This is a genomic window from Caenibius sp. WL, from assembly GCF_019803445.1.
In the GTDB taxonomy this organism is placed as follows: domain Bacteria; phylum Pseudomonadota; class Alphaproteobacteria; order Sphingomonadales; family Sphingomonadaceae; genus Caenibius.
Map to the genome: position 1 here is coordinate 1575329 of NZ_CP081844.1, position 54546 is coordinate 1629874.

57 protein-coding genes, 1 tRNA gene and 1 pseudogene (2 of these 59 only partly in view) are annotated in these 54546 nt (G+C 65.0%); 20 read left to right on the plus strand and 39 right to left on the minus strand.

From position 1 onward, the window contains the following. On the plus strand, positions 1–607 hold the 3' portion of the coding sequence (locus K5X80_RS07295) for an LLM class flavin-dependent oxidoreductase (RefSeq protein WP_222560183.1). It extends 575 nt beyond the left edge of the window; the window shows 607 of its 1182 coding nt (coding positions 576–1182); its start codon lies off the left edge, out of view; the stop codon is at positions 605–607. A 61-nt stretch (positions 608–668) separates the two neighbouring features. After that, positions 669–3209, plus strand: coding sequence for a TonB-dependent receptor (locus tag K5X80_RS07300; protein WP_222560184.1), 2541 nt, complete (start codon positions 669–671; stop codon positions 3207–3209). A gap of 294 nt (positions 3210–3503) precedes the next feature. On the opposite strand, the pseudogene K5X80_RS17280 reads toward K5X80_RS07300, so the two are convergent. The 6 genes and pseudogenes from K5X80_RS17280 to infA all read right to left on the minus strand — a co-directional run. Further along, positions 3504–3868 (minus strand): annotated as a pseudogene (locus K5X80_RS17280) (tyrosine-type recombinase/integrase); the annotation flags it as partial. A 257-nt stretch (positions 3869–4125) separates the two neighbouring features. Continuing rightward, positions 4126–4201, minus strand: a tRNA-Phe gene (locus tag K5X80_RS07305). A gap of 85 nt (positions 4202–4286) precedes the next feature. Then, the gene (locus K5X80_RS07310) at positions 4287–4463 is read right to left on the minus strand and encodes a DNA gyrase inhibitor YacG (protein ID WP_222560185.1); all 177 of its coding nucleotides are present in this window, start codon (positions 4461–4463) and stop codon (positions 4287–4289) included. Further along, positions 4460–5434, minus strand: a complete 975-nt coding sequence (locus K5X80_RS07315) for a hypothetical protein (protein ID WP_222560186.1) — start codon at positions 5432–5434, stop codon at positions 4460–4462. Before K5X80_RS07315 ends, K5X80_RS07310 begins: the two co-directional genes overlap by 4 nt. Then, complete coding sequence (locus K5X80_RS07320) at positions 5427–6002, minus strand: Maf family protein (RefSeq protein WP_283249244.1); 576 nt, start codon at positions 6000–6002, stop codon at positions 5427–5429. The genes K5X80_RS07315 and K5X80_RS07320 overlap by 8 nt, the downstream gene beginning before the upstream one ends. A gap of 14 nt (positions 6003–6016) precedes the next feature. After that, on the minus strand, positions 6017–6262 hold the full coding sequence (gene infA, locus K5X80_RS07325; protein ID WP_021689091.1) for a translation initiation factor IF-1: 246 nt from the start codon (positions 6260–6262) through the stop codon (positions 6017–6019). Positions 6263–6499: 237 nt separating this feature from the next. Between infA and K5X80_RS07330 the strand changes: the two genes are divergently transcribed. Continuing rightward, on the plus strand, positions 6500–9109 hold the full coding sequence (locus K5X80_RS07330; RefSeq protein WP_222560187.1) for a TonB-dependent receptor plug domain-containing protein: 2610 nt from the start codon (positions 6500–6502) through the stop codon (positions 9107–9109). Positions 9110–9159: 50 nt separating this feature from the next. On the opposite strand, the gene K5X80_RS07335 is transcribed toward K5X80_RS07330, so the two are convergent. Beyond that, positions 9160–9543: a nuclear transport factor 2 family protein gene (locus K5X80_RS07335; protein ID WP_222560188.1), complete on the minus strand. Its 384-nt coding sequence runs from the start codon at positions 9541–9543 to the stop codon at positions 9160–9162. Positions 9544–9773: 230 nt separating this feature from the next. On the opposite strand from K5X80_RS07335, the gene uvrC reads away from it, so the two are divergent. Then, complete coding sequence (gene uvrC / locus K5X80_RS07340) at positions 9774–11729, plus strand: excinuclease ABC subunit UvrC (RefSeq protein WP_222560189.1); 1956 nt, start codon at positions 9774–9776, stop codon at positions 11727–11729. 27 nt (positions 11730–11756) lie between these two features. On the opposite strand, the gene K5X80_RS07345 is transcribed toward uvrC, so the two are convergent. From K5X80_RS07345 to hisG, 6 genes are all read right to left on the minus strand, one after another. Continuing rightward, positions 11757–12644, minus strand: coding sequence for an acyl-CoA thioesterase (locus tag K5X80_RS07345; protein ID WP_222560190.1), 888 nt, complete (start codon positions 12642–12644; stop codon positions 11757–11759). 140 nt (positions 12645–12784) lie between these two features. Next, a complete protein-coding gene (locus K5X80_RS07350) occupies positions 12785–14914 on the minus strand; it encodes a sodium-translocating pyrophosphatase (RefSeq protein ID WP_222560191.1) in 2130 nt (709 codons plus the stop codon). A 430-nt stretch (positions 14915–15344) separates the two neighbouring features. Next, complete coding sequence (thiL, locus tag K5X80_RS07355; protein WP_222560192.1) at positions 15345–16238, minus strand: thiamine-phosphate kinase; 894 nt, start codon at positions 16236–16238, stop codon at positions 15345–15347. A 469-nt stretch (positions 16239–16707) separates the two neighbouring features. Then, a complete protein-coding gene (nusB, locus tag K5X80_RS07360; protein WP_222560193.1) occupies positions 16708–17160 on the minus strand; it encodes a transcription antitermination factor NusB in 453 nt (150 codons plus the stop codon). Beyond that, on the minus strand, positions 17157–18446 hold the full coding sequence (gene hisD / locus K5X80_RS07365; protein WP_222560194.1) for a histidinol dehydrogenase: 1290 nt from the start codon (positions 18444–18446) through the stop codon (positions 17157–17159). The genes nusB and hisD overlap by 4 nt, the downstream gene beginning before the upstream one ends. Beyond that, positions 18446–19117, minus strand: a complete 672-nt coding sequence (gene hisG, locus K5X80_RS07370; protein WP_222560195.1) for an ATP phosphoribosyltransferase — start codon at positions 19115–19117, stop codon at positions 18446–18448. The genes hisD and hisG overlap by 1 nt, the downstream gene beginning before the upstream one ends. Positions 19118–19246: 129 nt before the next feature. On the opposite strand from hisG, the gene K5X80_RS07375 reads away from it, so the two are divergent. Further along, positions 19247–20344 (plus strand): DUF2332 domain-containing protein, encoded by a 1098-nt coding sequence (locus K5X80_RS07375; RefSeq protein ID WP_222560196.1) that lies wholly within the window; start codon positions 19247–19249, stop codon positions 20342–20344. A 9-nt stretch (positions 20345–20353) separates the two neighbouring features. Here K5X80_RS07375 and K5X80_RS07380 read toward each other — a convergent pair whose 3' ends face one another. After that, entirely contained in the window at positions 20354–20626 is a 273-nt protein-coding gene (locus K5X80_RS07380) for a BolA family protein (protein ID WP_283249245.1), read from the minus strand. A gap of 65 nt (positions 20627–20691) precedes the next feature. Here K5X80_RS07380 and K5X80_RS07385 point away from each other — a divergent pair, with 65 nt between their 5' ends. Next, entirely contained in the window at positions 20692–21276 is a 585-nt protein-coding gene (locus K5X80_RS07385) for a J domain-containing protein (RefSeq protein WP_222560198.1), read from the plus strand. A gap of 354 nt (positions 21277–21630) precedes the next feature. Here the strand turns inward: K5X80_RS07385 and K5X80_RS07390 are convergent, their stop codons facing one another. From K5X80_RS07390 to K5X80_RS07435, 10 genes are all read right to left on the minus strand, one after another. Next, positions 21631–22020, minus strand: coding sequence for a VOC family protein (locus tag K5X80_RS07390; protein ID WP_222560199.1), 390 nt, complete (start codon positions 22018–22020; stop codon positions 21631–21633). Positions 22021–22035: 15 nt separating this feature from the next. Beyond that, positions 22036–22683, minus strand: a complete 648-nt coding sequence (locus K5X80_RS07395) for a glutathione S-transferase family protein (RefSeq protein ID WP_222560200.1) — start codon at positions 22681–22683, stop codon at positions 22036–22038. Then, complete coding sequence (locus tag K5X80_RS07400; protein WP_222560201.1) at positions 22683–23369, minus strand: dihydrofolate reductase family protein; 687 nt, start codon at positions 23367–23369, stop codon at positions 22683–22685. Before K5X80_RS07400 ends, K5X80_RS07395 begins: the two co-directional genes overlap by 1 nt. A gap of 180 nt (positions 23370–23549) precedes the next feature. Beyond that, a complete protein-coding gene (locus K5X80_RS07405; protein WP_222560202.1) occupies positions 23550–24029 on the minus strand; it encodes a VOC family protein in 480 nt (159 codons plus the stop codon). Further along, on the minus strand, positions 24022–24657 hold the full coding sequence (locus K5X80_RS07410; protein ID WP_283249246.1) for a glutathione S-transferase family protein: 636 nt from the start codon (positions 24655–24657) through the stop codon (positions 24022–24024). The genes K5X80_RS07405 and K5X80_RS07410 overlap by 8 nt, the downstream gene beginning before the upstream one ends. A 2-nt stretch (positions 24658–24659) precedes the next feature. Next, positions 24660–25460: a VOC family protein gene (locus K5X80_RS07415; RefSeq protein ID WP_222560204.1), complete on the minus strand. Its 801-nt coding sequence runs from the start codon at positions 25458–25460 to the stop codon at positions 24660–24662. A 3-nt stretch (positions 25461–25463) separates the two neighbouring features. After that, positions 25464–26231 (minus strand): DUF1428 domain-containing protein, encoded by a 768-nt coding sequence (locus tag K5X80_RS17285; RefSeq protein WP_222560205.1) that lies wholly within the window; start codon positions 26229–26231, stop codon positions 25464–25466. A gap of 76 nt (positions 26232–26307) precedes the next feature. Further along, on the minus strand, positions 26308–26985 hold the full coding sequence (locus K5X80_RS07425; protein WP_222560206.1) for a glutathione S-transferase family protein: 678 nt from the start codon (positions 26983–26985) through the stop codon (positions 26308–26310). A 61-nt stretch (positions 26986–27046) separates the two neighbouring features. Continuing rightward, on the minus strand, positions 27047–27526 hold the full coding sequence (locus K5X80_RS07430) for a VOC family protein (RefSeq protein WP_222560207.1): 480 nt from the start codon (positions 27524–27526) through the stop codon (positions 27047–27049). A 55-nt stretch (positions 27527–27581) separates the two neighbouring features. Then, positions 27582–28013 carry a VOC family protein gene (locus tag K5X80_RS07435; protein ID WP_222560208.1) on the minus strand — a complete coding sequence of 144 codons (432 nt, stop codon included), beginning with the start codon at positions 28011–28013 and terminating at the stop codon, positions 27582–27584. Between the two features lie 78 nt (positions 28014–28091). Here K5X80_RS07435 and K5X80_RS07440 point away from each other — a divergent pair, with 78 nt between their 5' ends. Beyond that, complete coding sequence (locus K5X80_RS07440; protein ID WP_222560209.1) at positions 28092–28802, plus strand: winged helix-turn-helix transcriptional regulator; 711 nt, start codon at positions 28092–28094, stop codon at positions 28800–28802. A gap of 65 nt (positions 28803–28867) precedes the next feature. After that, on the plus strand, positions 28868–29860 hold the full coding sequence (cobS, locus tag K5X80_RS07445; RefSeq protein ID WP_283249247.1) for a cobaltochelatase subunit CobS: 993 nt from the start codon (positions 28868–28870) through the stop codon (positions 29858–29860). Positions 29861–30029: 169 nt separating this feature from the next. On the opposite strand, the gene K5X80_RS07450 is transcribed toward cobS, so the two are convergent. From K5X80_RS07450 to fmt, 3 genes are all read right to left on the minus strand, one after another. Continuing rightward, positions 30030–31142: a zinc-binding dehydrogenase gene (locus tag K5X80_RS07450; protein ID WP_222560211.1), complete on the minus strand. Its 1113-nt coding sequence runs from the start codon at positions 31140–31142 to the stop codon at positions 30030–30032. A gap of 27 nt (positions 31143–31169) precedes the next feature. Continuing rightward, entirely contained in the window at positions 31170–31916 is a 747-nt protein-coding gene (truA, locus tag K5X80_RS07455; protein WP_222560212.1) for a tRNA pseudouridine(38-40) synthase TruA, read from the minus strand. A gap of 133 nt (positions 31917–32049) precedes the next feature. Further along, complete coding sequence (gene fmt, locus K5X80_RS07460) at positions 32050–32955, minus strand: methionyl-tRNA formyltransferase (protein ID WP_222560213.1); 906 nt, start codon at positions 32953–32955, stop codon at positions 32050–32052. A gap of 53 nt (positions 32956–33008) precedes the next feature. Between fmt and recR the strand changes: the two genes are divergently transcribed. The 4 genes from recR to K5X80_RS07480 all read left to right on the plus strand — a co-directional run bounded on the left by recR (position 33009) and on the right by K5X80_RS07480 (position 36678). Continuing rightward, the gene (gene recR, locus K5X80_RS07465) at positions 33009–33605 is read left to right on the plus strand and encodes a recombination mediator RecR (protein ID WP_283249248.1); all 597 of its coding nucleotides are present in this window, start codon (positions 33009–33011) and stop codon (positions 33603–33605) included. A gap of 40 nt (positions 33606–33645) precedes the next feature. Beyond that, a complete protein-coding gene (def, locus tag K5X80_RS07470; RefSeq protein ID WP_222560214.1) occupies positions 33646–34215 on the plus strand; it encodes a peptide deformylase in 570 nt (189 codons plus the stop codon). Positions 34216–34383: 168 nt separating this feature from the next. Then, positions 34384–35904, plus strand: a complete 1521-nt coding sequence (locus K5X80_RS07475) for a DNA recombination protein RmuC (RefSeq protein WP_222560215.1) — start codon at positions 34384–34386, stop codon at positions 35902–35904. 57 nt (positions 35905–35961) lie between these two features. Beyond that, positions 35962–36678: a hypothetical protein gene (locus tag K5X80_RS07480; RefSeq protein WP_222560216.1), complete on the plus strand. Its 717-nt coding sequence runs from the start codon at positions 35962–35964 to the stop codon at positions 36676–36678. A 27-nt stretch (positions 36679–36705) separates the two neighbouring features. Here K5X80_RS07480 and K5X80_RS07485 read toward each other — a convergent pair whose 3' ends face one another. The 8 genes from K5X80_RS07485 to K5X80_RS07520 all read right to left on the minus strand — a co-directional run bounded on the left by K5X80_RS07485 (position 36706) and on the right by K5X80_RS07520 (position 42515). Continuing rightward, entirely contained in the window at positions 36706–37134 is a 429-nt protein-coding gene (locus tag K5X80_RS07485; protein WP_222560217.1) for an META domain-containing protein, read from the minus strand. A 36-nt stretch (positions 37135–37170) separates the two neighbouring features. After that, the gene (locus K5X80_RS07490) at positions 37171–38007 is read right to left on the minus strand and encodes a TrmH family RNA methyltransferase (RefSeq protein ID WP_222560218.1); all 837 of its coding nucleotides are present in this window, start codon (positions 38005–38007) and stop codon (positions 37171–37173) included. Continuing rightward, the gene (locus K5X80_RS07495; RefSeq protein WP_222560219.1) at positions 38004–38282 is read right to left on the minus strand and encodes an HPr family phosphocarrier protein; all 279 of its coding nucleotides are present in this window, start codon (positions 38280–38282) and stop codon (positions 38004–38006) included. Before K5X80_RS07495 ends, K5X80_RS07490 begins: the two co-directional genes overlap by 4 nt. A 23-nt stretch (positions 38283–38305) precedes the next feature. Further along, entirely contained in the window at positions 38306–38710 is a 405-nt protein-coding gene (locus K5X80_RS07500) for a PTS sugar transporter subunit IIA (RefSeq protein ID WP_222560220.1), read from the minus strand. 61 nt (positions 38711–38771) lie between these two features. Further along, positions 38772–39698, minus strand: coding sequence for an RNase adapter RapZ (gene rapZ / locus K5X80_RS07505; RefSeq protein ID WP_222560221.1), 927 nt, complete (start codon positions 39696–39698; stop codon positions 38772–38774). Between the two features lie 42 nt (positions 39699–39740). Continuing rightward, positions 39741–40178, minus strand: a complete 438-nt coding sequence (locus tag K5X80_RS07510) for an HPr kinase/phosphorylase (protein ID WP_222560222.1) — start codon at positions 40176–40178, stop codon at positions 39741–39743. A gap of 8 nt (positions 40179–40186) precedes the next feature. Then, entirely contained in the window at positions 40187–41656 is a 1470-nt protein-coding gene (locus K5X80_RS07515) for a stimulus-sensing domain-containing protein (protein WP_283249289.1), read from the minus strand. A 112-nt stretch (positions 41657–41768) separates the two neighbouring features. Beyond that, on the minus strand, positions 41769–42515 hold the full coding sequence (locus K5X80_RS07520) for a response regulator transcription factor (protein ID WP_222560224.1): 747 nt from the start codon (positions 42513–42515) through the stop codon (positions 41769–41771). 282 nt (positions 42516–42797) lie between these two features. Here K5X80_RS07520 and K5X80_RS07525 point away from each other — a divergent pair, with 282 nt between their 5' ends. The 4 genes from K5X80_RS07525 (at position 42798) to K5X80_RS07540 (ending at position 45802) form a co-directional block, all read left to right on the plus strand. Then, positions 42798–44390 (plus strand): phosphoenolpyruvate carboxykinase, encoded by a 1593-nt coding sequence (locus tag K5X80_RS07525; RefSeq protein ID WP_283249249.1) that lies wholly within the window; start codon positions 42798–42800, stop codon positions 44388–44390. Between the two features lie 166 nt (positions 44391–44556). After that, the gene (locus K5X80_RS07530; protein ID WP_222560225.1) at positions 44557–44880 is read left to right on the plus strand and encodes a hypothetical protein; all 324 of its coding nucleotides are present in this window, start codon (positions 44557–44559) and stop codon (positions 44878–44880) included. Positions 44881–45073: 193 nt separating this feature from the next. Then, positions 45074–45580, plus strand: coding sequence for a hypothetical protein (locus tag K5X80_RS07535; protein ID WP_222560226.1), 507 nt, complete (start codon positions 45074–45076; stop codon positions 45578–45580). 3 nt (positions 45581–45583) lie between these two features. Continuing rightward, entirely contained in the window at positions 45584–45802 is a 219-nt protein-coding gene (locus tag K5X80_RS07540) for a hypothetical protein (RefSeq protein ID WP_222560227.1), read from the plus strand. 211 nt (positions 45803–46013) lie between these two features. Here the strand turns inward: K5X80_RS07540 and K5X80_RS07545 are convergent, their stop codons facing one another. After that, positions 46014–46670, minus strand: coding sequence for an alpha/beta hydrolase (locus K5X80_RS07545; protein WP_222560228.1), 657 nt, complete (start codon positions 46668–46670; stop codon positions 46014–46016). A 104-nt stretch (positions 46671–46774) separates the two neighbouring features. Here K5X80_RS07545 and K5X80_RS07550 point away from each other — a divergent pair, with 104 nt between their 5' ends. The 3 genes from K5X80_RS07550 to K5X80_RS07560 are packed head-to-tail and all read left to right on the plus strand — an operon-like array spanning position 46775 to position 49272. Continuing rightward, the gene (locus K5X80_RS07550; RefSeq protein ID WP_222560229.1) at positions 46775–47851 is read left to right on the plus strand and encodes a cysteine desulfurase family protein; all 1077 of its coding nucleotides are present in this window, start codon (positions 46775–46777) and stop codon (positions 47849–47851) included. Further along, on the plus strand, positions 47848–48936 hold the full coding sequence (locus K5X80_RS07555; RefSeq protein WP_222560230.1) for a cysteine desulfurase family protein: 1089 nt from the start codon (positions 47848–47850) through the stop codon (positions 48934–48936). Before K5X80_RS07550 ends, K5X80_RS07555 begins: the two co-directional genes overlap by 4 nt. 3 nt (positions 48937–48939) lie before the next feature. Then, positions 48940–49272 (plus strand): 2Fe-2S iron-sulfur cluster-binding protein, encoded by a 333-nt coding sequence (locus tag K5X80_RS07560; protein WP_222560231.1) that lies wholly within the window; start codon positions 48940–48942, stop codon positions 49270–49272. 7 nt (positions 49273–49279) lie between these two features. On the opposite strand, the gene K5X80_RS07565 is transcribed toward K5X80_RS07560, so the two are convergent. Continuing rightward, positions 49280–50233: a DUF4349 domain-containing protein gene (locus K5X80_RS07565; protein WP_222560232.1), complete on the minus strand. Its 954-nt coding sequence runs from the start codon at positions 50231–50233 to the stop codon at positions 49280–49282. A 172-nt stretch (positions 50234–50405) separates the two neighbouring features. Here K5X80_RS07565 and parC point away from each other — a divergent pair, with 172 nt between their 5' ends. Further along, positions 50406–52697, plus strand: a complete 2292-nt coding sequence (gene parC, locus K5X80_RS07570) for a DNA topoisomerase IV subunit A (protein ID WP_222560233.1) — start codon at positions 50406–50408, stop codon at positions 52695–52697. A gap of 115 nt (positions 52698–52812) precedes the next feature. Here the strand turns inward: parC and K5X80_RS07575 are convergent, their stop codons facing one another. Further along, on the minus strand, positions 52813–53229 hold the full coding sequence (locus K5X80_RS07575; protein ID WP_222560234.1) for a hypothetical protein: 417 nt from the start codon (positions 53227–53229) through the stop codon (positions 52813–52815). A gap of 309 nt (positions 53230–53538) precedes the next feature. Beyond that, positions 53539–54546: the 3' portion of a CCA tRNA nucleotidyltransferase gene (locus tag K5X80_RS07580; protein WP_222560235.1), read on the minus strand. Its footprint extends 174 nt past the window's final position; the window shows 1008 of its 1182 coding nt (coding positions 175–1182); its start codon lies beyond the right edge, outside the window; the stop codon is at positions 53539–53541.

Sequence of the window (54546 nt, forward strand, 5' to 3'; positions counted from 1 at the left end):
TGGCCGAATGGGGGCGGCCATGCTTTCTGTGGCAGCCTCAAGCGGTGCGGGATTCGCTACACTCCCCGATCACTGGCGCATCTGCGAAAAGGTTGCGCAGGAAAGTGGCCGTGCCGTGCACCGCAACAACTGGCGGATCGTGGCCCCGATCCACATTGCCGAAACGCGCGAACAGGCGATGGCGGATGTCGCCGCCGGAATCATGCCCAACGTGCTAGACTATCTCCGAAAACTGGGTGTGCAGATGCCCTGTCTGGAGGGAATCGAAAGCGCGGAAGACGCTGTTCGGTCATGGTGCGGCAACACCTGGGGCACATTTGGCCGTCTGACCTGCGGAACGCCGGACGACGTTGTGGAATGCATCGAAGGCATGCTCGATCAATCGGGCGGCTTCGGGACGTTCCTGCTGCTGGCGCACAATGCGGCCAATTGGGACGCTACCTGCAAAAGCTACGAGCTGTTCGCACGGTACGTGATGCCAAGGTTCCAAAACCGCGATCGCCGCGCGGAATCGCTCGCCTGGGTCTCAACCCACAGCGTGGACCTGATCGGGTCCGTCGCGGCAGCAACCCGCAACGCGCTCGATCAGCACAAAAACCGTCTGTGATCCGACACTGGCCCCGCAGAAACGGACAACCGATCAACATAATATAATTAAAGGTGGGAAGATGAAGACCGCGAAAATTGCGCTTTTGAGTGGAGTGGCTCTGCTCTCTTTTGGGTCCGCTGCACAAGCACAGGATGCATCGGAAGTCAGTGAAGCCGGAATTGCCGACATTGTCGTGACAGCGCAGAAGCGCGGCGAAAATCTTCAGCGAATGCCGGTGGCCATTTCGGCGTTCACATCCGAACAGCTCGACTTGCAAGGCATCTCCGAAACCAAGGACTTGTCAGCCATTGCGCCCAACGTCGCGGTACTCGGCGGGACGACCAACGCCACCGCATCGGTGGTGACAATCCGGGGCATCCCGACGTCTTCGGATGAATCGATGGGTTACGATTCTCCTATCGGGATCTATGTCGATGGCGTCTATCTGGCACGCAGCGCGGCGTCTTCATTCGAAGTGGCGGATATCGAGCGGGTGGAAGTTCTAAGAGGCCCACAGGGAACCTTGTTCGGGCGCAACACCACCGGCGGTGCAGTCAACTTCGTGACCAAACGGCCGACTGAAGACTTCAACCTGTCATTGCGTGCCGGAATCGGCAATTTCGACCAGCGCGTGCTGCGCGGCGTTATCAACACCGGGACGATCGCCGGGATTGCTCGGTCCTCGTTGTCCTATCTCTACAAATCGCGGGACGGGGTGGTCGACAATCTCTTGCAGCCCGACCGGCTCGACCCTGGCGCAGCGTCCACGCACAGCCTGCGCTGGGCGCTGTCGATCGATTTGGCGGACAATGTGACGTTGGCCAACGCGTTCGATTGGGCCCGGATCAAAAGCGTGTCGGCCTTTCAGCAACTGGTCGGCGTGGGCAATGGCAACGTCAGCGATTTCCCTGCCACTATGACGATCGGCGGCAACGTCTTCCCCAAGGTGCAGCCCGCCAATGTTCTTGGTTATCTGCAAAGTGCGACATCAGGCGAAGCGGAATGCGGATCGCCGCTGTCACAGATGTCCAGGACTTGGCGTAGCCGTGTTTGCAACAATTCCAGCAGACCATCGGTCGACAAGGTCTGGGGGAACATGACTCGCCTGGAGGCAAATCTGGATACTGTGACTCTGCGATCGACCACAGCCATCCGCTGGTGGCGAAACACCCTTTTGTCGAACGATCTTGATGGATTGGGTACAGTGCGCGGGCCCGCCTTCACGCAAGATAGTCTGCTCAACGGCATGCCGATCGCGGTGCTGAACCAGATCTCCGGTTTGACCCCGGAGGCACGCGCCGCCTTGGCAGCCGCAGCGGTTCCGACGACCACGCAGGATCTGTTTGAAATCACCGACAAGCGGCGACATCATCAGTTCAGCCAGGAACTGGAAGTGGTCTCGCGCTCGGGCGGGGCATTCGAATGGGTTCTCGGCGGCTTCTTCTTCAAGGAAAAGGGTCGCGAATATAACCCCCAGCATTACGCCTATGTCCTTGATACCGACGCGATCTTCTCAGAAGCCAGTTTCGGGGCGCTTGCACCGGAGTTGCGTGCGGGCAATCCAGCGCGCTTCCGCGCGATGGCGGTTCCTTCGGCATTAGGTTACACCGCCAGCACGCGATCCTATGCGATCTACGGACAGGGAACGTGGCGCCCAGGTGGGCCCGGCGGCCGTATTGGCGTAACCCTCGGGCTGCGTCATTCCTGGGATTCCAAGACGTTGGCGGTGTTCCAAAACGGCATTGCACCGTTTGAGCCAGAAGACCTAGCGCGCAATCGCGGGACGAAGAAGTTCCGCGCGTTAACCGGCAACCTGTCTATCGATTTTCGCGCGACGGACGACATCAATCTCTATGCCCGAGTTGCACGTGGCTATCGGTCGGGTGGGTTCGATGCTCGCCAGGACACGTCGCAGCTCGCTTTAGCGCCGTTCAATTCGGAAAAAATCTGGTCGTACGAAGTGGGTGCGAAGGCCAAGTTGGGCAACCGCGTGCGGATCAATTCTGCGTTCTTTTACAACATCTATAGCGATCAATTCGTGACCGTTCCGGTGCCAGTGGGTGAAGGCCAAAGCTTTGGCAGCATTGTCGTCAACGCGGGCAAGACGCGGTACTATGGCTTTGAAGTGGACGGCAAGGCGCTAATCGCCGATGGTTTCGAACTCGATGGGGCGTTCGGATACGTAAAGGCCGACCCGGTGACATATCTGGCTGGTGATATCGCGCATCAGCCGCACAATGTCGCCTCGGTAATTAAACTGAACTATGCGCCGAAAGTGACGGCGAGTGCCGGGGCAAGCTATCGCTATGATCTTGGAGGCAGCCAACTCTTGTTCCGATTGGGATACGCTTATACCTCATCGTTCTATATGTTCGGGAACCCGCTGACAGCGCCGTTTTCACAAGCCACTAAAGGTGATGCGCGAGGGCTGCTTGATGGGCAAATTCGCTTGGATCGGATCAATCTTGGCGGTGGCGAGCTGAGCGTCACACTCTGGGCGAAAAACCTAACGAACAGGCACTATGCCAGCCGCGCGGTGGATTTTGGCCAGCTTGGCTTCTCGACGGTTAGCTTTGGTGATCCCCGTACGTTTGGTTTGACCCTCGACGGCAAGTTCTAAGTGGGGACGGCCGAACAAAGGTCATTCATATCGATCGAGGCCTAAGGGGCAGGGCTCGGACATGTACTTCTGGGCCCTGACGTATTTCATGGTAGGGCGTCGTCAACGCGAACGAATCTGATTGGCTGAGCAGCAACTAAGATATGTCAACGGCAGCTTCGTTGGCGTGTCCGGAATCGCAGCCTTCTTTGTAGATCCGGATATAGCAACCCTCGCAATAAGGTGACAGGGAGGGAAGCCGTCGAAGATTGCGTTCAGTCGGCTTCCCAAACAAGCTGAAAAGCTGACGTGCACTCAAATTTCGATTCTTTCAGACAAGGTCAACGCATCATCGACGTCAACACCCAAATAGCGCACTGTATTTCAATATTGGTATGACCTAGCAATACTGCACGGCGCGCAGGTTTCCCGTTGACTTGTATTAGCGATGCCTTCGTTCAGCGCAGTGAATGGGTCCATACTCTCGCTGGTCGAGGCCGACGGTTGAAACACATTCATCAACCAATCGAGCATATGCGGTGTGCTCAGGTGTCCGAGGTATTCTACACGGCTTGGGAAGAGGGAGTCGCGGACGTTGCCGCGACGTCGCTAACCACGCTGAGGCTGTTTCCAGCTTCCGTCATTATCTCGAACTGCACAGGTCGGCCGGTCTTCTGTCGGTATCTGCCTACCCCTGCTCAAACGCAGCGAACTCGAAAGCGGTGCGTGTGTGATCGGGATTGCCTCGCTCTGTAAACCCCATCGCGCGACTTCATGACGCGTATCGGGAGAATTTCCGCATAGTCCCCTACGAATTCGCACTTGAGCTGTAAGTGGATGGCCAAGGATGAGGCAGGCTCACCTGGCTTGGATAAAGCTAGGATTCTGCCGTTTTCCAAGCTTCTCTAGAAGCCTCTGGATGTCATCGGAAAGGGAATGGTGCCCAAGGGCGGAATCGAACCACCGACACTGCGATTTTCAGTCGCATGCTCTACCAACTGAGCTACTTGGGCATTGCTTCGAACGGGTTCCGAAAGGAACCGTTGAGCGGTTGGAGGCGCGCCTATGGCGTGGCGCGGCGCGCTTGGCAAGGGGGAATTATCGTTCTTTGTCGAGTTCGTCCGGAGAAGCGGGTGGACCGGGCAGGGCGTAGCCGTCGTTGAACCATTGCGCGAGGTCGCGATCACGGCAGCGCGAGGAGCAGAACGGGGTGAATTGCTCCACCCGCGGGCGTTTGCAGATGGGGCAGCGCTTCTGTTTGAGCTGGTCGGTCATAAGGCGACGGCCTGCGCGAATCCGGCTTCGAGCGCAAGCGCGGGATCGTTGGCCAGGCGAATTTCGCGCCCGGTGCGCCGGGCCAGTTCCGCGATCCGGGAATCGGTGAGGTGGGCCCGCAGCGCCGGATGGCCGGTGAGCAGGATCGCGCCGGGATCGGCGATTCCTTCCGCCCGGCGCAGCAGCAGGCGCGCGGCGGCGGCGGCGCGGTGGCGCTGGAGCCGATGGAGCAGCGAGGGACGTTCCAGACGGGCGACGATCTGCACGAAGCCGAAGCCGTTCATCGCCGTGCGTTCGTGCGCCCATCCGGTCAGCGCATCCTCCAGCGCGGCATCGACCGCCCGCCGGTCCGCCTTGTCGGGCAGGGTGGGGAAATCGATGCCGAGCGAACCGCCAAGATCGAATCGCCGGATCGCCCCGGCAATCGCGGGGATCGCGGCCAGACACAGCGCCCGCGCGGGCAGGGCGCCGTCGATATCGACCAGCGTCATCGCGGGTGTGGGGGAAAGGTGCAGCATGCCGCCGTCGAACGCGATTTCGCCGCTGAACGCTTCGGCGGCCAGGTCGTCCCAGCCGGATACGGGGAAGCGGTGCACGCGCCGCACGCTGTGTCCTTTGGCTTCCAGCGCGGCGAGGAGATCGGGTGCGGGGCGGAGCGATTTGTCGGCCGGGCGGGCATGGGCGAGCTTGGTGCGGCCGGTTTCGGCAATGGCGGCGCGGATCACTTCCAGCCGCAGCGTGGCGCCTTCGCTCGCGCTTTTGGGCAGGCGGTCGACCAGGGCTTCCTCGCCGCTGGCGAAACGGGCGGTGCCGCGCGTACTGCCCCCCGCGCGGGCGATCAGCCGCGCATTTTCCACCTGTCCGGCGGTCAGACTGCCGGGCCAGTGGAGCCGGGCGGCCACGATGGTGTCACCGGCGAGGCGGATCGCGCGTTGTTCGGCGATCCCATCCTCGATCAGCCACTCAGCCAAGGGAAAACCCGGCGGATTTGAGCAGTGCGCGCGTTTCGAACAGCGGCAGGCCGACGACGCCCGAATGGCTGCCCTGTATCCAGGCGATCAGCCCTTCGGCGGAGCCCTGGATGGCATAGCCGCCTGCCTTGCCGTGCCATTCGCCCCCGGCGATATAGGCGTCGATCTCGGCATCCGAGAGGCGCTTGAAGCGCACTTGCGTTTCGCTCAACCGTTCGCGCACCGTGCCATCGGGCGCGCGCAGGGCGATGGCGGAAAGTACGCGGTGGCGGCGGCCCGACAGCAGCGTGAGGCACTGGCGCGCGGTCGCTTCGTCTTCCGCCTTGGGCAGGATGCGCCGCCTGCAGGCAACCACGGTATCGCCCGCGAGGACGAAAGCATCCGCATCCGCCGCGGCGAGGGCTTTCTCGCGCGCCATGCGCTGGGCATAGACGCGGGGCAATTCGCCCTTGTGCGGGGTTTCGTCGATATCGGCGCCGCCCACGCGGACAGGTTCCACGCCAAGCCGCGAGATCAGTTCGCGCCGCCGGGGGCTGGCCGATGCAAGGATGAGCTGCGGCGCGCCCATCAGGCGCAGCCCGCCTATTGCGGGCCCGGGCCGCCCCGGCCGGGCATGAAGCGGTAGGTGATGCGGCCCTTGGTCAGGTCGTAAGGCGTCAGTTCGACGAGCACTTCGTCGCCCACCAGCACACGGATGCGGTTCTTGCGCATTTTTCCCGCCGTGTGACCGAGGATTTCATGGCCGTTTTCGAGCTCGACCCGGAACATCGCGTTCGGCAGCAATTCCACCACCTTGCCGCGCATTTCGAGGAGTTCTTCTTTCGCCATGTATGCCCAGATTCCGTTTCGCTAGGGTTGCCTTGGTCGCGGCCCATAACGGCGCAACCGGCAAAAAGCAAAGAAAAGCGATCAGCAATTGTCGCAAGGTATGAAGCAATCGCGACATTTTGATACTTTTTATGCACTTGCGCGGGTTGCGACGGCCAGCCTATTGCACGGCGCAGGGCAGGGGAAATTCACGGCCGGCGGCCCAAAAGCCGGGCTTGCATTGTTGAGGATTGTCTCTTGCGCTTCTTGTCTCTGCCGCTTCTGGCGCTCATCCCCGTCGCCCCCGCCTTCGCTCAGACCACGGGCGCCGAAACCGGCGCGGAGGCCGAGGATACGGATGAAATCGTCGTCATCGCTGATCGCTATCCGGGCGAAGTCAATGCGCCGCAGCCGCCGATTCTGGAACTGGACGAGGAAGAAATCGCCTCCTATGGCGCGGGTTCGCTCACCGAACTGATCGAGGCGCTTTCGCCGCAGGTATCCTCCGGCCGTGGGCGGGGCGACGGGCGGCCGGTGATGCTGATCAACGGCCAGCGCGTGTCGAGCTTCCGCGAAATGCGCAATTTCCCGCCCGAGGCGATCCGCAAGGTCGAAGTCCTGCCCGAGGAAGTGGCGCTGCGGTACGGCTATTCCGCCAACCAGCGGGTGGTGAACTTCATTCTCAAGCCTAATTTCAGCAGCCGCACGGTGGCGGGCGAATACAGCGCGCCCACACGCGGCGGCACCGCCGACAGCGAATTGCAGGCCTCGCTGCTCAATATCAGCGGGCCGCGCCGGCTGAACCTGTCGGTCGAACTGAAAGACACCTCGCTGCTGACCGAAGCGGAACGCCCGCTGATCCAGCCCGCCGGCAACATTCCGACCGTGGCGGGCGATCCCGATCCGGCCCGTTATCGTTCGCTGGTGGCCGATAGCCGCGATATGACCGTGGAAGGCACCTGGTCGACCGGCCTCGGCAAGGAAGGCAGTGGCGGCCAGCTTAGCCTCAACGGCAGTTTCAACCGCGCGGATTCGCGTTCGCTCGCCGGGCTCAACATGGTCATGCTGACCGATCCCGACGATGCAACCGCGCTGCGCAGCCTGCCCGGCGCACTGACCCGCACCACCCGCACCGACACGTTCCAGGCGGGCGGCACGTATAACCGGGCGCTCGACGGCTGGCAGCTTACCGCCACGGTCGATGGCACCCATGCCGAAACCACCACCCGGATCGACCGCCGGGCGGACACCGGCTGGCTGGTGGACGATGCCGCCGGCGGGCTGCTGGACATCACCGGGCCGCTGCCCTCGATTGCTTTCACCGGACGGGATGAGGCGAAAGCGACCAGCAATTCGCTGTCGAACAAGATCACCATGTCGGGCAGCCCGCTGCTGCTGCCGGCGGGCGAGATGGCGATGACAGCCTCGGTCGGGTTCGATTATACCGGCCTCGATAGCCGTGACACGCGCCTGAGCGAACGGACCAGGCTGAACCGCAAGGATGTGAGCGCGGGGCTCAATCTCCTCATCCCTCTTACCAGCAGACGCGAAGGCGTGCTCGACGCCATCGGCGATCTTTCGCTCAATCTCAGCGGCGGGATCAACCGCCTGTCGGACTTCGGCACGCTGACCAACTGGAACGCGGGCCTCACCTGGGCGCCCACCGAGCGGCTGAGCTTCCAGGCGAGCTATATCGCGGAAGACGCGGCCCCCGGGTTGACCGATCTCGGCAATCCACTGGTGCAGACGTTCAACGTCCCGGTTTACGATTTCACGCTGGGCCAGACCGCACTGGTCACGGTGACGACGGGCGGCAATCCCAATCTGAAAAAGGAAAGGCAGCGCGACATCAAGCTGTCGGCCAACTGGCAACTGCCGTTCCTCCAGCGGTCGAATTTCGTCGTCGAATATTTCCGCAACAGTTCCGACGATGTGACGTCGTCGTTCCCGGTGCTGACGCCGGCTATCGAAGCGGCGTTCCCCGATCGCGTGATCCGCGACGAGAGCGGCAGGCTGGTGGCGATCGACCGGCGCCCGGTGACGTATGACAAGATGAAAAGCAGCAGCCTGCGCTACGGCTTCAATCTGTCGGGCCAGTTGGGCAAGGCCGATCCTGCGGCGGCCGGGCGTGGCGGCCGGGGCGGCATGATGGGCGCCGCGATGATGGCGGGCGGCCCGCCGCCGGGCGATGGCCCGCGCGGGGGCGGCGATGACCGGCCCGGCGGCGGCCGGGGTGACGGTGCGGGCGGCGGAGAACGCCGTGCCGGTGCCGATGACCGCGGGCCGCGCGGTGGCGATGGCCCCGGCAGGGATGGCTCCGGCGGCGGCTTCGGCCGTGGGCCGGGCGGCGGCGGTGGCCCGATGATGGGCGGGCGCGGCGGCGGGCGTGGCCGCTGGAATCTGGCGATCTACCACACCGTCCGCTTTGACGAGACGGTGACGATTGCCCGGGGCGGCCCGGTGCTCGACCTGCTGGATGGCGATGCGCTGACCGATGGCGGCGTGGCCCGCCACGGCATCGAAGTGTCGGGCGGTGCGTTCTACAAGGGCTTCGGCCTGCGCCTGAAAGGCACGTACACCGCGCCGGTGCATGTCAGCGGCAGCGGTATGCAGGGCAGTTCGGATTTGCGTTTCGGCAGCACGTTCGTGGCCAATCTGCGCCTGTTTGCCGATCTCGGCCAGCAGCAGAGCCTGGTCGATGCCTCGCCCTTCTTCAAGGGGATGCGCGTTTCGCTCAAAGTCGACAATCTGTTCGATTCCCGCCAGAAAGTGACCGACAACAACGGCACGGTGCCACTGAGCTATCAGGCCGATTACCGCGATCCGCTGGGCCGCGTGATCGGGATCGATATCCGCAAGATGTTCTGACCGGGTTTCCCGCGCTGTCCCCGCCCCGGGGGGATGGCGCCGGCCCTGCGTCAGCCGTCTTGCGCCCCGGTGGGATTGGCCACGTCCACCGGGTAGGTGCCGTGGCCTTCGATCACCTTGCCGCCTGCGAAGCGCAGGACTTCGCTCACCCGCGTGCCTTTCTGGTTGGTATAGGCGATGACGAGGCAATCGACCCCGGCGAACACCCCCTCAACCGTGAAATGCAGATCGGGAATGCGCGCCAGGCCCGCCGTCCAGTAAGCGCGGATGGCGGCCTTGCCGCGCAGAACGCCGCCGGTTTCCGGCATGACCTGCGCGGCGAAGGGCGAAGTAAACGCCGCCTCCTCATGGAAATGGGCCAGCACCGCCTCTACATCATGGGCATTCCAGGCTGCGGCCCAGCGGGCGGCGAACTGTGCGGGATCGATGTCCATGGATGGCGGGCTCCTTGCAACCGGGCGCAGGATAGCGAGAGACGGCGTAAAGCAAATGCGATTTTCCTACCGGGCCGCGATTTGGCATAGGGGGGCCATGCGCCATGCCGACCGCCCTTTTCCTGCCGGTGTTTTTTGCCCCGTTTCCGCGCGTTTCCGGGGTGGGACATTGGCATCCCTGAACCGTGTCAACTGTGTCAACTTGCCCATCGCGAATCGGGAAATCCGGCATGGCTAAGACCCCGGCCGGAACCCCGCCGCACCCGCAAGGCGCGGACCGTTTCAACGAGGACCGCGCGACCGATACCATGCGTTCTTCGCGCCCCGATCTCGCGGCGGGGGTGGCCGCGATCCGCGAAACGCTGGCGACGCTGAAGCCCAAGCCGGGCGTCTATCGCATGTGCGATGCGCGCGGCGACGTGCTCTATGTCGGCAAGGCGCGCGCGCTGAAGAACCGGGTGGCGAATTATACGCAGGTCGACCGCCTGCCGCTGCGCCTGCAACGCATGGTGGCGCAGACGCGCGGCATGGAAATCGTCACCACCAATTCGGAAGCGGAGGCGCTGCTGCTCGAAGCGCAGCTGATCAAGCGGTTCCGCCCGCCCTACAACGTGCTGCTGCGAGACGACAAAAGCTTCCCGTTCATCCTGCTGCGCGCCGATCACGATTTCCCCCGCATCATGAAGCATCGCGGCGCGCGCAAGGCGAAAGGCAATTACTACGGCCCGTTCGCCAGCGCCGGCAGCGTCAACACCACGATCAACGCCTTGCAGAAGCTGTTCCTGCTGCGCAGTTGCACCGACAGCTTCTTTGCCCGCCGTGATCGGCCATGCCTGCTCTATCAGATCAAGCGTTGTTCGGCCCCCTGCGTGGGGCGGATCGATGCGCAGGGCTATGCCGAACTGGTGCGGCAAGCGAAGGATTTCCTCGGCGGGCGGTCGAACACGGTGCAGCAGGAAATCCAGCGGCAGATGCAGCAGGCCGCCGAAGCGCTCGATTTCGAAAGCGCGGCCATGCTGCGCGACCGGCTGCGCGCGGCGACGTTCATTCAGGGCAGCCAGGCGATCAATGCGCAGGGGCTGGGCGATGCCGATATCTTCGCCATGGCGGTGAAGGGCGGGCACGTCGCGATCCAGGCGTTCTTTATCCGCGGCGGGCAGAACTGGGGACACCGCGCGTTCTTCCCCGCGCATACCGAAGGGGTGGAGGATGCGGCGGTGCTGTCGGGCGTGCTGGCGCAGTTCTATGAAGAAGTGCCGCCGCCGCGCATGATTCTGGTGGACCGTGATTTGCCCGATGCGGCCCTGCTGGCCGAGGCGCTGCGCGAAGCGGCGGGGCACAAGGTGGAAATCGCCGTGCCGCAGCGGGGGGAGCGGCGCAAGCTGGTGGAGCAGGCCAGCCGCAACGCGGTGGAAGCGCTCGACCGGCGGCTGGCCGAACGCGGCACGCAGACGAAAATCCTGCGCGAAATGGCCGAATTCCTCGAACTGCCCGAAGTGCCCCGGCGGATCGAAATCTACGACAACAGCCATATCCAGGGTGCCAAGGCGGTGGGCGGCATGGTGGTGGCCGGGCCGGAAGGGTTCATCAAGAACCAGTATCGCAAGTTCAACATCCGCAGCGCGCAGACGAACGACGATTTCGGGATGATGCGCGAAGTGATGGAGCGGCGCTTTTCCCGCGCGCTGGAGGAAGACCCGGACCGCGCCAAGGAAGTCAACGGCGTGGGGGTGTGGCCCGATCTCGTGCTGATCGATGGCGGCAAAGGGCAGATGAGCGCGGTCAGGGATACGCTGGAGGAACTGGGGATCGAGGACGTGCCGCTGATCGCCATCGCCAAGGGGCCGCATCATGGCCGCGAAGGGCGTGAAGTGTTCCACTTTCCCGATGGGCGGGAAAAGATGCTGCCGGTCAATTCGCCGGTGCTGTTCTATCTCCAGCGCCTGCGCGATGAGGTGCACCGCTATGCCATCGGCGTCCACCGAGACAAGCGTAGCCGGGCGATCACCGCCAGCCCGCTGGACGAGATTCCCGGCATCGGCCCGGCGCGCAAGCGGGCGCTGCTGCTGCATTTCGGCACGGCAGGCAAAGTCCGCGCGGCATCGCTGGAAGATTTGCAACGCGCGCCGGGCGTGAGCGCGGCGGTGGCGCAGACAGTGTACGATTTCTACCACCCCGGCGGGTAGTGCGGGGCTGAGGCTTCCCCGGCGCGCTCAGTCCTGCTTCACCTCGCGCAGCACGCCTTCCTGCGCGGTGCTGGCGACCAGCCGCCCGTCACGCGTGAAGATCTGCCCCCGGGTGAAACCGCGCCCGTTGCCCGCCCATGGGCTTTCGGTGACGTAGAGCAGCCATTCGTCGGCGCGGAAGGGTTCGTGGAACCAGATCGCGTGATCGAGGCTGGACCCGCGCATATCGCCGCGCACCATCGATTTGCCGTGCGGGCGCAACGCCGTCATCAACAGTTGCATGTCGCTGGCATAAGCCAGCACGGCGCGGTGCACGCGCGGATCGTCAGGCAGCGGGGCGACCGCGCGGACCCAGGTATGCGCCACCGCTTCGCTGCGTTCGCCGGTCAGCCAGCAGGGTTCTTCGACCGTGCGGATATCGAAAGCGAGCGGGCGCTTGATCGGCACGGGCTTGGTCGTCCCGCACCGTTCGGCGAAGCGGACGAGCTGGCGCGACATCCGTTCCAGCCCTTCGGGTTCCTCCACCATGGGCATGGGCTGGCGCTGGTGTTCCACCCCCCGTTCGCCGACATGGAACGAGGCGGTGAGGCTGAGGATCGGTTCGCCCTGCTGGCTGGCGACGACGCGGCGATTGGAAAAGCTGCGTCCGTCGAAATCGTTGGTGACCATGTAACTGATCGGCAGTTCGCTGGAGCCGGTGCGGAGGAAATAGGCGTGCAGCGAATGGGCGGAACGATCCTCATCCACAGTCCGTTCGGCGGCGGCCAGCGCCTGGGCGATGACCTGCCCGCCAAACAGGCGGCCGGGCGTCAGCTTCCAGCGTCGGCCTTCGAAACGATTGGCGCCGCGCGGCTCCATGTCGAGAAGGAGAACGAGATCCGCGACCAGCCGTTCGGGTGTCTCTTCAAGCAACATGCTGTCTACATGCGCCTCGCCGCATGCGCCGTCAACGCGTTGCTGAACGGGCGGTGAAATTTGCTGGCAGTTTGCCGGACAAGGAAAACCTCCGCCCGGATAATGCCGGGCGGGGGCTTCCTGAAATGCACTGCTTGGGGTCAGCCCGCTGCAAGCACCGCGAGCAGGAGAAGCGCCACGATGTTGGTGATCTTGATCATCGGATTGACCGCCGGACCGGCGGTGTCCTTGTAGGGATCGCCCACCGTGTCGCCGGTCACCGCGGCCTTGTGGGCTTCGCTGCCCTTGCCGCCGTGATGGCCATCCTCGATATACTTCTTGGCGTTGTCCCATGCGCCGCCGCCCGACGTCATCGAGAGCGCGACGAACAGCCCGCCGACGATCACGCCCAGCAACAGCGCGCCCAGCGCGGCAAAGCCGTTCTCCGGCCCGGCCACCAGGGTGATGACGAAATAGACCGCGATCGGGGCCAGCACCGGCAGGAGCGACGGCACGATCATTTCCTTGATCGCCGCCTTGGTGACGAGATCGACCGTGCGGGCATAATTGGGCTTGGACGTGCCCGCCATGATGCCGGGATCGTTTGCGAACTGATCGCGCACATCCTTCACCACATCGCCCGCCGCGCGGCCGACCGCCGTCATCCCCATCGCGCCGAACAGATAGGGCAGCAGCGCGCCCAGCAGCAGACCGACGATGACGTAGGGATTTTCCAGGCTGAAATCGACAGTCAGATCGGGGAAGAACTCCCCAAGATCGGTGGTATAGGCGGCAAACAGCACCAGTGCGGCAAGGCCAGCCGAACCGATGGCGTAGCCCTTGGTCACTGCCTTGGTGGTGTTGCCCACGGCATCCAGCAGGTCGGTCTTTTCGCGCACGCTGTCATCTAGGCCCGCCATTTCGGCGATGCCCCCGGCGTTGTCCGTGACCGGCCCATAGGCATCGAGCGCGACGACCATCCCGGCCAGCGCCAGCATGGCGGTGGCGCCATAAGCGATCCCGATCAGCCCGGCGAGCTGATAGGCGATGACGATTCCGGCGACGATGACCACGGTAGGCAGCGCGGTCGCTTCGAGGCTGACGGCGAGGCCCTGGATCACATTGGTGCCGTGGCCGGTTTCGCTGGCCTTGGCGATGGAACGGACCGGACGGTAATTGGTGCCGGTATAGTATTCCGTGATCCAGATGATCAGCCCGGTGATGACAAGGCCGAGCATCGCGCAAAGGAACAGCTGCACCCCGGTGAAGCCGCCCAGCGCGCCCGCTTCGCCCGCGGAACCCGGTGCGGCGCCGATCACCGCATGCATATCCCCCAGGGCATAGGAGGTGGCGAACCAGATCGCCGGAATGGCGAGTACGGCGGAAACGAGGAAGCCCTTGTACATCGCGCCCATGACATTGTTCGATTTGCCGAGGCGGACGAAATAGGTGCCGATGATCGAAGTGACGATGCACACGCCCCCGATCAGCAGCGGCAGCGCCATCAGGTTGGGCAGCAGATCGCCCACGCCCTTGAGCAGCAGCGCGGTCAGCACCATGGTGGCGCCGACGGTGACGACGTAGGTTTCGAACAGGTCGGCCGCCATCCCGGCGCAATCGCCGACATTGTCGCCCACATTGTCCGCGATCACGGCGGGGTTGCGCGGATCGTCTTCGGGGATGCCCGCTTCGACTTTGCCGACGAGATCCGCGCCGACATCGGCCGCTTTGGTGAAGATCCCGCCGCCGAGACGGGCGAAGATCGAGATCAGCGAAGCACCGAACGCGAGAGCGACGAGGCCATCGACCACTGTGCGGTCATCGCCGCCGATGCCGTAGCCGCCGGGGCCGGTGAGATACCAGTAGAACACGGAGATCGCGAGCAGCGCGAGCCCGGCCACGAGCAGGCCGGTGATCGCCCCCGCGCGAAAGGCGAGAGTAAGGCCCTGTTGCAGCCCGGTCTGGGCGGCGGCGGCTGTGCGCACATTGGCGCGGACCGAGATGTTCATCCCGATGAACCCGGCCACGCCGGACAGGATCGCGCCAATGATGAAGCCGATGGCGGAAATAGCGCCCAGCGTTCCGGCGATAATCGCGGCCACCACCACACCGACAATGGCAATAGTGCTGTACTGGCGCTTCAGATAGGCTTGCGCCCCTTCCTGTATAGCGCCAGCGATTTCCTGCATCTTTTCATTGCCGGGGCTAGCGCCCAGCACCTGACGACTGGTGATGAAACCATAAAGAATGGCCACCAATCCCAGGATAATTGCGATGAGTACCAGGTCCACGCCTTACCCCTCCTTTTGAACGTTCCCGCTTTTTGCGGAATACTTAATTGAGGGGCATAGTCTTAAGGCCGCTTGGGCGCGGCGCAAGCCCCAAACCTTGCAAGTGCAATGTGGAAGATAAAAAATTGTAATCGTTTAAAATACTGTGAAAGCATGACGCCGTGGGGCGGCAATTCAACCAATCTCAGGCAACCATCCGCTCTTGGGTATGCATGGTTTGCAAAACATGCATGCCTCGGCACAATTTCCGCTCAGCCTGAGCTTGTCGAAGGCTGCGAGCAACGGAAGCCTCCTGCTCTGGCAAGGTCCTGGCCACACGTGTGGTGCGTGGCCTTCGACAGGCTCAGGCTGAGCGGGTGGGGTATTTGCAAATCACACAATCGCCGTCTGCTTGTCCTTTTTCGTTTTCGCAGGAAGGAAGATGACGGGGCTAGGGCGCGCCGCGATGCTGATAGCCGAGCCCTTCCGCCGTGGCGTAGGCGATCCCCCCCGCGATCAGGGGGCTTCCGCCCGGCGCCAGAACCCGCCCGATCGCGGCGCAGGGGAAGGGAAGGGGGGCATCCTGCGGCGCGGCGAGCAGAAGCTGGTAATCGTCGCCCCAGCGCAGGGCATCCTCGCGCCGGTTCTCCGGCGCGGCGATGGGCACGGCGTCGCTGTCGAGCGCGATGGTCACGCCGCTGGCCCGCGCCATGCGCCAGCTATCGAGCAGCAGCCCGTCCGATACGTCCATCATCGCGTGGACATGGGGGGCCAGCGCCCGGCCCTCAGCAAGCAGCGGCACGGGGCGGCGATAGGCCGCGCTGTCCGCGCCGGTGCCGTCGCGCAGCGCCTCGTACCCCATCATCGCCGCGCCGACCGGGCCGGTGAGGTAGAGCGTATCGCCCGGCCGTGCGCCGCTGCGGGCGGGAACGGGGCGATGCGTCGCCCGCCCGAGAGCGGTGAGGCCGAGGACTTGCGGCCCCGTTCCGCCGTTCGTGCCCCCGATCGTGTCCCCGCCGAGCAGCGGCGTGTCGAACGCGGCGAGGACTTCGCGCAGACCGGCAAGGAAGCGCGTATCATCCGCCCCCAGCATATAGCCGAGCAGCACGCCCAGAGGTTCGGCCCCCTTGGCGGCAAGGTCGGACAGATTGGTGGCGACAAGCTTCCATGCGACATCGGCCGGGTCCTGCCCGGGCAGGAAGTGCACGCCTTCGGCCATCGCATCGTGCGTCAGCACCAGCGTTTCGCCCCCAAGGTCGAGCACCGCGCAATCGTCCTCCAGCCCGCGCGCGGCGGGATCGTGGGCGAGTGCGCGCAGCGCGGCGATGAACCCGGCTTCGTTCATGGCTGCCCCGTCAATCGCCGCCCGGCGTGGGGCAAGTTGACACAGTTGACACGGTTCAAGGAGTGGCGGTTGTGGCTGCGTTTGATGCGCCCGTGACCACCGGGTTCCCGCCTGCGCGGGGATGACGAATATGGAGAGTGAGGAACAAGAGCGGCGCGGTCATGGATGCGCGGGTGCGGAGCAAGTTGACACAGTTGACACAGTTCAAGGTGTGGGAATTGCAGTGAAGGCAGGGCGGCCCAACTCCGGCGTTGCTGCTGGCTCCCCGCCTGCATGGGGATGCCAAAAGAGCGAGGTGCCGCGCGTCGCCTTGCACAATCGTCATCCCCGCGCAGGCGGGGATTCAGTCCGGCGCCGCGGCAGCGGAAAGGTGGGCGAGGCATGGCATGGGCGCGGGACATCCGCCCTCTATGCCAAATCGGCGGGGTGTAGGAAAATGGCTTTTGCCGCCGGGGAAGAGGGATGGCCCTTAGCGGACGGCCTTCGCCACCGCGTCGAGCACACCGTTCACGAATTTCGCTTCGCGCTCGTCGAAGAAGGCGTGGGCGACATCGACATATTCGCTGATCGCGCTGGCCGTGGGCACATCGGCGCGGGCGACCAGTTCATAGGCCCCGGCGCGCAGGATCTGCAGCATCGTCTTGTCGAGGCGGGCGAGAGTCCAGCCCTGCGCCAGCTTGCTTTGCACCAGCGCGTCGATTTCCTCGCGCCGGGCATCGGCGCCGCGCACGATATCGTCGAAGAAGGCGACTTCGGCCTCGGCCATCTGGTCGCCGTCCACTTCCGCGCCCAGCCGGTGCTGGTGGAATTCGTCCAGCAGGCGCGCCAGCGGCGTTTTTTCCATGTGTTGTTGATAGAGCGCCTGCACGGCGGCGAGGCGCGCGGCGGAACGGGCGCGCGCCTTGGGATTGGGAGCGTTCATGACAATCTTTCCTGTACGGAGCGGGCGTGGGCGGGCAGCCCTTCGGCCTCGGCCAGCGCCACGGCGGCGGGGCCGATGGCGCGCAAGGCGTCTTCGCTCACGGCGATGAAGCTGGTGCGCTTCATGAAATCGAGCACCGAAAGGCCGCTGGCGAAGCGCGCGCGGCGGCCGGTGGGCAGGACGTGGTTGGGCCCCGCGACATAATCGCCCACCGCCTCGGGCGTATGGCGGCCGAGGAACACGCTGCCGGCGTGGCGGATTTCGGCAAACAGCGCCTCGGGATCGTCAGTCGCGATCTCGACGTGTTCGGCGGCCAGCGCATTGGCGAGGCGCGGCGCTTCGGCCAGATCGGCCACAGTGATGATGACGCCGTGATCGTCCCAGCTCTTGCGTGCGGTCTTGCCGGTGGACAGCATCGCGCATTGTACGTCGATCCGGTCTTCCACCTGTTCGCCGAAAGCGGCGTCGTCGGTGATGAGAATAGATTGCGAGGAGGGATCGTGTTCGGCCTGGCTCAGCAGATCGGCCGCGATCCAGTCCGGGCTGTTCCGGCCATCGGCGATGACGAGGATTTCGCTCGGCCCCGCCACCATGTCGATCCCGACCACGCCGTAAAGCTGGCGCTTGGCTTCGGCCACCCAGGCGTTGCCCGGCCCGGTGATGACATCGACCGGGCTGATCCGGCCGGTGCCATAAGCCAGCGCGGCAATCGCCTGCGCGCCGCCCACGCGCCAGATTTCGTCCACCCCCGCCAGATGCGCGGCGGCCAGAACCAGCGGATTGACTTCGCCCCCCGGCGTCGGCGTGGTGACGACCAGCCGCTCCACGCCCGCGACTTTGGCCGGAATGGCGTTCATCAGCATGGAGGAGGGATAAGCCGCCCGCCCGCCGGGGACATAGAGCCCGGCGGCATCGACCGCGCGCCATTTCGCCCCCAGCCGCACCCCGGCGGCATCGGTGAAATCGCGATCCTTGGGCAACTGGTCCGCGTGGTAGGCGCGGATGCGCTCCGCCGCCAGTTCCAGCGCGGCGCGAAGCGTCGGGTCGAGCGCCTCGAACGCTTCGCGGCAGGCTTCGGGGGCGATGCGCCAGTCGGTATCGGCAACCAGACCGTAACGGTCGAAACGCTGGGTGTATTCGACCAGCGCGTCGTCGCCCCGGGCGCGCACTTCGTTGAGAATCGTGCCGACAGTCTGCGCCACGTCACCCGCGCTTTCGCGGCGGTCGGCGACGATGCGGGCGAAGCGGGTTTCGAAATCGGGATCGGTGGTGGACAGGCGGCGCATCAGTTCGCCCCTTCACTTTGACAGGCCTTGCGGAAGGCATCGACCAGCGCGGCCACCCGGTCATCGGTCTTGAGCGCGGCGCGGTTGACGATCAATCGCGCGGAAATGCGCAGGATTTCCGCCGTTTCGACCAAGCCGTTCTCGCGCAGCGTGGTGCCGGTGGAAACGAGATCGACAATCCGCCCGGCCAGCCCCAGCGTCGGCGCCAGTTCCATCGCGCCGTTCAGCTTGACGCATTCGGCCTGGATGCCGCGGCTCTCGAAATAGCGGCGGGTGAGATTGGGATACTTCGTCGCCACGCGCAGGTGGCTGGTGTGGCCGCCGCCGTTGCCGGACGCCTGTCCCGCCGTGTCCTTCGGTTCGGCGATCGACAGGCGGCAGTGGCCGATGTCGAGATCGACCGGGGCATAGAGATCGGGGTAGTTGAATTCTTCCACCACGTCCGAACCGACGATCCCGGCCTGCGCCGCGCCGTGGGCGACGAACGTGGCGACATCGAACGCGCGCACGCGGATGATGCGCGTGTCGCCGCTTTCGGTGGCGAAGCTCAAAGCGCGGTTCTTCTTGTCATGGAACTCCGCCGCCGGAACGATACCGGCGCGGGCCATCACGGGCAGCGCCTCGTCCAGAATTCGCCCCTTGGGCACGGCAAAGGTCAATGGCTTGGTCATAATGACCGCGCACTTAGTGCCTGATTGGCATAAAATGAAGCGCGGATTGCATCGGGCCGCGCCTTGGCGCAGGCTGAAGCCGCCCGATGCGGCATTTTGGCACGGGGCCAGCGCCCGAAGGACAGCACGATGGACAGCGAACGACCCGCCGATGACATGCCCCACGCGGCGATCGAGGCGATCCGGTGGCAGGCGGAATACTGCCAGCGCAACGCGGCCCCGATCACGGCGCGGGTGGTCATGGCGGAACTGGCGGTGCTGAACAGCGATACCCGGTGCGGGCGCAGGCTGCGCGAATGGCGCGATGTTCGCCCGACCGATGCGATGCCGCTGCGGCTCGCCGGGGGGCTGCACCATCTCCATCTCACCGGGGCGGAGGCGCGGCTGGCCCCGGTCTATACCGGGGAACTGGCCGATCAGGCCATGGTGGACGATGTGGTGCTGGCGGTGGTGCGCGATCACGATGCGGCGCTGCTGCCGTGGCTCGACGGCCCGCCGCAGACCAACGAGGCGGGCCGTTCCGCCGGGATCATGGCCGGGCTGCTGTGGCTCGCGCCGCGTCTGGGGCCGCGTTTCACGCTGCACGAGATCGGGGCGAGCGCCGGGATCAACACGATGATGGACCGTTTCGCGTTCGATCTGGGCGGCGTGCGCGCGGGGGCGGCGGAGTCCCCGATGCGGATCGTGCCCGAATGGCGCGGGCCGCTGCCGCCCGCCAGCCGGGTGGAAATCACGCGCGTGCAGGGCAGCGACATCGCCCCGATCGATCTGGCCGATGCCGAAGCGGCGGTCCGCCTCAAGAGCTATGTCTGGGCCGATGCGCGGGAACGGATGGCGCGGATCGATGCGGCGGTGGCTCTGGCGCAGGCCCGGCCGCCGCTGCTGGAACGCGCCGATGCCGCCGACTGGGTGGAAAGCTGGCTCGCCATCCCGCAGGAACAGGGGGTTACGCGGGTGCTGTTCCATTCGATCGTCTGGCAATATCTGCCGGTGCCGTCGCAATTGCGGATCGAACAGGCGATGGAACGGGCCGGCGCGCGGGCCAGCGGGGACCGCCCGCTCGCCTGGGTGCAACTGGAAACCAACCGCGAAACCTATCGCCACGAACTGCGCGTGCGCTCATGGCCCGGCGCGGACGTGCCGGATGGCGAATGGGTCGTGCTGGGCACGGCCCATGCCCACGGCGCATGGATCGAATGGTTCCGCGATCCGCTCCACGCGGAATGATCCGCGCGCCTATTCCCCTGGGGCCACGGCCCTGATCGCCACGGCGTGAACCCGTTCGCCGGGAATGTCGCCCAGGGCGCGGTTGACCATGCGTTGCCGTTCCAGCCGCGATTTGCCCGCGAACCGGGCGCTTTCGATCAGGATGGAAAAGTGGGATTCGCCGCTGCCGTCATCGCCCGCATGGCCGTGGTGGCGGGCGCTGTCGTTGACGACTTCCAGCCGTTCGGGGGCGAAAGCGCTTTCAAGTAGGCGTTCCATTTCTTGTTGCAGCGGGCCAGCCATGAAATTTCTCCAGATTCGCGTTGCGGGGGTTCCATTATCGGGATGCATTCCCCATCCTGAAAGGCGTGAGACAGACAAAATTCCAAGGCCGGTTTGAAAGTCAGGGGCGCCTGTGCCAGGCGCCGGGGTGCGAGGAGGCGGGCGAATTCCGCGCGCCCGGCACCCGCCCCGCCGGTTTTGACGGGCCGGGCAGCTACCGCTGGTTCTGCCTCGATCACGTGCGCGCTTTCAACGCCGGATACGACTGGTTCGAGGGGATGAGCGCGGAGGAAATCCTCCACGCGCAATCCCCCACGGCGGGCTGGGCCACCGAAACCCGCGCGTTCAGCGCCAGCGCCACGGCGGGCGGCATTCCGCGCTGGGCGGACTTCGCCGATCCGCTGGACGCCATCGGCGCGCGCGCGGCGGAAATCAAACGGGCGGCAGCGGGCAACGCCAGCATGGCGCGCTTCACCCCGCGCGAACGGGATGCGCTGAACGTGATGGGGCTGGGCGGCGATGCCGACCGGCATGGCCTGCGCCGCCGCTATTCCGAACTGGTGCGCCGTTACCATCCCGACCGCAACGGCGGCGACCGCAGCCACGAAGGCCGCCTGCAGCGGGTGGTCGAAGCCTATCAGGTGCTGCGCCAGGCCGCGGCATTCGCCTGATTTTCACGCCGTGTCGGTTGACGGGGAACGGCGTTGAAGTGCGTATTGGGTTTGTCCAGCTGCGTTTATAAAACAGCGACTTGCGTGGTGCTTCTGTATTTTCTTGTGTGACTTTTCGTAGCCTGACCTTTCCGCACTGGAATGCTTCGATATTTGATGCGTGAGTGCCTCTGCCTGGCACCCCCTTCGTCATTCCCGCTTTCGCGGGAATGACGAGGATTGCTTGTTCCAGTGGGACAATCGCCAAACGAGTTCAGGGTGACGAAGTATTCGTCTGTAGGAAAGCGGAAACGGTGGGCTGCCTTCCATCCGCTACGCTCAATCCTTATTCCCGCGCAGGTGAGGCCTTGCCGATCACAGAGCCTCTTCCGCCCCATAAGGCCGGGTGATCATTTCGAGCAGGTGCCCGTCCGGGTCCTCGAAATAGACGCCGCGCCCGCCCCAGTGGCGGTTGATCGTGCCGGGTTGGCTGCGCGCCGGGTCGGCCCAGTAGGTCAACCCCTGGTCCGCGATCCTGGCCATGCCCGCATCGAATTCCTCCTCGCTGACAAGGAAGGCATAATGCTGCCGCGCGACGGGGCCGGTCTTTTCCATGAAATCGAGCGAGACCCCGTTGGCCAGCGGCACGACAAGGAAATGCGCAAACGGCTGCGCGGGCGGCAGGCCGAGCATAGTGGTGAGAAAATGCGCCGAACGCTGCTTGTCATGGCACCAGACGATGGTGTGGTTGAGCATGGCGGCCATGGCGGTTCTCCTCGATCAATCGCGATCCGGTGCGCCAAGCGGGAAGAAGGCGCGATAGGGCCGGGCGGCTTCGACGCAGCGGCTGACGGCGGGCAGAGCGAGCAGTTCGGCGCGCAGCGCGGCAAGACGCGGGCAATCCTCGGGAATCCGTTCCACCCAGTCGGCATAGAACAGCGAGGGCGCCGCGGCGCAACTGACCAGCGAGACATGCTGCGGCAGTTGATGGCTGGAAAGCCAGTTTTCGAGCCAGTGATAAGTGCGCTGCAACGCGGCCTTGCCCGCCGCGATTTCCGCCGGATCGGGGTTTTCCGCATCGGCCAGATAGGCGTTCACCACCCGCTGCATGCTGGCCATCACGTAGTTGTCGAACACGCGGTCGATCATCCGCACAGTGGTCGCCGCGAGCGGATCGGCCGGGATCAGCGTGCCGCCATCGGGGTGGCTGGCGGCGAGGTATTCGACGATCGCGGTGGCTTCGATCACGGTGCGTTCGCCGTCGCGCAGCACGGGGAATTTGCCCGCCGGATGGGCCGCCTGGACGAAGGCGGCATTGTCCGGATGATCGGCGCCGACTTCGCGGAATGCGTATTCCGCGCCGATGGCATGCAGCGCGATCTGCGCTTTCCAGGTGTAGGAGGAAAAGGGGTGGCCGTAGAGTTCCATCACCAGCGTCCTTCCGCCATGGCCTGCCGCCGGGCGCGTTCCTGCGGGGAAGGTTCCCCCGGAGTGGCGAAGGAACCGCTGTCCGCCAGCGGCCCGGCCGGTTCGTAAGTCGCCATGGCGATGCCGTTGCGCGACAGCCGGTGTTCGATCATGCGCAGCGCGCGCGGCGGCGTGCCGTCGCCGAACAACCGCTTGCCGCCGCCCAGAAGCACCGGCGCGATCATCAGCGTCACCCGGTCGAGCAGCCCGCGTTCGAGCAACTGGGGATAGAGTGTCGAACTGCCCTGGATGATGAGATCGGGCCCGTTCTCGGCCTTGAGCGCGGCCAGCGCGTCCATATCGGGCAGGCGGTGGCTGCCTTCCCATTCCAGTTCCCTGTCGGAGCGGGTCAGCACGTATTTGCGGGCCTTGGCGAACCCGATGGCGATGGATGCATCGGGATCGGATTCATCCTGCGGCATGAACGGCCAGTGGGCGGCGAAGATGTCGTAAGTCCGGCGGCCGAGCAGCAGATCGTATTCGCGGTCGAACAGATGGTCGATTTCCGCGCCCAGTTCCTCGTCGAACACACTCGTCAGCCATCCGCCATGAGTGAAGCCGCCGGTGGGATCTTCCTCCGGCCCGCCCGGCGCCTGCATCACGCCGTCCAGTGACAGGAAGACGCCGCCGATGATTTTGCGTGCCATGATGCTTTCTCCTCGTTCCAATGTTCGGGCCGGGATCGGTGCCCGGCGCTGTTTCGTCGCTCTGAACCTGGCTGGCGATTATGTTCTACTCCCCTTTCGTCATTCCCGCCTTCGCGGGAATGACGAAAGTTATGTGTTCCAGCGGGATAGTCGCCAACCAGCTTCAGGGTTCATGCCTTCTCACCCCGCCACGGCCGCTTCGATGGCGGCGATGTCGATCTTCTTCATCGTCAGCATCGCTTCCATCGCGCGTTTGGCGGCGGCGCGGTCGGGGCTGGCCATGGCCTCGGTCAGCGCGCGGGGGGTGATCTGCCACGACAGGCCCCAGCGATCCTTGCACCAGCCGCACTGGCTTTCCTGCCCGCCGTTGCCGACAATCGCGTTCCAGTAGCGGTCGGTTTCCTCTTGCGTGTCGGTTGCGATCTGGAAGGAGAACGCTTCGGATTGGCGGAAGGCCGGGCCGCCTTCGATGCCGATGCAGGGAATGCCCATCACGGTGAATTCCACGCTCAACACATCGCCCGCCTTGCCGGAGGGGAAATCCGCCGGGGCGCGGTGGACCGCGTCGAGCGAGGTGTCGGGGAAGGTTTCGGCATAGAAGCGGGCAGCGTGGTCCGCGCCGCTTTCGAACCATAGCGAAACGAGGGCTTTTCTAGGCATGGCTTTGCATCTCCGCGATCAGGGCGTTGTCGATGGCCTTGCCCGCCTGATAGGCCGGGCGGGCTCGGCAGCGTTCGGCATAGGCGGTGAAGGCGTCGCGTGCGGGGAGAGAGCCGAACGTCAGCCCCCAATCGATATGGCTGCCGACATAGACATCGGCCATGGTGAAGCGTTCCCCGCACACATAAGCGTTGGCCTGCAAATGGTTTTCGAGCGTGCCGACCGTCCGTTCGAAACTGCCGAACCCGGCCATGATCTGCTGGCGCGCATCCTGCGGTTCGAAACCGAGCTGCCTGGCCAGAACCGCCGTTTCCAGCGGCCCGGCGGCAAAATACATCCAGCGCAGATAAGGCGCGCGTTCCGCCTCGCGCGGGAGCAAGTCCTTGTCCGGGTGGGCGAGCGCGAGATAGGCGCAGATCGCGGCGCATTCGGTCACCACCTGATCGCCATAGGGGGCATGGTGGATCACCGTGGGCACTTTGCCCATCGGATTGGCGGCGAGGAAAGCGGCGGGCTTGTCCTGCCAGTCGACGATCACCGCTTCGTAATCCGCGCCCGCTTCGTGCAGCGCCCAGCGGGCGATCTGCCCGCGCGACATCGGGTTGGTGTAGAACGTGTAATCAGCCATGGTCATATCCCCTGCGTGCTGACGAGGCCGAACGCCGCGTCTTGCGGATCGCGCCCGACGATGATCCATTCGCCGCTCGGTACTTCGTGCGGGCCCATCAGAACCGCGCCGCCGCCCGCTTCGACCCCGGCTTTGGCTTCGGCAATGGCGGGGACGCGGAAATAGGGCAGCCACCCGGCCGGGGCGGCGGGATCGGGGCGCTGCATCATCGCGCCGAGCCGTTGCCCGCCGTGGTCGATGAAGCAGTAATCGCCGAGATCGCCCATCGGCATCGCTTCGTTGAACGCGAAACCGAAATGCCGGGCATAGAATGCTTTCGACCCGGCGAGATCGGGGCTGGCCAATTCGTTCCAGGCGACGCGTTGCGGCGCGGTGGGGGAAAAGACGTCGCTGGTGGCGTCGGGATTATCCGCCGGGGCGCGCGGGGTCATCACATAGATCGGCACGCCCTGAGGATCGGTCAGCATGGCGATCACGCCGACCCCGATATCGGTGGGCGGCATCATCACCTGCCCGCCGTCCTTGCCGATGCTGGCCACCGCCGCATCGATATCGGTGACGTAGAGATAGGGCAGCCAGCAGGGATGGGCGCCCGCATCGCACATCTGCGCGGTCAATTGCAGCACGCCGCCGTTGGCGCCGCCATCGCTGCGGATGATGTGGCGGTAATCGGGGCCTGCGGGATCGGGTGCGGGGTCTTTCACCACGTCCCACCCGATGATCGCGCCATAGAAGGCCCCGGCCGCATCGGCATCGGTGGTCATCAGTTCGTACCAGATGAAGCCGCCCGGCGGATTGCCCATGGTTCAGGCTCCCACGCTTTGCCGGGTCAGTTCGACCACCGGCCGGAACCCGCCATAGACCATGCGCTTGCCGTCGAACGGCGGTTCCACGCCCGGATTCTGTTCCATGAACTGTTTCATCCGTTCGTCCTGCATCATCTTCTCGTGCGAGGCGTCGCAGACTTCGCGCGATTGCCACTCGATGAGCGAGAAGACGACCACTTCGCCCGGCTCCGCCTTGACCGAGCGGAAGAAGTCGGTCTGCTTGCCGTGGGGCACGTCGTCCTGCCAGGCCTCGATCACCCGCGCGGCGCCATAGTCCTTCATGATATACCACATTTCGAGCGCGGCTGTGCGATAGGCTTCCTTGTTGCCTTCGGGCACCGGCACGATGAAGCCCTGCACATAGGGATCGGCCACCGCCTTGCCTTCGTCGACCAGCGGGGTGAAACCGCCGTAGATCATCCGCATGCCGTCGAACGGCATCGGGTTCTTTTCCGGATCGAAGCGTTCGTCGGTTTTCGAAAGCTCTTCCATGCGGCTTTCGAGGGCGGTGTAGGTGGCCTTGTCGGGCCATTCGATCCAGCTGAACACGACCGATTCATCATCCTTGCAATCGACTGCGCCGAAGAAATCGGTGGTGTGGCCTTTCTCGACATTGTCCTGCCAGCATTCGAGAATGCGGGTGGCCCCGTGCTCGATGAACAGCGGATCGGCGCTGCCGGCATGATCGATGAACTTCTGCTTGTTCGCGGTCGGCACCGCGATCACGAAACCCTGAATATACGTCATGATCCATCTCCTTCACGAAAAGGGGCGCCGGTCCGCGGCTGGGGGAGGGATGGGGCGGACCGGCGCCCTGGCGCTTTCAGGCGGCCGCCGGTTGGGGCGTGTCCCTGAAAGCGTCGAGCTGTGCTGTCAGCGCCCGTTCGAACGCGGGGCGCGAAAGGGCGCGGGCGAGGTAGGCGGCCAGATTGGCGCGGCCGGACACCAGATCGGTCTTGTCCGCTTCGCGCAGCACGGTGGCCATCGCGATATCGGCGATGCTGAATGGCCCGGCGAGCCATTCCCGCTCGCCCAGTGCGTCGGCCAGCCGGTCGAACCGCTGCCCGGCAAACGCCATCAGGCTCGGGCGGCGCAGTTCGGCCCATTCCTCACCCTTGGCGAAGATATCGATGGTCGACAGTTCGAAGATCAGCGGCTCCACACTGTTGAGCGCGGCGAACAGCCAGCTTATCGCCCGCTGGCGCGCCTGCGGATCGCGCGGCAGCAGCCGTTCGTCCTTCTCTCCCAGATGGAGCAGGATCGCCCCGCTTTCGAAGATTTCGAGGCCGTCTTCCTTCAGCACCGGCACCTGGCCCCAGGGCTGTTCGGCGTAATAGCCTTCGGGGCGCGGCCCGGCGGGGTTGATCAGCCGTTCGCTATAGGCAAGGCCGATTTCCTCGCAGGCCCAGCGCGGGCGCAAGTCCCGCACGAACCCGCGCGCGAAGCCGGGCACCCAGTCGAACGCGGTGATCTCGATGGCGGCATCGGGCTCTACAGGCATGGCACGGTTCCTTTTCGTTCGCGGCGCCGGATGATGGCCGCGTGTTGCAGTGGTCTGGCGCTCAGGCGCTGCCGGGCTGGCCGCACATCGCATCCTTGGCCGCGGCGCGCACTTCGTCCTCACTCAACGTCTGGAGCGTGTGGGCGATGGACCAGGAATGGCCGAACGGGTCGGCGATCTGGCCGTAACGGTCGCCCCAGAACATGTCCTGCGCGGGCATGGTGACAGTGGCCCCGGCCGCTTCCGCCCGGGCGATGGCTTCATCGGCATTGGCGACGGCGAGATGCAGGATCACCGGCGTGCCGCCCAGCGCCTTGGGGCCGAGCGTGCCGAACTCCTTGCGTTCATCGGTCAGCATCACCATCGCGCCGTTGATGGTGAGCGCGGCATGCATGATCTTGCCGTCCTCCCCATCGAGACGCATCAGTTCCTGTGCACCGAACGCGTCCTTGTAGAAAGCGATCGCGTCCGCCGCGCCGTCGCACACCAGATAGGGCGAAAGACCGGGAGCGGGGGCTGCGGGGCTTGCAGAGTCTGCCATGAATCTCTCCTCTCGTGTTTTCTTGTGTACCGCCCGTTTGCCGGGCGGGGCGGGTTCAGTCCGCGACTTCCGGCAGCTCGGCCTCACCTTCGGCAACGGCGGGGTCCATCCACATCGGTTCCCACACATGGCCATCGGGATCGGCGAACGCCCGGCTCATCATGAATCCATGATCCTGAGACGGATTCACATCCGCAATCCCGCCATGGGCCGCCGCGGTTTCGGTCAACCGGTTCACTTCCGCGCGATTTTCGCAATTGATGCACAACATGACTTCGCTGGCGTCGGCGGAGGGAATCGGGCGGGTGGTGAAGCTTTTCCACTTTTCGTGCGTCAGCAGCATGACAACGATGGTGTCGGACCATTGCATGGCAGCGGCGGTATCGTCGGTGAAGCGCGGTTCGTTCACGAAGCCGAGCGCGGTGTAGAAAGCCTTGGCACGGGGCAGGTCCGTCACCGGCAGATTGACGAAAATCATTCGCGGCATGGCACGCGTTCCTCTCTCTTGCATATTGTCCGAATCACTGTTGCATCTCTCTGCGCCTATGGGTTACTAATAGCAACCATGAAGTTACAAAAAGAAACTAAAGAGTCGGCAAAAGCGGAACGGGCGCATGGCGTGTGGTATGATGACGCCTGCGGCACTGCGTTTGCACTGGAGTTGATCGGCGAGCGTTGGTCGCTGCTGATCGTCAGGGAACTAATGCTTGGCGCGCGCCGTTTTTCCGACCTGCGCGCCAGCTTGCCCGGCATCAGCGCCAAAGTGTTGACCGACCGGCTGGAAGGGCTGGAAGCGGCCGGGGTGCTGCTGCGCCGCAAGCTGCCGCCGCCCGCCGCGGCGCAGGTCTATGAACTGACTGAATGGGGCTATCTCGCCGAACCGGCGATACAGGAACTTGGCCGTTGGGCGGCCCGTTCGCCTGCGCACGATCCGCGTCTGCCGCTGTCCCCGGTCTCGCTGATGCTCAGCCTGCGCACGATGATCGATCATGCCGCCGCGCGCGCCCTTGCCGCGACGATCGCTTTCGATGTGGGGGGCGAGCGGTTCCTTGCCCGCCTGGCCGGTGGCGAACTGGCCATCGCGCGCGCCGCCGATGGCGATCCCGCACCCGATTTCACTGTCACCACACCCGTGGCGCTGCCGTTCCTGCGAGTGGTTTACGGCAAGCAGCCGCTGGGCGAGGTGATGGCCGAAGGCGAACTGACCGTCACCGGCGACCGCGATCTGGCGGAACGGGTCTTCGCCCTGTTCGCTCTCCCGCCCAAATGCGGCTGAAAGGCCATTGATGTGGGCAAAGGTTGTTGCAGCGCATCGCGCGCGCGTCTAGGTCGATTCCCGCGATGAATGACATGACCGACAAAGCTTTCGAACATGGCGCCCGCACGGCGTTGCCCGCGCCCGATACGGAAATCAGCGTGCGCGATGTTTTTGGCATCGACATCGATATGACCGTGCCCGCTTTCTCCGTCGCGGACGAACGCGTGCCCGATCTCGATCCGAACTACGTGTTCGATCCCGATACCACGCTGGCGATTCTGGCGGGGTTCGCGTTCAACCGCCGCGTGATGGTGCAGGGCTACCACGGCACCGGCAAGTCGACTCACATCGAACAGGTCGCCGCGCGCCTCAAATGGCCGTGCATCCGCATCAACCTCGACGCGCATATCAGCCGGATCGACCTGATCGGCCGCGATGCCATCGTCCTGCGCGATGGCTTGCAAGTCACCGAATTCCGCGAAGGGCTGCTGCCCTGGGCGCTCCAGCACCCGGTGGCGCTGGTGTTCGACGAATACGATGCGGGCCGCCCCGACGTGATGTTCGTGATCCAGCGCGTGCTGGAAGCCGAAGGCAAGTTGACGCTGCTGGATCAGAACCGCGTGATCCGGCCCGATCCGAATTTCCGCCTGTTCGCCACGGCCAACACCGTGGGCCTCGGCGATACCAGCGGGCTTTACCATGGCACGCAGCAGATCAACCAGGGCCAGATGGACCGCTGGAATCTGGTCGTGGCGCTGAACTATCTCTCCGCCGAAACCGAACAGAAGATTGTCCACGCCAAGAACCCGGACACCGATCCGGCGGTGATCGCGCAGATGGTGCGCGTGGCCGATCTGACCCGGCAGGGCTTCATCAACGGCGATATCTCCACGGTGATGAGCCCGCGCACGGTCATCACCTGGGCGCAGAACGCCGCGATTTTCAAGGATATCGGCTTCGCCTTCCGCCTCAGCTTCCTCAACAAGTGCGACGAAGCGGAACGGATGCTGGTGGCTGAATACTATCAGCGCGTGTTCGGCGCCGAATTGCCGGAAAGCGTCGTTTCCAAGGCCTAGGATCAAACATCATTGCGAGCAGCCGGAGGCTGCGCGGCAATCCAGGGCGTAATGTCGGCTGCTCTGGATTGCCTCGCCTGTCGGCTCGCAATGACGGTTGCTTTCTTCATTCGCCATTTCCCACGCTTCTCTCGTCATTCCCGCTTTCGCGGGAATGACGAGAGAAGCTTCACCCATTCGGCACGATCAGCACTTTCTCGCCCGTTCGCATCTGGGCGTATTCCGCCACCACGGCGCGGTCGAGCATGTTCAGCAGCGGCACTTTGGCGGAATAGCCGCTGGCGAACGTGGTTTTCAGGCCGGCGACCACCCGTTCGCGCGCCTGGGCCATCCATTCGGGCGGGGCCTGCATCAGGAAATCGGTCAGGATGTAGCCGCCCAGTTCCCAGGTGAAGCCGAAATCGCGGGCGAAGCGGGTCGGCCCGCGATCCAGCATGCCGTAGATGTAAATCTTCTTGCGCGTGTGCGTGCCATAGGGATCGTAGGGCGCATCCAGCGCGGCGACTTCTTCCATCGCGTTGAAAATGCGGCCCACCAGATCGCCTCCGCCGATGGCGTCGAACGCCAGCATCGCCCCGGTCGCGCGGATCGCGGCGACGAGCTGTTCGTGGAAATCGGGCGCGCTGGAATTGCACACATGCTCCGCCCCGATCCCGCGCAGCAGGGCAACGTGTTCCTCCTTCCGCACGATATTGACGAGGGGGACGCCATCCTCCTTGCAGATCTTCACCAGAATCTGCCCGAGATTGGATGCGGCGGCGGTGTGGATCAGGCCGGTGAAGCCCTGCTTGCGCATGGTTTCGACGAAAGTCAGCGCGGTGATCGGATTGACCACGCTCGACGCGCCGGTGGCCGCATCGACCCCATCGGGCAGGGCGAGGCAGGCGCGCGCATCGACCAGCCGGTATTCGCTGTACATTCCGCCTTGCAGGCAGGTGACGGTCTTGCCCAGCAGCGCCTGCGCTTCGGGCGCATCGCCCGCCGCGATCACCGTGCCCGCACCTTCATTGCCGCAAGGCATGGGATAGCCGATCCGCTTGAGGAACGGCGGCGGCGGTGCGCCCTCCATCCGGGCGACGATCCTGCCCGGCGTATAGTCGGCACCCGCAATATCGAACGGCCCGAACATCACGCCGAGATCCGATGGATTGATCGGCGATGCCTCCACCCGCAGCAGCACTTCATGGCCGGTGGGGGCAGGCAGCGCCTGTTCCACGAATTCGACCGTCAGCGTGCCGTCGGCCGCATATGTCGAGGCAATCGCTTTTCCGGTAACGCTCATCCTGTTCTCTCCCTTTTTCCTGTTGTGTTATGCGTCGGGGTATCGGGCCGCGACGAAATAGAGCCCATCGGGCGGGGCATTGAGACCCAGCGCCTGCCGCTGCCGCGCGGCCAGCGCTTCGCCCACCTGTTCCTCGCGCCACTGGCCGAGCCCGACCAGCGCCAGCGTGCCGACCATGGAACGGACCTGATGATGCAGGAAGCTGCGCGCCGCCGCTTCGATCAGCACATGCGCGCCTTCGCGGCGCACATCCAGCCGGTCCAGCGTCTTGACCGGATCGGCCGCCTGGCAATGGGCGGAACGGAATGTGGTGAAATCGTGCCGCCCGACCAGCGCCTGCGCCGCGCGGTGCATCGCGTCCGCATCCAGCGGGCGAGCGAGATGCCAGGCACGCCCTTTCTCCAGCGTCAACGGTGCGCGGCGGTTGACGATGCGATAAATGTAGCTGCGCCCGATGCAGGAAAAGCGGGCGTGCCAATCGTCCGCCACCGCTTCGCAGGCGATCACCGCGATGGGGGCAGGGCGCAGCAGCGCGTTCAGCGCCTCCATCAGGCGGAACGGGGTGATCGCCTTGGCGATATCGACATGGCTGCGCATGGCCAGCGCGTGGACGCCCGCATCGGTGCGCCCGGCCGAATGCATCCGCACCTCTTCGCCGGTGACGGCCAGCACCGCCTCCTCCACCGCTTGCTGGACGGACGGGCCATGCGCCTGCCGCTGCAAGCCCATGAAAGCGCCGCCATCGAATTCGAGCGTGAGAGCGAAGCGGGTCATGGCTGGCGTGTGGGCTCCGACAAGCTCGCCCTGAGCGGAACTGGGTTCTTGGACGGGGCTGGTGCTGTGTTCGGTGCCGAAATTATCCGCAACATCCGCTCGTCCTGAGCCTGTCGAAGGAGGCACATTATCATCACCGCAGCACCGTGCCCGCCGGAATCGCGTAGCCGCGCAGCAGGGCGGCGGTTTCCATCGCCGGTTTGCCCGCGCGCTGGATCAGCGTCGGGCGGATCGCGCCGTGCCCGCAGGCAATGGTCAACTGGTCGTCCAGCACTGTGCCCGCCGCGCCTTCGCGGCCGATCACTTCGGCGGCGAGCACGCGGAAACGGTCCTGCCCCACTTCGAAGAACGCGCCTGGCGCAGGGGCGAAAGCGCGCACCTGCCGTTCGATGAATTCGGCATCGCGGTGGAAATCGATCCGGCTTTCGGCCTTGTCGATCTTGGGCGCGTGAGTCGCTTCCAGATCGTCCTGCCGCACGGGATGCAGCGCCTTGAGATCGATCAGCGTGCCGACCATCAGTTGTGCGCCCAGTTCGGCCAGTTCCGCCGTCAGTTCGCCCGCCGTCTTGCGTGCGATCGGCGTGCGCACGGTGGCCAGCATCGGGCCGGTGTCGAGCCCTTTCTCCATCTGCATGATCGTCACCCCGGTCACGGCATCGCCCGCCAGAATCGCCCGCTGGATCGGCGCCGCCCCGCGCCAGTGCGGCAGGATCGAGGCGTGGACGTTGAGGCAGCCGTGGCGCGGCGCTTCGAGCACCGGCACCGGCAGAATCAGGCCATAGGCCGCGACCACCGCCACATCGGCATCGAGCGCGGCGAAATCGGCCTGCGCCTGCGCGTCCTTCAAAGTGACGGGGCAGCGCACTTCGATCCCGCGCGCCTGTGCCGCCTGCTGGACGGGGGAGGGTTGCAATTGCTTGCCCCGGCCCGCCGGGCGCGGCGGCTGGGTATAGGCGGCCACGATAGTGTGGCCCGCATCGTGCAATGCGGTGAGAGTCGGCACGGCGAAGTCCGGCGTTCCCATGAAGATGATGCGCATAAGCGGGGCAGGTGGCCTTTCGTGTTCGGGGGGAAAGCCCTATCTCCACCCCCATGGCATCGCAAGAGATCGAGACACTCGCCGCCGCCCTGGCGCGCCTTCCCGGCCTCGGCCCGCGTTCGGCGCGGCGCGCGGTGCTGTGGCTGGTGAAACGGCGCGAAACCGCGCTGACCCAGTTGCTCGGCGCGCTGGCGGCGGTGCAGGAAACGCTGGTCGAATGCGATATCTGCGGCAATGTCGATACCCGCGACCCTTGCGGCATCTGCGCCGATCCGCGCCGCGATCCCCGCTCGCTCTGCGTGGTGGAGGATGTGGCGGACCTCTGGGCGCTCGACCGGGCGAAGCTGTTCACCGGCCAGTATCACGTGCTCGGCGGGCGGCTGTCCGCGCTCGAAGGGGTGCGGCCGGAAGACCTGACTATCGCCAAGCTGATCGAGCGTGTGACGGCGGGCGGGATCGACGAAGTGGTGCTGGCGATGAACGCCACGCTGGAAGGGCAGACCACCGCGCATTACATCGCCGAACGGCTGGAAAGCTACCCCGTGCGGATCACCCAGCTGGCCCACGGGTTGCCGGTGGGGGGCGAACTCGACTATCTGGACGAAGGCACATTGGCGCAGGCGTTGCGCGCCCGCCGTCCGGTCGGTTGAAACCCTTGCGAAACGCCGCTTTCGCACTTATTTGCGCCTCATGGCTATTCGCGAAATCCTGGAAGTGCCGGACCCCCGGCTGAAAACCGTCTCCAAGCCGGTCGACGTGTTCGATGACGAGTTGAAAACGCTGGTCGAAGACATGTTCGAAACGATGTACGACGCACCCGGCATCGGCCTTGCGGCAATCCAGGTCGGCGTGCCGCTGCGCGTGCTGGTGATCGACCTGCAACCGGACGATCCGGACGCCGAACCCGAAGTATGCACCGCCCACGGCGGCCATCACCACACCCACCAGCCGACGAAGAAGGAACCGCGGGTCTTCATCAACCCCGAAATCCTCAACCCGTCTGAAGATCTGTCGGTTTATCAGGAAGGCTGCCTTTCGGTGCCGGAAATCTACGCCGACGTGGAACGCCCGGCGACGATTCGCGCACGCTGGCAGGATCTCGATGGCACCGTGCACGAAGAGGATATGGACGGCCTGCTCGCCACCTGCCTCCAGCATGAGATGGACCATCTCGAAGGCATCCTGTTCATCGACCATCTCTCGCGGCTCAAGCGCAATATGGCGCTCAAGAAACTGGAAAAGCTCCGCCGCGCGGCGTGATCGGTTTTTGTGACGAGGCTGCTTCTCGTCACCCCCGGGAGTCATTCCCGCGCATTATTCGGTCATCCCCGCCTTCGCGGGGATGACGGACCAGAAGGCAAGGCTTCCTCTGTGGGTAGAGTGCACTCCGCTCTGGCGTTCCTGATCCGTTCCGTCTAGATTCGCCAGATGGATTCCTCGCTTCTCGTTATCGTTGTTCTGCTTGCCGGCCTTGCTCTGGGGGCAGGGGCCGGCTGGTTCTTCGGTTCCCGCCCCGCTGCCGAATGGCGTGCGCGGCATGCGGAGCGCGACCGGGACGCGCGCGAGTTGGACGAGAAATTCCGCGCCGCGATTCGCGATCTCGCTTCGGCGAGCGAACGGGCCAGCCGTGCCGACAGCCTGGGCGAAGCGCTGGACGAAGCCCGGCGCACGGCGGGCGAAGAGGCGGAGCGGCTGCGGGCCGAACACGCCGCGGTGCTGGAGCGGACGCGCGGCGATCTCACCCGCGTGCTCGAACAGACGCGCGCGGAGCATGCCGCGCTTGTCGATGCCCTGCGCCGCGAACAGCGCGAACTGGCCTCGGAACTTGCCACCCTGCGCGAAAAGTCCGCCAATTTCGACGAGCAGAAGCAGCTTCTGATCCAGGCGCGCGAGGAATTGCTCAAGGAATTTCAGAACACCGGTTCGGCGGTGCTATCCAAAGCGCAGGAAGCGTTTCTGGCGCGGGCCAGCGAACGCTTCGGCCACGCGGAAAAATCTTCGGAAGACAAGATCAAGGCGCTCCTCCAGCCGGTCGGCGACCGTCTCAAACGCTATGAGGAGCAGGTCGAAACGCTGGAAAAGCAGCGGGTGAACGCGTTCGGCGAACTGACCGGGCTGATCCAGTCGATGCGCGAAGGGCAGGAACAGGTCCGGCGCGAGGCGCAGCGGCTGGGCAACAGCCTGACCAATGCCCCCAAGGCGCGGGGGCGATGGGGCGAGCAGCAGCTCAAGAACCTGCTCGAAACCTGCGGCCTGTCGCAGCACACCGATTTCGTGCTCGAACACTCGATCGAAACGGAGGAGGGGCGGCTGCGCCCCGATGCCATCGTCCGCATTCCGGGTGGCAAGCAACTGGTGATCGATGCCAAGGTTTCGCTCAATGCTTATCAGCAGGCATTCGAAGCGGACGGAGACGAAGCGCGCAAGCTGGCGCTGGCGGACCATGTCCGTTCGATGCGCAACCATGTGCAGCAGCTTTCGGCCAAGAGCTATCAGAGCCAGTTCGCGGATGCGCCCGATTATGTGGTGATGTTCGTGCCGGGCGAACATTTCGTGGCGGCGGCGCTGGAATTCGATCCGGCGCTGTGGGACTTCGCGTTCGAAAAGCGTGTGCTGCTGGCCACCCCCACCAATCTGGTGGCTATCGCCCGCACCGTGGCGCAGGTCTGGCGGCAGGATGGGCTGGCCAACGAAGCGCGCGAGATCGGCCGTCTGGGCAGCGAACTCTACGATCGCATCGCAATTGCCGCCGAACACCTGAAACGGGTGGGATCAGGGCTGGACACGGCGGTAAACAATTACAATAAGTTTGTCGGCAGCTTCGAGCGCAATGTGCTGTCCGCCGCGCGCAAGCTGAAGGACAAGGGAATCGAGACAGGCCGGCGCGATGCCGAGGATGTCCCTCTGGTGGAAAGCGCGCCGCGCTACACAGGCGTGCAGGACGAATAGGCTGGTTGGAGACGCGCCGCGCGGCGTTTCTTCCCGCCGCCGCGATGGAGCGATGGAATGAAACGTTTGACGGCTCTGGCCCTGATCCTGGCGCTTGCGGCGTGCAAGCAGGATCAACCGCCGCCGTCGCAGAAGATCGCCCAGGCGGCCGACCAGCTTATCGCCAAGGCTTCGGGCATGCCGCCCGCGATCATGCTGGGCGAAGGCGCCTATGCCCCGCGTGACGAATGCGCCGCCATTCCGGGCGCGGCCGAATTCCGCAAGCAACTGGCCGCCGTGGTCGGCGAGCGCGATGTCGAAGGGCTGGTGGCATTGGTCGCCAACGATGTCCGGCTCGATTTCGGTGGCGGGGAAGGGGCCAATCTGCTGCGCGCCCACCTGCTCCAGTCCGACCGCAGCCTGTGGGACGAACTGGACGATGTGCTGGCGCTGGGCTGCGCCGGGAACGGGCAGGGCGGAATTACCCTGCCATGGTATTTCGAACAGGATTTCGGCAGCATCGACCCGATGATGGGGATGATCGTGCGGGGTGAGAAAATCCCGCTGCGCAGCGCGCCGGAGAAGGACGCGGAGGAAATGCGCGCCCTCTCATGGGATGTGGTCCAGTTGGTCGATGGTTTGCAGCCGGGGGCGCCGTTTCAGAGAGTGCGGCTGGCCGACAAGACCGAAGGCTACATCGAAACAGCCCAGTTGCGCAGCCTGATCGGTTATCGCGTGATCGCGTCCAGCCGCAACGGCAAATGGAGCATCACCAGCCTGGCTTCGGGGGACTGACGCGGCGGGCCGGGGGCGCTGGTGCGATCAACGTTTGGCGCTGTCCGCGGCGCTTTCGGGGATGCGTTCGAGTTCCGCCGAATGGCCGCTGGAACGCAGCACCAGCCGGTCGCCTTCTAGTTCGAACTGCGGCGCGGCGGAAAGCAGTGTCGCAACCGCCACTTCATCCTTCCACACCGGCCCGTCGCAATACATTTCCGTCTGCGCCAGCGGGCCTGCCAGCAGGCGTTCCTGATCGATCCGCCAGGGGCCGCCCATGCTGTTGCAGCCGACATTGGCGCCCACTCGGTCTTCGGCGAATTCCAGCGTCGCGCGCGGCGATGTCGCCTGGCTGCCATCGATCGTGACGAAGCGCCAGGTGCTGCCTGCCAGCGAATGCGCCGGTTCGCCCTGCGCGGCGCAGCCTGCGAGAGCAAGGGCGGCAAGACCGCCGATCAGGGAAAGCACGATACGCATGCCGGGCATTATGCCCACGCGATGCTGAGCCCGCGGTTAACCGCCGCGGCCATCCAGCGTGGCCAGCACTTCGTAGGCCAGCACCGCCCCGGCCACGGCGGCGTTGAGACTGTCGGCCCGGCCGCGCATCGGCATGGTCACACGCAGGTCGCAGGCCAGTTCGTAGTCTTCGGGCAGGCCGCGCGATTCGTTGCCCACCATCAGGAAGCACGGGGCCTGATAGGGCGCGCCGCGATACGGCACCGCATCGCGCAGCGAGGCCGCCACCAGTTGGCCGGAGCCGCCGCGTAGCCAGGGCAGGAATTCGTCCCAGCGCGCGCGGACCACCGTCTGCGTGAAGATCGCCCCCATGCTGGCGCGCACCGCCTCCACCGAGAAGGGATCGGCGCAATCGTCGATCAGGATCAGGCCGCCCGCGCCCACCGCATCGCCGGTGCGCAGCATGGTGCCGAGATTGCCGGGATCGCGCAGCGCCTGCGCCACCAGCCAGATCGGCGCGGCGGTGCGATCGATCCGGGCGAGCGAGGTATCGAATTCGTCGAACACCCCGGCAACCGCCTGCGGGTTGTCCTTGCCGGTGATCTTGGCGAGCACCGCTTCGTTCACTTCCAGCACTTCGCCACCGGCGGCCTGCACCGCCTGTTCCAGCGTGGCGAGGAGGGGGTGGGTATCGCGCCCTTCGGCCATCACCAGCGTTTGCGGGAGAACGCCGGATTCGCGCGCATCGGTCAGCAGCCGCAAGCCTTCGGCGAGGAAGCGCCGTTCGCGTTTGCGCAGGCGGGAATCGCGCAGTGCGCGCAAGGCCTTTACAGTGGGATTGGACAGGCCCGTTATGCTGCGCCGCGCGCCGGGCCGGATATCGGAACTGTTCACTCTTCGCCGAAGCCGCCTGCCACCAGATCCACCAGATCGCCGAGAACGCTATCGGCGTGGCTGCCGGTCACCGCGATTTCGATGGTATCGCCTTTGGCCGCGCCCAGCATCATCAGGCCGAGGATGGAATTGCCCGCCGCATCGTGGCCATCCTTGGCCACCCGCACGGAATTGCCGCTGGGAACCCGGCTGACGGCTTCCACGAATTTGGCGCTGGCACGGGCATGCAGCCCGCGCTGGTTTACAATGATCACCTGTTGCGAGAGTGTTTCCATCCTTGTCTCCCCATTCGTATCCCTCAGGCTTCCTGGCCGAGGAATTCCGACGCCACAGTTATATAGTTGCGGCCCGCATCGCGCGCGGCGGCCACGGCGTCTATTATCGGCATCGCCTTGCGCGCGCCAGCCAGGCGGATCAGCATCGGCAGATTGATCCCGGCGATCACTTCCACTTTGCCCGCTTCCATCAGGGAGATGGCGAGATTGGACGGGGTGCCGCCGAACAGGTCGGTCAGCACGATGGCGCCATCGCCGCTGTCGACGTCGCCGATGGCGGCGCGAATTTCAGCGCGGCGGGCTTCCATATCGTCATTGGGGCCGATGCACACCGTCTTCACCGCCGATTGCGCGCCCACCACATGTTCCATGGCATGGACGAATTCATCGGCCAGGTGGCCATGAGTCACCAGAATCATTCCGATCATGTGAAGAGAAGGCTCCAATTCGGATGCTGAGCAGTTTCGTTACCGGCTAGTTCCGCAAGGCTCATGACTGGGGAGGCCCCTCGATCATCTCAGCAGCTCGGGCCCCCAGATTACGATGGAGGACAGTGGGCGAAAATCCGGCGTTGTGCAAGGCTTTCGCGATCTGTTCGGCCACGAAGACCGACCGGTGGCGGCCCCCGGTGCAGCCGAAGGCGATGTTGACGTAGCTTTTGCCCTGCTTTTCGTATCGCGGCAGCAGCAGCAGCAGCAGATCGCGAATCCGTTCGAAACTCTCGGCATAGGCGGGATCGCGCATGATATGTTCGCCCACCGGCGCATCCTTGCCGGTCAGCGGGCGCAGATCCGGCTGCCAGTGCGGATTGTCGAGAAAACGCATGTCGAACAGCAGATCGGCCATCGGCGGCATGCCGCGGGCGAAGCCGAAGCTGCTGACTGTCACGGTCATTTCGCGCGCCGCGTCATCGGCGAACTGGCCGCGAATCGCCTGTTGCAGATCGTGGCTCGAAAAATCGGTGGTGTTGATGACCGCATCGGCCCAGTGCCGCAACTGTGCCAGCAGCTCGCGTTCGGCGGTGATGCCGACAGCCACTGGCTTGCCATCGGCCAGAGGATGGCGGCGGCGGTTTTCGTTGTAGCGGCGTTCCAGTTCCTGACCGGAACAGTCGAGAAACAGCGTGGAGATCACCAGATCGTCCCGCTGGGTCAGTTCCTGCACCTGCGGAATGATCTTCTCGGGGTCGAAGCCGCGCGTGCGCGTGTCGAAGCCGATGGCGAGCGGCGCGCGCGCGCCTTCGGCGGCGGGGCTGCCTTCTTCGCGCAGGAGACGCGACAGCAGGCGGACCGGGAAATTGTCCATCGCTTCCCAGCCCAGGTCTTCCAGCACGCGCAGCGCGGTGGTCTTCCCCGCGCCCGACATGCCGGTGATCAGCAGAATACGCTGGCGATCATCTTCTGATTTGCGTCCCATCGCCGCTCTCTGCGCTGAACCGTTCGGAAAGGGAAGGGGCCATTATCGCCCCGTCCCGGAAACGGGCAGACCATACTGGCGCAGCGCCATTTCCGCCCTGAGCGCAAGCACCGGGGAATCCGGCCAGAGCGCGATCAGGGGCAAGGCGATGCCCAGCCTTTCCGCGCTTGCCGGCTGTTCGATATAGCGCGGGGCGGCGGGTGTCAGATGCAGGATCAGCGCCACCGGCGCTTCGGTGCAGGGCATCGGCACCAGCCCGAGATTGCGGATTTCCATCAGCCCACGGGTGTGAAGCGTGGGCGCGGCCCATAGGTGCCCCGCGCGGGCGGACAGGGCCACCCCGTCATCGCCCACCAATATGGCCCCCCGGTCGATCAGGGCCAGGGCGAGGCTGGATTTGCCGCATCCCGGCGCGCCTTCGATCAGGATCGCCCGTCCGTCCAGCGCCACTGTGGTCGCCTGATGCAGATGCTCCGCCATGCCGCCTCTCAGACGCCGTGCCGCAGCGGCAGATTGAGCACGAGGCAGGCCCCGCCTGCGCCATCGGGGCGGGCGGTGGCGGACAAGGTGCCTTCGTGCGCTTCCGCGATCGTGCGCGCGATGGCGAGGCCCAGCCCGCTGTGCTGGCCGAAATCCTCCGTCTCCGGGCGCACCGAATGGAACCGTTCGAACACCTTTTCCCGTTCGCTTTCCGGAATGCCGGGGCCGCGATCGCAGACGATCACCTGCACCCGTTCCTGCGTGGTGGCGAGAATCACGTCGATCCCACCATCGGGCGGGGAGAAGGACACCGCGTTGTCGAGCAGATTGACGATGGCCCGCTCCAGCCGCATCGGTACGCCCAGCACCACCGCCCGGGTGCCGCCGCGCCGCTCGAAGCGGATGGTGTGGCCGCCATTTTCCCCCCGGTCGTTCCGCGCGGCGAGCGTGTTGCCGATCAGGCGTTCGAGATCGATCGGCTCGAACACCGCGCGGCTCAGTTCGGCATCGACCCGGCTGGCATCGGCGATTTCCGTCACCAGCCGGTCGATCCGGTGGACATCGTGAAGCGCGATGGCGGTCAATTGCGCGCGCAGGCCGGCGTCCTGCACCCGGTGAAGGGAATCGAGCGCACTGCGCAGGCTGGCCAGCGGGTTCTTGATCTCATGCGCGACATCGGCCGCGAAATGTTCAACCGCGTCGATCCGCTGGCGCAGGGCGGCGGTCATGTCGGAGAGCGCGCGGGCGAGCATCCCGATCTCGTCGCGCCGTTCGGGCAGGCGGGGCACTTCCACTTCGCGCGCGCGGCCAAGACGCACCCGCACCGCCGCCCGCACCAGCGCGCGCAGCGGCTGCACGATCGTGCGGGCAAGGAACAGCGAAAGCTGGATCGATACGGCAAAAGCCAGCGCCACGATGATGGCGAGAGTTTGGCGCGCGGCGCGGACGTTTTCGGTGATATCGATCGCGTTGCGCGTGGTCAGCAGCATCGCCCCGTCCTTGCCCACCGGCACGGCGGCGGAAATCATCGGCGTGCGATCGGGGGCGTAGCGCAGGGCGATCTGATATTGCATCGTGGATCGCGCGCGGTGCAGTTCGGGCCAGGCATCGGCGTTGGAGGCGATATCTGCCGGTTCGCGATAGGCCGGAATTTCTGGCGTGCCGAGCAGGGCATCCATCCACCGGTCGAGAAGCCGCGCGGCGTCCTGATACCAGGGCTCTGTCGCCGGATCGATCAGGCGGAAGGACGGCGGGGCAAGCGCGAAGCTGTCGGCCACCAGCTTGCCCTGGGGGTTGTAGAGCCGCAGGCGCAGTTTCTGTTCGGTGCCGACTTGCGCCAGCAGGGCGTTGCGCCGGTCGCGGGAAGGGATGACCAGCAGCCCTTCGGCGATGATCTGCGCTTCGCTGCGGGCCAGTTTGAAACGCTCGTCGAGCAACTGCTTGCGGTAGGAATCGATATAGAACAGGCTGCCAGCCATCAGCCCCAGCGCAATGATGTTGACCGCCAGGATACGCGCGGTCAGCGAAGCGCGCCGCGTCCAGAACAGGCGCTCGGGCTTGCCTTCGATGGCGGGCGCGCGGATCGGCGGATCAAGCGCCGTCAAAGCTGTACCCGGCGCCGTAAAGCGTTTCGATGGCGGAAAATTCGGGGTCGATGGCGCGGAACTTGCGCCGCATCCGTTTGATATGGCTGTCCACGGTCCGGTCGTCGACGAAGACATCGTCGGGATAGGCCGCGTCCATCAACTGGTTGCGCGACTTGATCACCCCCGGCCGCGTCGCCAGCGCTTCGAGCAGGAGGAATTCGGTCACAGTCAGCGAAACGGGCGTGCCGTTCCATGAAACCTGATGGCGCGCTGGGTCCATCGCCAGACGGCCCCGGACCAGTTCCTGCGCATCGTCTTCGCTGCCGGTCTGGCCCTCGTCGGGCGCGGCATCGGCGGCCAGCGGAGGTTTGCGGCGCAGGATCGCCCGGATGCGCGCCACCAGCAGGCGTTGGCTGAACGGCTTGGCGATATAATCGTCCGCGCCCATGGCCAGGCCCGCTTCCTCGTCCTGCTCGTCATCCTTGCTGGTGAGGAAAATCACCGGCAGGTCCGAGGTTTCGCGCAGCCGCCGCAACAGCTCCATCCCATCCATGCGCGGCATCTTGATATCGAACACGGCGAGATCGGGCGGGTTTTCCGTCAGTGCCTTGAGCGCGGCGCTGCCATCGGAATAGACGCGGGTGACGAAACCTTCCGCCTGCAGCGCAATGGAAACGGTGGTCAGGATATTGCGATCGTCATCGACCAGCGCGATGGTGCGGGGCGGTTCTGCGGAACAGTCGGAAGCCATGCGGCAGGCCCTGGGCAACTTCTTCTGGAGGGGAACGGGTGCCCGAGAATCTAGCGCGGCCTGCCGCATGTTACAATCCGGCCGTTCCGGTCCAAATCCACGCTTTCCGTAGGCGTGCGGTAAAAGGATGAAACGGAACGGTAATTTTTGAAGGTTTCGTGAAAAATTGACGGGAAGCCTCTGCGCGACTATGCGCGAGCCAGCCGCTGCCGGGGTCCCGCGCGAAACATCGGGCGCCTTTCCCGGCAACAACGCCTTGCTTGCGCCAGTCTGGAGACGACCTTGACGACATCGCTTTCCTTGCCCCTCGATAAACAGGGGATCAACACCAACGCCACGATTTACGCCAATCTCGGCACCGCTCCGCTGGTCGAGCACGCGCTGGCGAATGGCGAAGGCAAGCTCGCTGCCGATGGTCCGCTGGTCGTCGAAACCGGCAAGCACACCGGCCGTTCCGCCAAGGACAAGTTTACCGTCCGCGACGCGGAAACGGAAAACACCGTGTGGTGGGGCAAGAGCAACGTTCCGATGACCCCGGAACATTTTGCCGCGCTGAAGGCGGATTTCTTCGCCGCGCTGGGCGAAAAGGACAAGCTCTACGTCGCCGATCTGTTCGGCGGTTCGCAACCCGAACATCGCGTCAAAGTCCGCGTCATCAACGAAATGGCCTGGCACAACCTGTTCATCCGCACGCTGCTGGTCCGTCCGACCGCCGCGGATCTCGAAGGGTTCGCCCCGGAATACACCATTATCGATCTGCCCAGCTTCCGCGCCGATCCGGAACGCCACGGTTGCCGCAGTGAAACCGTGATCGCGGTCAACCTCTCCGAAAAGCTCATTCTCATCGGCGGCACCCGCTACGCCGGCGAAATGAAGAAGAGCGTGTTCGGCATTCTCAACTACCTGCTCCCCGCCAAGGGCGTGATGCCGATGCACTGTTCCGCCAATATCGGCGCGGATGGCAAGTCGGCCGTGTTCTTCGGCCTGTCGGGCACCGGCAAGACCACGCTTTCGGCCGACGCCAGCCGCACGCTGATCGGCGATGACGAGCATGGCTGGTCGGACACCGCCGTATTCAACTTCGAAGGCGGCTGCTACGCCAAGATGATCCGCCTTTCGGCCGACGCCGAACCGGAAATCTACGCCACCACCAAGCGTTTCGGCACCGTGCTCGAAAACGTGGTGATGGACGAGGCCACCCGTCAGCTCGATCTGGACGACAACACGCTGGCCGAAAACACCCGTGGTGCCTATCCGCTGGAGTTCATTCCGAACACGTCGGAAGCGAATCTCGGCCCGGTGCCGTCGAACGTGATCATGCTCACGGCCGATGCTTTCGGCGTGCTGCCTCCGATCGCGCGCCTCACCCCGGATCAGGCGATGTATCACTTCCTGTCGGGCTACACCGCCAAGGTGGCCGGCACGGAAATCGGCGTGACCGAACCGGAAGCGACGTTCTCCACCTGCTTCGGCGCGCCGTTCATGCCGCGCCACCCCTCGGTCTATGGCAATCTGCTCAAGGAACGCATCGCCAAGGGCGGCGTGTCCTGCTGGCTGGTCAACACCGGCTGGACCGGCGGCAAATACGGCGTGGGCAAGCGCATGCCGATCAAGGAAACCCGCGCCCTGCTGAATGCTGCGCTCGACGGCAGCCTCAACAATGTGGAATTCCGCAAGGACCCGAATTTCGGCTTCGACGTGCCGGTGGCCGTGCCGGGTGTTGACACCACGATCCTCGATCCCCGCTCGACCTGGGCCGACAAGGACGAATATGATGCGACCGCCGCCAAGCTGGTCCAGCTTTTCGTCGACAACTTCGCCCAGTTCGAAGACCATGTGGACGAAAGCGTGAAGCAGGCGGCGCCCGCCGCCTGATTTCACCAACAGACGAAATGATCGCGGGGCGGGAACCACCAGGGTTTCCGCCCCGTATTCGTTAATGAGGCCAATAGGTGCCGGGGTGACTGCTTTTTAACTTGTGTGCAGGGACCGGCGGTGCATCATTGCCTTCTCTGCTGTGGAGTTTGGAAGGAATTCTCCGATGAGCATTTTCGATTCGATCCTCAAAGGCATCGGCGGCGCGCCGGACGATGTGACCAATCTGGCGACGAAGCTCGGTATCGATCCGGCCATGGCGGAAAAGGCGATTGCCGCGCTGGGCAAAGCGCATCAGGCGCCGGGCGATACGGTGGAAACCGCCTCGGCGGCGACCGGCCTGCCCACGGATACGCTGAACCAGATCGTTGCCGCGATCGGCGGCGAAGGCTCGCTCACCGAATTCGCCAACATGCTGGACCGCGATGGTGACGGCAATCCGCTGAACGATATTCTCGGCATGGCCAAGGGGTTGTTCGGCAAACAGTAACCGGAATCGAAACCGGGAGGCGGGCACCGGCCTGCACGGCGGAGCGCGACCCGCCTGCCTTCCGTGAACGAAACATGTGATAATGGACTGTTTTTATAAAGGTAATTGCAAATTAACGTAATAAAGATATCTTAACGCGAACGATTTGAAAATCGTCCATAAGGTCGCACGATTTCAAGCAGGAATTATCGCAATGAATATGCTCGATATGCTACGCCGAACCGGCGGGCTGTCGGCTTTGTCGAACAGGCTGGCGTTGACGCCAGCCCAATCGATGCAGATTGCAGGCACGTTTGTGCCCTATTTGCTTGCCGGGTTTGGCCGCGCGTTTCGGCGTGAAGGGAAGTCAGCTTTTCTGACCCGGCTTCGGCGGCTGGGCGGCGCGGATATGGCGCAGCGCGCGCTCACGCCTGGCGCGATTGCTCCGTCGTTGGGCGATGCCGTGCTGGCCGTGGCATTCTCCACCCCTGCGATCGTTGGCCGGGTCGAACGGGTCCTGCGCGATGCGGTGGCTATCGGCGCGGGCGATTATCGGGAAGCCATGCGGCTTCTGGCGCTGCTGCTGGGCGGCTATCTGTCCGCGCGGGCGGAACAGGTTGAACTGGGCGTGGCAGACGGTATCGAAGCCCTGCTGGATCAGGCGGCGGACGATCCGCTGGCCGCGATCGAGACGGAAGAGCCTTCGGGGCAGGGAGAATGACGCTTGGGTACGGTTCTGTCGCTGCTGGTGCTGATCGCGATCGCGTTGCTGATCGGCGCTTTTGTTCTCTGGCGCCGGGGTGGCCCGAAGCGGCAGATCGTGCTGATGGTGATCCTCGCATTGGTGGCGATCGTCAATGTCGCGATCTGGACCATGCCGACGGCCGAAGGGGATAACCCGCTGGCGCAGATCAACCGGCAACAGCAGCAGCCCGCGCCCTGATCCGCACCGGAAGGGTGGCCGAATGCCGCCGCTGCTTTGAACCAGGCTCAGGGGCCAGCTTTTCAGATTGGAAAGCCGCGTGCGGGGCAAATGGAACTGAACCAAGTTCAGCATGACGAAGAGGGATGCGGCATCATCTTTGCAGCCTCTGACAAAAGGGCCGCTTCGCCGGGGAGGCAAAGCGGCCCTTTTTGATGCGTGAAGGGGGGGCTTACTTGATCGGGCAATCCGGCGCGAGGCGGAAGTCGAGGTAGTTGTCGACCGATTTCATCAGGTCTTCCAGCTCGTGCTCGAAGAAGTGGTTCGCGCGCGGAATCTCGTCGTGATGGATGGTGATGTGCTTCTGCGTGCGCAGCTTGTCGACCAGCTTCTGCACGGCAGACGGCTGCACCACCGTGTCGCCGGTGCCCTGCACGATGATCCCCGAGGCCGGGCAGGGGGCCAGGAACGAGAAATCGTACATGTTGGCGGGCGGAGCGACGGAGATGAAGCCACGGATTTCCGGGCGGCGCATCAGCAGTTGCATGCCGATCAGCGCGCCGAAGCTGAAACCCGCGATCCACGTGGTCTGTGCTTCGGGATGGATCGACTGCACCCAGTCGAGCGCGGCGGCGGCATCGGAGAGTTCGCCGATGCCGTTGTCGAAGCTGCCCTGGCTGCGGCCCACGCCGCGGAAATTGAAGCGCAGCGTGGCGAACCCGCGATCGACGAACGTCTTGTAAAGCCGCTGTACGATGCGGTCGTTCATCGTGCCGCCGCCCTGCGGATGCGGGTGCAGGATCATGGCGACCGGCGCGCGCGGGCGCGTGGCGGGCTGGAAACGGCCTTCGAGACGGCCTTCGGGACCGGGGAAAATGACTGACGGCATGGGTGACCCCTGAGAATGCTGATGTCGCACGGGTAGCGCGCGGGAAGTGCAGGGCTATATAGTGTGCGTTCCATTTTTCGCAATTCCTACGCAAGGAACAGCTTTTGCGCATTTATCTCGATCACGCGGCAACCACTCCGGTCCGGCCCGAAGCGCGGGCCGCCGTGGCCGATGGTCTAGCGCAATGGGCGAACCCTTCCAGCCCTCATGGCGAAGGCCGCGCGGCCCGCGCCCTGCTGGAGGATGCCCGCGCGCGCATCGGCAAGGCGCTGGGCTGGACAGGCGAAGTGATCCTGACCAGCGGCGCCAGCGAAAGCGCGCAGATCGCGCTCACCCGGGCGAAAGGCGGCGCCCGGCTGGTGAGCGCGGTGGAACACGAGGCGGTGCTGCGTGTCCTGCCCGATGCCGAAGTGCTGCCGGTGCGGCCCGATGGCGCGCTCGATCTGGAAGTCCTCGCCGAAGCGGTCGATGGCCGCGCGCCGGTGGTGGCGGTGCAGGTGGTCAATTCCGAAACCGGGGCGGTGCAGGATATGGCCGCGATTGCCGCCGTCGTGCATGGCGCGGGCGGGCTGCTGGTGGTCGATGCGGCGCAGAGCGCGGGCAAATGGCCGATCCCGCCGGAAGCCGATCTGGCGATCGTATCGGCGCACAAGCTCGGCGGCCCGCCGGGAATCGGGGCGCTGCTGGTGCGCGATTTCGCGATGCTGGAGCCCATCGGCGGGCAGGAGCGCGGCTATCGCCGGGGAACGGAGAACCTGCCCGGCGCGCTCGGTTTTGCTGCGGCGCTGGAAGCTTGCGCGCAGCCCTATTGCGATCCCGAGGTTCTTGCCCCGATTGGCGCGCTGCTTGCGCCCGCGATGGCGGAACTGGGCGGCGTGCGGCTGGCGGAGCGGCTGGCCAATCCCAGCCCCTATATCGAGGCGCTGGCGATGCCGGTGGTATCGGGCAGCGCGCAACTGATGCGGTTCGATATGGCGGGGTTCGCGGTCAGCCAGGGCTCGGCCTGTTCCTCGGGCAGCCTGAAACAGAGCCACGTGCTGGAAGCGATGGGGCTCGATCCCGCGCTGGCCAGCCGGATCATCCGGGTCAGCTTCGGGTGGAGCACCACCCGGGCGGAAGTGGAAGCGTTCTGCGCGGCGTGGATCGCCATGGCCGAGGAAGCCAGGGCGCGCGCGGCATGATCTATTGCGATTATCAGGCGACCACCCCGCTCGCCCCCGAAGCGCGCGAGGAGATGCTGCGCTGGCTCGATGGGCCGGATGGCGCTGGATTCGGCAATCCGCACAGCCCTCACCGGCTGGGACGCATGGCGGCGGCGGCGGTGGATCTGGCGCGTGAGCGGGTGGCCACGCTGTGCCCCCCCGGCGGCCGGGTGATTTTCACCGGCTCCGCCACCGAAGCGATCAATCTCGCTCTGCGCGGCAGCGCCTCCCGTGGCGATACGCGGCCGGTCGCGGTTTCGGCCATCGAACATGCCGCCGTGCGCGACACTGCGGCCGATCTCGGTTGTCCGGTGACGCATCTGCCTGTCGACAGGGAAGGGCTGGTGGCGCCGGAGCCCGAATTGCCGCGCGATGTGCGGCTGGTGGCGGTGATGCAGGTCAACAACGAAATCGGCACGATCCAGCCGGTGGAGCGGATTGCCGCGCGGGCCCGTGCGGCAGGGGCGCTGTTCCTGTGCGATGCGGTGCAGGGCGCGGGCAAGATCGCGCCGCCTGCCGGGGCGGATATGATCGCGCTTTCCGCGCACAAGCTTTACGGGCCGAAAGGGATCGGCGCGCTATGGGTGCGCGACGGGATCGAACTGGCCCCGCTGATCACCGGCGGCGGGCAGGAGCAGGGCCTGCGGTCCGGCACGCTCAGCCCGGCGCTCTGCGCGGGCTTTGGCGTGGCGGCGATGATCGCGAAAGAGCGGGAAAAAGCTGATGCCAACCATGTGGAGAGCCTGTGGAAAAAGGTGGGAGAACTTTTTTCCGGCTGGACGCTGAACGGCAGCGCCACGGCACGCTGGCATGGCAATTGCAATCTGCGGCGCGATGGGCTGGATGCCGCCCGGCTGATGGCGGATGTGCGCACAGTGGCCTTTTCCGCCGGGTCCGCCTGCGCCAGCGGGTCGGGGCGGCCCAGCCATGTGCTGCGCGCCATCGGGCTGGACGACCGGCAGGCGAAAAGTTCCATCCGGCTGGGTTTCGGGCGCTATTCCACCCTTGCAGAAGTGGAGGAAGCAGCCGAAAGGATCGTTGCGGCCGCACAAATGCAGGAATGAAGCATGATCCAGGTCAATTTCATCACCGCTTCGGGTGACAAGGTCACGGCGGAGGCGGAGGAAGGCTTCTCCCTGCTGGAAGTGGGGCAGGCCGCGGGCATGCCGCTGGAAGGAACCTGCGAGGGGCAGATGGCCTGTTCCACCTGCCATGTCATCGTCGATCCGGAATGGTTCGCGCGCCTGCCCGAAGCGGGTGAGGAGGAGGAGGATATGCTCGACCTTGCTGCCGGGGTTCAGCGCACCAGCCGCCTGTCCTGCCAGATTGCGCTGACGGGTGATCTCGACGGGCTGGAAGTGCGCATCCCCGCCGAAAGCCACGATCTGCAGGGCGTCTGAGCCGGTTTCAAGGGTTGTCCGGCCCGGCTTGTGCGTCCGTCATCTCCCCCACGGTGATGGCCGAAGCGCTTGCGGCCCGGAACCGGCGAATCCGGCGCACAGCCCACAGGATCGCCACCAGCAAGGCGGCAATCGGGATCAGCGCCGTCAGCACCACGATCAGCCCGGCAATCACAGCGCCCAGAATGGCTCCGAGCGATCCGAGCGCGCTGCGGATCGGGCTCATGAAACCGCCCGCGCCGGGGGCGGCGGAGCTGTAGTTCACGGTCACGCGGCTGAAATCCACCCGCCCGCGCATTTCGGCCAGCCAGCTTTGCGCCTGATCGATTTCCTCGTTCACCTGGGCCACGCCGCGTTCGGCCTCCACCAGTTCGGCCACGCTGCCCTTGCGGGTCTGGAGGATTTCCATCAGCCGGTCACGCAACAGGATGCGCGCGCGCAGGCGGGCCTGCGTGTCGACGATCTGTTTCGACAGGTCTTCCCCGGCAATCGCGGCGGAAACGGGTTTGCCGTCGGCATCTTTGGCGACCCTTTCCAGTTCCCCGGTGAAAGCGCGGGCCTTGTCGGCCGCCACATCCAGTTCCAGTGTGCCGCTGCCGTAATCGCCTTCACCGCCGGAATTGCTCATCGCGATAATCCGGCAGACGTGCGGCCCCTTGCGTTCGCACAAGTCGGTGTGGCGCCGTTGCAGCGGGGCGATGGCCTCACCCGCGATGCGGAACCCGTAGGTGTAGGTATAGGCGATCTGCGGCGCGCGCGGGGCCTGTTCGCCCGCTTGTGTCGCCTTGGCGGCATCGTCCACGGTGAGCGGTTCGGCCTGGGCCGCGTCCGCGCTGTCCTTGGCCGGGGCGGCGGGCGCGGCTTCCTGCGCGCTCATCTCCGCCGTGCCAGGTTCGTGCGAGGCGCTGCATCCCCCCAGCGAGAGTGATAAAACGGCCAGTGGAATCAGGAAATTGCGCATGCCGCCTCCTCGTATTCGCGCAGCATGGCGAAAGGCGCGGGGCGAGGCAACTGCCCAGTATGGCCGGGAGCGGGCTCGCCGTGGTGAAATGCGTGGGCCGCGAAGCGCGCGAATGGGGATTGCCCGCACGCCGTGCTAGAGCCTTGGCCCATGGCCTGCTAAGCCAAGGGCGATGGATACCACCACCACTGACGATTCCTCCGATCCGTTCGACGCGATTGTGGATGCCCCGTTCGATTCCGCCCTGTCGGAGCGGTATCTGGTCTATGCCCTGTCGACGATCACCGCGCGTTCGCTGCCCGATCTGCGCGACGGGTTGAAACCCGTCCATCGCCGGCTGCTGTGGGCGATGCGGCAGTTGAAGCTCGATCCGGGGCAGGCGTTCAAGAAATCGGCGCGCGTGGTCGGCGATGTGATCGGCAAGTATCACCCGCATGGCGATACCAGCGTCTATGACGCGATGGTTCGCCTGGCGCAGAATTTCGCGCTGCGCTATCCGCTGGTCGAAGGGCAGGGCAATTTCGGCAATATCGATGGCGATAACGCCGCCGCCTATCGCTATACCGAAGCGCGCCTGACCCCCACCGCCATCCGCCTGATGGCGGGGCTGGACGAAGGCACGGTCGATTTCATCCCGACTTACAACGGGGAAGAGGAAGAGCCCGATATCTTCCCGGGCCTGTTCCCCAATCTGCTGGCCAACGGGGCCAGCGGCATCGCCGTGGGCATGGCGACCAATATCCCCAGCCACAACGTGGCTGAAATCGTCGATGCGGCATTGGAACTGATCGACAATCCCCATGTCGAACACGGGCAATTGATGCAGGTGTTCCAGGGGCCGGATTTCCCCACCGGGGGTGTGATCGTCGACAGCCCTGAGGTGATTTCCGCCGCGTATGAAACCGGGCGCGGATCGTTTCGCGTGCGCGGACGGTTCCATGCGGCCGAAGCGAAGGAGGAAGCGGATCAACTGGCCGGGATCGAGCGGCTGGGCGGCGGGCAGTACCAGCTCATCATCTCCGAAATCCCCTACATGGTGCAGAAGGGCAAGCTGATCGAGCAGATCGCCCAGCTTATCGCCGACCGCAAGCTGCCGATCCTCGAAGATATCCGCGACGAGAGCGACGAGCATATCCGCATCGTGATCGTGCCGAAAAGCCGGAACGTCGATCCCGAACTGCTCAAGGAAAGCCTCTACAAGCTGACCGATCTGGAAACGCGCTTCGGCCTCAATCTCAATGTGCTCGACGCCACGCGCACGCCGATGGTCATGGGGCTCAAGGAACTGCTGACCAACTGGATCGCCAGCCAGATCGACATTCTCCAGCGCCGCGCTCGTCACCGGCTGTACAAGATCGCCTCGCGGCTGGAACTGGTCGAAGGCTATATCGTCGCGTTCCTCAATCTCGACCGGATTATCGAGATCATCCGCACCGAGGATGAGCCCAAGGCCGTGATGATGGCCGAATTCAACCTGACCGACCGGCAGGCCGAAGCGATCCTCAACATGCGGCTGCGCAGCTTGCGCAAGCTGGAGGAAATGGAACTGCGGCAGGAACGGGACGATCTGCTGGCCGAACGGGACGAACTGGAAAAGCTGCTCGACAGCCCGGCCCGCCAGCGGACCCGGTTGAAGCGCGATCTTGCCCAGTTGCGCAAGGAATACGGGGCGGACACGCTGCTCGGCCGGCGCCGGACGACGATTGCCGAAGCCGCGCCGACCGTCGAATTCAGCATGGATGCGATGATCGAGAAGGAACCGGTGACGGTGATCCTGTCCCAGCGTGGCTGGGTGCGGGCGGCGCGCGGGCATGTGGCGCTCGATTCCGATTTCAAGTTCAAGGAAGGCGATGGTCCGGCTTTCGCACTGCACGCGCAGACCACGGACAAGCTGCTGGTCGCGGCGGATAACGGCCGGTTCTACACCATCGGGGCCGACAAGCTGCCCGGTGCGCGCGGGTTCGGCGAACCGATCCGGACGATAGTGGATATCGATGCTGATGCGCAGATCGTCAGCGTGCTGGTCCACCGGCCCAAGGGGCAGGTTCTTCTCGCCAGCACGGCGGGCAAGGGCTTTGCGGCCGAAATGGACGAATTGCTGGCTGAAACCCGCAAGGGCCGCCAGGTCGTCAACGTCAAAGGCGATGTGAAGCTCGCGATCGTGCGCGAGATCGCCCCTGAGCACGATCATGTCGCCGTGGTCGGCGACAACCGCAAGCTGGTGATTTTCGCGCTGGAGGAACTGCCACTGATGGCGCGCGGGCAGGGGGTCACTCTGCAACGCTATCGCGATGGCGGGCTTAGCGACGCCACCACGCTCAAGCTCGAAGAGGGGCTGAGCTGGACGATGGGTGGCGAAACCGGGCGGACCCGGACGGAACGCGATGTCATGCTGTGGAAAGTTGCGCGCGGGGCTGCCGGGCGTCTGCCGCCCCAAGGCTTCCCGCGCGACAACAGGTTCTGACCGCACTTTCGGAAGACAATCTTTCAAAGAAAAACCCCCTCACGCCGGTGAGGGGGTTTTCTGTCATGGGCCGTCAATCCGGCCCGACGGGGGCCATGTTATCAGCCCCGCGCGATCAGCCCTGCGGGGTCTGGCCGGGCTGTTCAGCCCCTGCGCCAGCACCAGCGCCGGCTGCTGCGCCAGCCTGGTTGTTGGCGGCTTCGATGGCGGCGTTAAGCTGATCCTTGTTGTAGGCGATGGTCGGGCCCTTGTCGCCCGCGGTCAGTGCCGAGGCAGGCAGAGTGGCGCGGTTGGTGCCGGTGTCGATCACCACGTTGCCGGCATCGACCGAAACCACCTTGGCGACCTCTTCGCCCTGCGGGCCATAGACGCTCTGACCCGCTGCGACAGTTGCCGAGGCCGCCGGAGCAGCCGGGGCAGCCGTTGCCGGGGCACCAGCATCAGGTGCCTGCGCTTCCTGCGCAATGGCGGCGGCTGGCAGGCTCGCAGCAGCGATCAGGGAAGAAATGGCGACCAGTTTCGAAATTTTCATATCCAACTCCAAATATTCTGTATCGGACATCGCCCGACACGATGTGCACCCCACAAAAATCGCGGGATATTTGAAAGATAATGAGGCGCCCGGCAGCACATCCCTGCCGACTTTCCACTTCCCCGCCACACTTCGAATGCGAAGCAGCGGCGGGGCCAGTACACCCCGGCCCCAGCGAAGGGGGCTGTATGAAATGCCCGCGAAAAGGGGATTTCATGACTTATAAATGGGCGAAAGGGGCGATCAGTTCCAGTTCCGGGGGCCATTTTTTGCCACGCTTTAGCGTGTTTGAGGGGCGGTTTCCCGATTCTACCCTTCGGCGCTGACGCATTCGGCGAGGATTTCGGCGACGCGGGCGGAATCGGGGAAACCCTCCGCAATCCAACGGTTTTCGACCATTCGCAGCATACGCGCGACGCGCGGCCCGGCGGTGATTCCGGCGGCCACCACGTCGCCCCCCTTGATCGGCAACTGCGGGATGGCCCAGCCATCGAGCGCGCCGACCGGCAGACCGGCGATCAGCAACCGGTCATGCGCGCATTCCATGCCCACGCGATAGGCCAGCAGGCGGGGATCGTCGCCGTCGCTGCCGTTCCGTTCGGCGACGCAGGCCAGCCGTTTGCGCTGCTTGCCCGAAAGGCGCAGCCGTGCCGCGACGCTTTCGGCGGTGCCTTCGGTGGCGGGCAGCAGGGCGGCGAGGCGGCGCATCGGATCGGGGGCGATGCCGGCCATGCGTTCCGCCGCGATCAGCCGTTCCAGCGTGGCGATTTCGCCGGGGCCCGTTTCCGGCAGGATCACCGGCAGAATGCCCAGGCTATGCATGCGCGCCACCGTGGCCGCCGGATCGGGCAGGCCGAGCAGATTGAGCAGTTCCATCGCCACGCGTTCGCGGCTCAGCCCCTTCAACGTTTCGGCCAGTTCGGCGCAGGCCTGCTCCGCCGCCGGATCGAGCGCCGCGCCGAAGCGCGCCTGGAACCGGAAATAGCGCAGGATGCGCAGGTGATCCTCGCGAATGCGTTCGCGCGCATCGCCGATGAAACGCACGGTGCGGGCGGCCAGATCGGCCAGGCCGCCGTGATAATCGAAAATTTCCCGCGACTGCGGATCGGCATAGAGCGCGTTGATCGTGAAATCGCGCCGGGCGGCATCGTCGGCCCAATCCTGGGCATATCGCACGGTGGCCCGCCGCCCATCGGTGGAAACGTCATGCCGCAGAGTGGTCACTTCGACCGGCCCGCCAGGCAGCAGCACCGTGACCGTGCCATGGTCTATCCCGGTGGGCACGGTGCGCAGGCCCGCCTTTCTGGCGCGTGCGAT

What these genes read in the sequence shown, in the direction of transcription:
- rapZ (WP_222560221.1), bottom strand. Translation starts at nt 39,698, where the DNA reads ATGGGACGCAAATCAGAAGATGATCGCCAGCGTATTCTGCTGATCACC.
- K5X80_RS07560 (WP_222560231.1), top strand. Translation starts at nt 48,940, where the DNA reads ATGATCCAGGTCAATTTCATCACCGCTTCGGGTGACAAGGTCACGGCG.
- fmt (WP_222560213.1), bottom strand. Translation starts at nt 32,955, where the DNA reads ATGCGCATCATCTTCATGGGAACGCCGGACTTCGCCGTGCCGACTCTC.
- K5X80_RS07530 (WP_222560225.1), top strand. Translation starts at nt 44,557, where the DNA reads ATGAGCATTTTCGATTCGATCCTCAAAGGCATCGGCGGCGCGCCGGAC.
- K5X80_RS07485 (WP_222560217.1), bottom strand. Translation starts at nt 37,134, where the DNA reads ATGCGTATCGTGCTTTCCCTGATCGGCGGTCTTGCCGCCCTTGCTCTC.
- K5X80_RS07300 (WP_222560184.1), top strand. Translation starts at nt 669, where the DNA reads ATGAAGACCGCGAAAATTGCGCTTTTGAGTGGAGTGGCTCTGCTCTCT.
- K5X80_RS07400 (WP_222560201.1), bottom strand. Translation starts at nt 23,369, where the DNA reads ATGGCACGCAAAATCATCGGCGGCGTCTTCCTGTCACTGGACGGCGTG.
- K5X80_RS07390 (WP_222560199.1), bottom strand. Translation starts at nt 22,020, where the DNA reads ATGGCCGCCATGCTCAACCACACCATCGTCTGGTGCCATGACAAGCAG.
- K5X80_RS07575 (WP_222560234.1), bottom strand. Translation starts at nt 53,229, where the DNA reads ATGAAAATTTCGAAACTGGTCGCCATTTCTTCCCTGATCGCTGCTGCG.
- infA (WP_021689091.1), bottom strand. Translation starts at nt 6,262, where the DNA reads ATGGCGAAAGAAGAACTCCTCGAAATGCGCGGCAAGGTGGTGGAATTG.
- hisG (WP_222560195.1), bottom strand. Translation starts at nt 19,117, where the DNA reads ATGACCAAGCCATTGACCTTTGCCGTGCCCAAGGGGCGAATTCTGGAC.
- thiL (WP_222560192.1), bottom strand. Translation starts at nt 16,238, where the DNA reads ATGAACGAAGCCGGGTTCATCGCCGCGCTGCGCGCACTCGCCCACGAT.
- cobS (WP_283249247.1), top strand. Translation starts at nt 28,868, where the DNA reads ATGAATGACATGACCGACAAAGCTTTCGAACATGGCGCCCGCACGGCG.
- recR (WP_283249248.1), top strand. Translation starts at nt 33,009, where the DNA reads ATGGCATCGCAAGAGATCGAGACACTCGCCGCCGCCCTGGCGCGCCTT.
- truA (WP_222560212.1), bottom strand. Translation starts at nt 31,916, where the DNA reads ATGACCCGCTTCGCTCTCACGCTCGAATTCGATGGCGGCGCTTTCATG.
- K5X80_RS07475 (WP_222560215.1), top strand. Translation starts at nt 34,384, where the DNA reads ATGGATTCCTCGCTTCTCGTTATCGTTGTTCTGCTTGCCGGCCTTGCT.
- K5X80_RS07310 (WP_222560185.1), bottom strand. Translation starts at nt 4,463, where the DNA reads ATGACCGACCAGCTCAAACAGAAGCGCTGCCCCATCTGCAAACGCCCG.
- parC (WP_222560233.1), top strand. Translation starts at nt 50,406, where the DNA reads ATGGATACCACCACCACTGACGATTCCTCCGATCCGTTCGACGCGATT.
- K5X80_RS07450 (WP_222560211.1), bottom strand. Translation starts at nt 31,142, where the DNA reads ATGAGCGTTACCGGAAAAGCGATTGCCTCGACATATGCGGCCGACGGC.
- K5X80_RS07405 (WP_222560202.1), bottom strand. Translation starts at nt 24,029, where the DNA reads ATGCCTAGAAAAGCCCTCGTTTCGCTATGGTTCGAAAGCGGCGCGGAC.
- K5X80_RS07515 (WP_283249289.1), bottom strand. Translation starts at nt 41,656, where the DNA reads ATGGCTGGCAGCCTGTTCTATATCGATTCCTACCGCAAGCAGTTGCTC.
- K5X80_RS07415 (WP_222560204.1), bottom strand. Translation starts at nt 25,460, where the DNA reads ATGGGCAATCCGCCGGGCGGCTTCATCTGGTACGAACTGATGACCACC.
- K5X80_RS07480 (WP_222560216.1), top strand. Translation starts at nt 35,962, where the DNA reads ATGAAACGTTTGACGGCTCTGGCCCTGATCCTGGCGCTTGCGGCGTGC.
- K5X80_RS07565 (WP_222560232.1), bottom strand. Translation starts at nt 50,233, where the DNA reads ATGCGCAATTTCCTGATTCCACTGGCCGTTTTATCACTCTCGCTGGGG.
- K5X80_RS07535 (WP_222560226.1), top strand. Translation starts at nt 45,074, where the DNA reads ATGAATATGCTCGATATGCTACGCCGAACCGGCGGGCTGTCGGCTTTG.
- K5X80_RS07500 (WP_222560220.1), bottom strand. Translation starts at nt 38,710, where the DNA reads ATGATCGGAATGATTCTGGTGACTCATGGCCACCTGGCCGATGAATTC.
- K5X80_RS07375 (WP_222560196.1), top strand. Translation starts at nt 19,247, where the DNA reads ATGGACAGCGAACGACCCGCCGATGACATGCCCCACGCGGCGATCGAG.
- K5X80_RS07510 (WP_222560222.1), bottom strand. Translation starts at nt 40,178, where the DNA reads ATGGCGGAGCATCTGCATCAGGCGACCACAGTGGCGCTGGACGGACGG.
- K5X80_RS07425 (WP_222560206.1), bottom strand. Translation starts at nt 26,985, where the DNA reads ATGCCTGTAGAGCCCGATGCCGCCATCGAGATCACCGCGTTCGACTGG.
- nusB (WP_222560193.1), bottom strand. Translation starts at nt 17,160, where the DNA reads ATGAACGCTCCCAATCCCAAGGCGCGCGCCCGTTCCGCCGCGCGCCTC.
- uvrC (WP_222560189.1), top strand. Translation starts at nt 9,774, where the DNA reads ATGGCTAAGACCCCGGCCGGAACCCCGCCGCACCCGCAAGGCGCGGAC.
- K5X80_RS07320 (WP_283249244.1), bottom strand. Translation starts at nt 6,002, where the DNA reads ATGGGCGCGCCGCAGCTCATCCTTGCATCGGCCAGCCCCCGGCGGCGC.
- def (WP_222560214.1), top strand. Translation starts at nt 33,646, where the DNA reads ATGGCTATTCGCGAAATCCTGGAAGTGCCGGACCCCCGGCTGAAAACC.
- K5X80_RS07345 (WP_222560190.1), bottom strand. Translation starts at nt 12,644, where the DNA reads ATGTTGCTTGAAGAGACACCCGAACGGCTGGTCGCGGATCTCGTTCTC.
- K5X80_RS07410 (WP_283249246.1), bottom strand. Translation starts at nt 24,657, where the DNA reads ATGGCTGATTACACGTTCTACACCAACCCGATGTCGCGCGGGCAGATC.
- K5X80_RS17285 (WP_222560205.1), bottom strand. Translation starts at nt 26,231, where the DNA reads ATGACGTATATTCAGGGTTTCGTGATCGCGGTGCCGACCGCGAACAAG.
- K5X80_RS07495 (WP_222560219.1), bottom strand. Translation starts at nt 38,282, where the DNA reads ATGGAAACACTCTCGCAACAGGTGATCATTGTAAACCAGCGCGGGCTG.
- K5X80_RS07430 (WP_222560207.1), bottom strand. Translation starts at nt 27,526, where the DNA reads ATGGCAGACTCTGCAAGCCCCGCAGCCCCCGCTCCCGGTCTTTCGCCC.
- K5X80_RS07545 (WP_222560228.1), bottom strand. Translation starts at nt 46,670, where the DNA reads ATGCCGTCAGTCATTTTCCCCGGTCCCGAAGGCCGTCTCGAAGGCCGT.
- K5X80_RS07520 (WP_222560224.1), bottom strand. Translation starts at nt 42,515, where the DNA reads ATGGCTTCCGACTGTTCCGCAGAACCGCCCCGCACCATCGCGCTGGTC.
- K5X80_RS07380 (WP_283249245.1), bottom strand. Translation starts at nt 20,626, where the DNA reads ATGGCTGGCCCGCTGCAACAAGAAATGGAACGCCTACTTGAAAGCGCT.
- K5X80_RS07440 (WP_222560209.1), top strand. Translation starts at nt 28,092, where the DNA reads ATGAAGTTACAAAAAGAAACTAAAGAGTCGGCAAAAGCGGAACGGGCG.
- K5X80_RS07435 (WP_222560208.1), bottom strand. Translation starts at nt 28,013, where the DNA reads ATGCCGCGAATGATTTTCGTCAATCTGCCGGTGACGGACCTGCCCCGT.
- K5X80_RS07395 (WP_222560200.1), bottom strand. Translation starts at nt 22,683, where the DNA reads ATGGAACTCTACGGCCACCCCTTTTCCTCCTACACCTGGAAAGCGCAG.
- K5X80_RS07555 (WP_222560230.1), top strand. Translation starts at nt 47,848, where the DNA reads ATGATCTATTGCGATTATCAGGCGACCACCCCGCTCGCCCCCGAAGCG.
- K5X80_RS07335 (WP_222560188.1), bottom strand. Translation starts at nt 9,543, where the DNA reads ATGGACATCGATCCCGCACAGTTCGCCGCCCGCTGGGCCGCAGCCTGG.
- hisD (WP_222560194.1), bottom strand. Translation starts at nt 18,446, where the DNA reads ATGCGCCGCCTGTCCACCACCGATCCCGATTTCGAAACCCGCTTCGCC.